Annotated in this window: 38 protein-coding genes, 1 pseudogene and 1 riboswitch (2 of these 40 cut by a window edge); of the genes and pseudogenes, 8 read left to right on the top strand and 31 right to left on the bottom strand. The window is 49.6% G+C overall.

What is annotated here, in order from left to right; translation table 11 throughout:
- The 3 genes from TY10_RS19840 to TY10_RS19850 form a co-directional block, all read right to left on the bottom strand.
- A protein-coding gene (locus TY10_RS19840; RefSeq protein ID WP_042167239.1) for a 6-phospho-beta-glucosidase crosses the window boundary here: on the bottom strand, positions 1-414 show its 5' portion. The gene continues 897 nt to the left of window position 1, outside the view; the window shows 414 of its 1,311 coding nt (coding positions 1-414); the start codon lies at positions 412-414; the stop codon falls past the left edge of the window.
- A 22-nt stretch (positions 415-436) separates the two neighbouring features.
- Positions 437-1,408, bottom strand: a complete 972-nt coding sequence (locus tag TY10_RS19845) for an N-acetylglucosamine kinase (protein ID WP_238327801.1) — start codon at positions 1,406-1,408, stop codon at positions 437-439.
- Between the two features lie 91 nt (positions 1,409-1,499).
- Complete coding sequence (locus tag TY10_RS19850) at positions 1,500-2,360, bottom strand: AraC family transcriptional regulator (RefSeq protein ID WP_042167241.1); 861 nt, start codon at positions 2,358-2,360, stop codon at positions 1,500-1,502.
- Between the two features lie 217 nt (positions 2,361-2,577).
- Between TY10_RS19850 and TY10_RS19855 the strand changes: the two genes are divergently transcribed.
- Complete coding sequence (locus TY10_RS19855) at positions 2,578-3,456, top strand: type II CAAX endopeptidase family protein (protein ID WP_042167242.1); 879 nt, start codon at positions 2,578-2,580, stop codon at positions 3,454-3,456.
- A gap of 1,469 nt (positions 3,457-4,925) precedes the next feature.
- On the opposite strand, the gene TY10_RS19865 is transcribed toward TY10_RS19855, so the two are convergent.
- From TY10_RS19865 to guaA, 5 genes and pseudogenes are all read right to left on the bottom strand, one after another.
- Positions 4,926-10,670, bottom strand: coding sequence for an RHS repeat domain-containing protein (locus tag TY10_RS19865; RefSeq protein ID WP_042167248.1), 5,745 nt, complete (start codon positions 10,668-10,670; stop codon positions 4,926-4,928).
- 33 nt (positions 10,671-10,703) lie between these two features.
- Positions 10,704-12,035 (bottom strand): RCC1 domain-containing protein, encoded by a 1,332-nt coding sequence (locus TY10_RS29065; protein WP_155985981.1) that lies wholly within the window; start codon positions 12,033-12,035, stop codon positions 10,704-10,706.
- A 199-nt stretch (positions 12,036-12,234) separates the two neighbouring features.
- Positions 12,235-12,418: riboswitch (cobalamin riboswitch) on the bottom strand.
- 514 nt (positions 12,419-12,932) lie between these two features.
- Positions 12,933-13,070 (bottom strand): annotated as a pseudogene (locus tag TY10_RS29995) (GMP synthase (glutamine-hydrolyzing)); the annotation flags it as partial.
- 47 nt (positions 13,071-13,117) lie between these two features.
- Positions 13,118-14,125, bottom strand: coding sequence for an AI-2E family transporter (locus TY10_RS19875; RefSeq protein WP_042167250.1), 1,008 nt, complete (start codon positions 14,123-14,125; stop codon positions 13,118-13,120).
- Between the two features lie 251 nt (positions 14,126-14,376).
- Positions 14,377-15,915: a glutamine-hydrolyzing GMP synthase gene (guaA, locus tag TY10_RS19880; RefSeq protein ID WP_042167251.1), complete on the bottom strand. Its 1,539-nt coding sequence runs from the start codon at positions 15,913-15,915 to the stop codon at positions 14,377-14,379.
- Positions 15,916-16,163: 248 nt separating this feature from the next.
- On the opposite strand from guaA, the gene TY10_RS19885 reads away from it, so the two are divergent.
- Together TY10_RS19885 and TY10_RS19890 are read left to right on the top strand one after the other, a co-directional pair.
- Positions 16,164-17,393 carry a DUF418 domain-containing protein gene (locus TY10_RS19885; RefSeq protein ID WP_081735378.1) on the top strand — a complete coding sequence of 410 codons (1,230 nt, stop codon included), beginning with the start codon at positions 16,164-16,166 and terminating at the stop codon, positions 17,391-17,393.
- 20 nt (positions 17,394-17,413) lie between these two features.
- A complete protein-coding gene (locus TY10_RS19890; protein WP_042167252.1) occupies positions 17,414-17,938 on the top strand; it encodes a GNAT family N-acetyltransferase in 525 nt (174 codons plus the stop codon).
- Between the two features lie 67 nt (positions 17,939-18,005).
- Here TY10_RS19890 and TY10_RS19895 read toward each other — a convergent pair whose 3' ends face one another.
- From TY10_RS19895 to TY10_RS19940, 8 genes are all read right to left on the bottom strand, one after another.
- Complete coding sequence (locus TY10_RS19895; protein WP_042167254.1) at positions 18,006-20,759, bottom strand: transglutaminase-like domain-containing protein; 2,754 nt, start codon at positions 20,757-20,759, stop codon at positions 18,006-18,008.
- Positions 20,749-22,311 (bottom strand): DUF58 domain-containing protein, encoded by a 1,563-nt coding sequence (locus TY10_RS19900; protein WP_042167257.1) that lies wholly within the window; start codon positions 22,309-22,311, stop codon positions 20,749-20,751. The genes TY10_RS19895 and TY10_RS19900 overlap by 11 nt, the downstream gene beginning before the upstream one ends.
- Positions 22,304-23,353: an AAA family ATPase gene (locus TY10_RS19905; RefSeq protein WP_042167261.1), complete on the bottom strand. Its 1,050-nt coding sequence runs from the start codon at positions 23,351-23,353 to the stop codon at positions 22,304-22,306. The genes TY10_RS19900 and TY10_RS19905 overlap by 8 nt, the downstream gene beginning before the upstream one ends.
- Before the next feature lie 968 nt (positions 23,354-24,321).
- A complete protein-coding gene (locus TY10_RS29075) occupies positions 24,322-25,767 on the bottom strand; it encodes a serine hydrolase domain-containing protein (protein ID WP_052350662.1) in 1,446 nt (481 codons plus the stop codon).
- Positions 25,768-25,927: 160 nt separating this feature from the next.
- The gene (bcp, locus tag TY10_RS19925) at positions 25,928-26,404 is read right to left on the bottom strand and encodes a thioredoxin-dependent thiol peroxidase (RefSeq protein WP_042167266.1); all 477 of its coding nucleotides are present in this window, start codon (positions 26,402-26,404) and stop codon (positions 25,928-25,930) included.
- A gap of 82 nt (positions 26,405-26,486) precedes the next feature.
- Complete coding sequence (locus TY10_RS19930; RefSeq protein ID WP_042167267.1) at positions 26,487-27,278, bottom strand: ABC transporter permease; 792 nt, start codon at positions 27,276-27,278, stop codon at positions 26,487-26,489.
- 6 nt (positions 27,279-27,284) lie between these two features.
- Entirely contained in the window at positions 27,285-28,079 is a 795-nt protein-coding gene (locus tag TY10_RS19935) for an ABC transporter permease (protein ID WP_042167270.1), read from the bottom strand.
- On the bottom strand, positions 28,076-29,125 hold the full coding sequence (locus TY10_RS19940; protein ID WP_042167273.1) for an ABC transporter ATP-binding protein: 1,050 nt from the start codon (positions 29,123-29,125) through the stop codon (positions 28,076-28,078). The genes TY10_RS19935 and TY10_RS19940 overlap by 4 nt, the downstream gene beginning before the upstream one ends.
- 211 nt (positions 29,126-29,336) lie before the next feature.
- Here TY10_RS19940 and TY10_RS19945 point away from each other — a divergent pair, with 211 nt between their 5' ends.
- Together TY10_RS19945 and TY10_RS19950 are read left to right on the top strand one after the other, a co-directional pair.
- Positions 29,337-30,386 carry an LCP family protein gene (locus TY10_RS19945; RefSeq protein WP_042167275.1) on the top strand — a complete coding sequence of 350 codons (1,050 nt, stop codon included), beginning with the start codon at positions 29,337-29,339 and terminating at the stop codon, positions 30,384-30,386.
- A gap of 105 nt (positions 30,387-30,491) precedes the next feature.
- Positions 30,492-31,802 carry a glutamate-1-semialdehyde 2,1-aminomutase gene (locus TY10_RS19950; protein WP_042167278.1) on the top strand — a complete coding sequence of 437 codons (1,311 nt, stop codon included), beginning with the start codon at positions 30,492-30,494 and terminating at the stop codon, positions 31,800-31,802.
- Between the two features lie 247 nt (positions 31,803-32,049).
- Here the strand turns inward: TY10_RS19950 and TY10_RS19955 are convergent, their stop codons facing one another.
- From TY10_RS19955 to TY10_RS19970, 5 genes are all read right to left on the bottom strand, one after another.
- Positions 32,050-40,866, bottom strand: a complete 8,817-nt coding sequence (locus TY10_RS19955; RefSeq protein WP_042167280.1) for a hemoblobin-interacting domain-containing protein — start codon at positions 40,864-40,866, stop codon at positions 32,050-32,052.
- A 137-nt stretch (positions 40,867-41,003) separates the two neighbouring features.
- Positions 41,004-41,972: a type 2 periplasmic-binding domain-containing protein gene (locus tag TY10_RS32310; protein ID WP_337588374.1), complete on the bottom strand. Its 969-nt coding sequence runs from the start codon at positions 41,970-41,972 to the stop codon at positions 41,004-41,006.
- A complete protein-coding gene (locus TY10_RS32315; RefSeq protein WP_337588375.1) occupies positions 41,923-42,765 on the bottom strand; it encodes a type 2 periplasmic-binding domain-containing protein in 843 nt (280 codons plus the stop codon). The genes TY10_RS32310 and TY10_RS32315 overlap by 50 nt, the downstream gene beginning before the upstream one ends.
- A gap of 123 nt (positions 42,766-42,888) precedes the next feature.
- On the bottom strand, positions 42,889-43,767 hold the full coding sequence (locus tag TY10_RS19965; protein WP_042167282.1) for a carbohydrate ABC transporter permease: 879 nt from the start codon (positions 43,765-43,767) through the stop codon (positions 42,889-42,891).
- A 15-nt stretch (positions 43,768-43,782) separates the two neighbouring features.
- The gene (locus tag TY10_RS19970) at positions 43,783-44,637 is read right to left on the bottom strand and encodes an ABC transporter permease (RefSeq protein ID WP_042167376.1); all 855 of its coding nucleotides are present in this window, start codon (positions 44,635-44,637) and stop codon (positions 43,783-43,785) included.
- Positions 44,638-44,911: 274 nt separating this feature from the next.
- On the opposite strand from TY10_RS19970, the gene TY10_RS19975 reads away from it, so the two are divergent.
- Entirely contained in the window at positions 44,912-46,705 is a 1,794-nt protein-coding gene (locus tag TY10_RS19975) for a sensor histidine kinase (protein ID WP_042167285.1), read from the top strand.
- A gap of 3 nt (positions 46,706-46,708) precedes the next feature.
- A complete protein-coding gene (locus TY10_RS19980) occupies positions 46,709-48,340 on the top strand; it encodes a response regulator transcription factor (protein WP_042167286.1) in 1,632 nt (543 codons plus the stop codon).
- Positions 48,341-48,656: 316 nt separating this feature from the next.
- Here the strand turns inward: TY10_RS19980 and TY10_RS19985 are convergent, their stop codons facing one another.
- From TY10_RS19985 to TY10_RS20015, 7 genes are all read right to left on the bottom strand, one after another.
- Positions 48,657-49,511: an inositol monophosphatase family protein gene (locus TY10_RS19985; protein WP_042167289.1), complete on the bottom strand. Its 855-nt coding sequence runs from the start codon at positions 49,509-49,511 to the stop codon at positions 48,657-48,659.
- A gap of 120 nt (positions 49,512-49,631) precedes the next feature.
- Entirely contained in the window at positions 49,632-50,450 is an 819-nt protein-coding gene (locus TY10_RS19990; RefSeq protein WP_081735383.1) for a sulfite exporter TauE/SafE family protein, read from the bottom strand.
- A gap of 67 nt (positions 50,451-50,517) precedes the next feature.
- Positions 50,518-51,543, bottom strand: a complete 1,026-nt coding sequence (gene uvsE / locus TY10_RS19995; RefSeq protein WP_042167292.1) for a UV DNA damage repair endonuclease UvsE — start codon at positions 51,541-51,543, stop codon at positions 50,518-50,520.
- A 3-nt stretch (positions 51,544-51,546) separates the two neighbouring features.
- Positions 51,547-51,864, bottom strand: coding sequence for a hypothetical protein (locus TY10_RS20000; protein WP_042167295.1), 318 nt, complete (start codon positions 51,862-51,864; stop codon positions 51,547-51,549).
- 21 nt (positions 51,865-51,885) lie between these two features.
- Entirely contained in the window at positions 51,886-53,001 is a 1,116-nt protein-coding gene (locus TY10_RS20005) for a D-alanine--D-alanine ligase (RefSeq protein WP_042167297.1), read from the bottom strand.
- A 26-nt stretch (positions 53,002-53,027) separates the two neighbouring features.
- On the bottom strand, positions 53,028-54,326 hold the full coding sequence (locus TY10_RS20010) for an amidase domain-containing protein (RefSeq protein WP_081735380.1): 1,299 nt from the start codon (positions 54,324-54,326) through the stop codon (positions 53,028-53,030).
- A gap of 120 nt (positions 54,327-54,446) precedes the next feature.
- Positions 54,447-55,190, bottom strand: a complete 744-nt coding sequence (locus tag TY10_RS20015; RefSeq protein ID WP_042167300.1) for an IclR family transcriptional regulator — start codon at positions 55,188-55,190, stop codon at positions 54,447-54,449.
- A gap of 240 nt (positions 55,191-55,430) precedes the next feature.
- Between TY10_RS20015 and TY10_RS20020 the strand changes: the two genes are divergently transcribed.
- Positions 55,431-56,525 (top strand): alpha/beta hydrolase, encoded by a 1,095-nt coding sequence (locus TY10_RS20020; RefSeq protein ID WP_042167302.1) that lies wholly within the window; start codon positions 55,431-55,433, stop codon positions 56,523-56,525.
- 87 nt (positions 56,526-56,612) lie between these two features.
- Here the strand turns inward: TY10_RS20020 and folE are convergent, their stop codons facing one another.
- The 3 genes from folE to queG form a co-directional block, all read right to left on the bottom strand.
- Complete coding sequence (gene folE, locus TY10_RS20025) at positions 56,613-57,206, bottom strand: GTP cyclohydrolase I FolE (RefSeq protein WP_042167304.1); 594 nt, start codon at positions 57,204-57,206, stop codon at positions 56,613-56,615.
- A 42-nt stretch (positions 57,207-57,248) separates the two neighbouring features.
- A complete protein-coding gene (locus TY10_RS20030; RefSeq protein WP_042167307.1) occupies positions 57,249-57,470 on the bottom strand; it encodes a YneF family protein in 222 nt (73 codons plus the stop codon).
- Positions 57,471-57,664: 194 nt separating this feature from the next.
- On the bottom strand, positions 57,665-57,671 hold the 3' end of the coding sequence (gene queG, locus TY10_RS20035) for a tRNA epoxyqueuosine(34) reductase QueG (protein ID WP_042167309.1). It continues 1,169 nt past the right edge of the window; only the last 7 of its 1,176 coding nucleotides appear in the window; the start codon falls outside the window, past its right edge — the gene reads right to left on this strand; it ends in the stop codon at positions 57,665-57,667.

Here is a 57,671-nt window from a genome sequence, read left to right on the forward strand (position 1 = left end):
TTCGATATCTTTGCAAATGTCCAGGATAACCGGAACCGTACGAAGCGCCTTCAGCATGCCTCCTGGTCCCGTCGTTTCTTGACCGATCACGCCGTAGGAGATCGGAATATGCTCATCGCGGCGTCTTGCCTCGAGCAAGCCTACACGCATTTGCGTCGTAACGAAATCAGCGCCTGCAATCGCTTCGCGGCGATCCAGCGTCAGATGCACCTCGATCGGCAAGCCTGATTTTTCCACCATGCGCTTTGCGAGCTCTCCCACAATCTCAAGCTTATGCCGTCCCTGCTCGATATCAACGAGCCAAAGCTCGCGAATCGGCATTTCCGGATATTTCTTAATAAAACCTTCAACGATCTCAGGTGTATAGGAGGAGCCGCCTCCGATTACTGCAATTTTCAACGCTTTCTTTTCCATGTCGAAATGCCCTCCTTATAATTTAGAGCGTGATGCTGCGAAGTGCCGCATCTGTGCGCTCGTCGATTTCAATCCCGCCATTGTCCATTGCACTCATTAACGCGCCGATCACCGGATCTACGGTCAGCTTAACTACCGATGCGTTTGGCGCTACTTGTTTAATACCAACCTTGATCGAGTCAACCAAATGCGGAGAGCTGCCCTTCGACATCACGCTGCCAGCCAGCACAACATCAAAAGTCTCCTCTTCCATGCCTAAGCGTTTGATCAGCGCATTAGCTGCATTCGCATGCTCCAAGCCTACTTCCTCCAAAATGCGAATCGCCACAGCGTCACCTTGGGAAGCCGCTTCGAACATCGTTTTGGCAAGCTCATAGGATGGCCGTTTGCCGTTATCCAGAGCATCGTCATACATTTGCTGAACGGATTGATAGCCAAGCTGACGCGGCACAAGCTCAGTCAGAATCGTTGGCTGCTCGCGTCTTTCCCAGCTGCGGATCGCTGTGCGGAAAGCATGAACTGCCAAATCGCTTCCTGACCCGTGTCCGTCACCGAACAAATAGCCGAAGCCGCCGTATTGGAGCTCTTCGCCTTTGGCGTTGCGCGCTGCGCTGTTCAAGCCTGTACCACTTATAATAACTGCGCCGTAGGAACGTTTCGTGCCCGCACGCATGCCAATCATCGTATCGCAAGCAATTGCATGACGCTCATAACCAAGCGAAGCAATCATGGGACGCAAAATAACGTAATCCGGTTCGCGGTCCGCTCCGGCAAGACCGAAGTATGCGAATGTAATATCTTCCTTGGCTGCATTAGCCTCTTGAAGCGCTTCCGCGCAAGCTTGCTCGATACTATTTTTTGCTTCCGCATAAGCGGTCTGATGATTTCCGTTTCCGCCGTAACCGCGGCCAAGCACGCGCCCTGTCTCATCTGTCAACAAAGCATGCGTCTTGCTTCCGCCAGCGTCAATCCCTAGAAAAAGGATAAAGCCCACGCTCCCTTCGTGTTTTCTATACCTTTATTCTAGAACAAAAAAACACCGTTCTCTAATGATAATGAACGATGTTCTAATACTATCTTACTGTTTATTTGAGGGTTAGCCGAAGCTCCGAGGGCAATTTCCCAATGTGCTGCTTGAAGAGTCTGTTGAAATTGGATAAATTACGGAAACCGCATTCAGCCGCGATTTCGATAATTTTCGCATCCGTCGTCTCCAGCAATGCTACCGCATGAGACAGCCGCAGCTGGATCAAATAGTCCATCGGCGACGTGCCTACCGTCTGTACAAATAAAGCGCTGAATCTCGAAGGGCTAAGATGAGCCGTCTCCGCCAGCTCCTTGAGCGTCCACGGATGACCGATATGATCCTCGACCCGGCGTAGCGTCTGGCGGATAATCTCCATCCCCCGTGACTGGCTCGCTCCCATGCCATCTGCTTTGGAAAAGTAACGGTTGACGAAAGCGAGAAACCGAAGCATCTGCGCACGGACGACCGCTTCATAGTGAGATTCCTTTGCCTTGTACTCGCCCTCCATCTCCAATAGAACAGAGCCGATGCGCCCCAGCATCGGATGGCGACGATCTAGCACATTCTCAAAACGGCTGCCCATCTCGCGAAACGGCGTCAGCAGCTCCGTATCGTAACGTTGCTCCAATGCTAAGTACGCAGGATCGAACATCACGATCAGCATGACAAGCCCTTCATTCTCAAAGCCACGGTGCAGGTCGTTGGAATTGATCAGTACGATGTCGCCCTGCTGAAAGTCGCAGCGGTTACCGTTAATCAAGTAGTGTCCGCTTCCTTTTACAATATAGTTGATCTCAAGAGCCGTATGCCAATGCAGCCGTTGGAAGGGCGGGCTTACCCCTTCAGTCTGCGATATAAGTATCGGAAAAGAGGCCGGAAGCTCGATATGGTCCCGTATTACGGTTGGATGTCCTTTCATTCCGATCCCTCCTTTTGCCGCAATTTAGCCATGTCACTAATATGATCTAATTATAGCAAAGCGACCCGTTCAGAAGGAAGAGCCCCGACTCGAATCGCACGAAGGACTGGTCCTTAGGCGGGGCAAAAGACTGGGCTTCAGTTGTTCAAATATCGGGCTGGCGATTGATATACTACACCTAGAAAAGAAATACATACTTTAAAAAAGGAGCACAATCATGAACGCAACGACTGGCAGCTTTACCCCCATACCAAGGGAGGGAAATAATGAAAAAATCCGCAGAGCCCGGAAGGGACTGCTTTACTTTTTCGCAATGCTCGTCCCGCTCTCTATTCTTAGTTATGTGCTAGTATCGAAGCAAACCCCAATGTCTATATTATTGCTGATGTGGTCACCGGCCTTGGCCTCCATATTTGCCCGATTGATGCTGCGTGAAGGCTCGGCCGATATCTCCTTGCGCTTCGGCGGACGCCAGTTCTTTAAGAGCCTTCCGTTCATTCTGTTGTTACCGGTTATTATTGGACTGATTGCCTACGGAACGGCCTGGGCAACAGGACTTGTTGACTTTGTTGCTCCGGACACCTTCATTAAAGCATCACCTGCCGTTACCTTCACTGGCCTTCTGCTAGGTCAAATGGTAGCAGGCACTGCCATCGGGATTCTTACCAGTTTCGGCGAGGAGCTGGGCTGGCGAGGCTATATGCTCACCCGTCTCATCGACGCTCGAATTCCTGCTCCAATGCTGACAAGCGGTATCATCTGGGGATTGTGGCATCTTCCCGTCCTGTTTATGGGACTGTACTATTCCGGTCCAAACCTCGCGTTATCGGCGCTGTTGTTCATGATTAGCTGTACCTCGATGAGCTACATCATCGGACGCGTACGCATGACTACCGGCAGCTTATGGGCCGCCGTACTCCTGCACGCATGCTGGAACGCCGTTATCCAAGACGTCTTCGACGCCTTCTCCCAAGGGAAGAACGCACTGTTGTGGACAGGCGAGTCTGGCATACTGGTTGCACTAACCCTGTTTATTGCGGCTGTGTTGTTGTCGCTTAAGAAGATGAAGGTGCGAGACTTATCACTTAACAGGTAACTATAACTATAAAAATATTCCTTTTTTTCTGTTAAACACCCAGAAAAAAGAGAATATAGTTGAGGCGTACCGTCAATGTCGGAACTTCATAAATTTCAAAACTTTCAAAAACAGTTGTGATCCACTCTCTTAACCCACTCAATTGTGGTAGCCAGTTCCTAATTCACATCATACAAGATATAGTTGCCGATACAACATCACGACCAAAGCCAGATTTTTTTCTGACTCTACTTATTACTCCCACTACAAAACCATTACATAACGGTTTACCGTTGCATTAGATGAAGTTGCAAAGACATATATAAAATATTCATACATCATTGTAAGTTTAATGCATGCATAAGAATGGAGGGAAAATACATGCCTATAAGAATAAGGTTGCCAGCCATATTGGATGAACGAGGTATATCTCAACACAAGCCCGACTTATAAATGTCCGTCCAATATAATAAATCCTCTATACTTCGACAGCTTATTTAGAAATGGTGATTCACTAGGGTGAGTAAAAAAACCACATGTAGGTGTGAACTGTAACCCCATCCATAGAAACTGTATAAAAAACAGTTAACATAGTTGTAAGCAGCTTGGAGATCATTTCTGTATTCTTCCTTTTAAATGTCTATTGATAACGTTCTGAATTATAGTAGTTGACGTACTCATTGATTCTTAGACGTAATTCATTAAAGAAATATGCAATTCCTGTAGTTAAGCTCGGCCTTCATATGACCAAAATATTTTTCCATTGATGCATTATCCCCGCAGATTCCTTTACGAGACATTGACTGTTTAAACCCGACTTCAGCAGTGTGGAGCCGGGTTTCAGGGTACGTATAATGCATACCCTGTTCGGAATGGAAGATGGCAACGGAATGAATATTACCATCCAGTCGTTTGAGAACGCGACCATTGTATGTTCAAGCTTCTGTTCCTAATTCTGCTGAAGATTCACTCTTCGATCGTCTGCCTGTGCTTCGGATGCCTCTGCGCTTTTCTAGCAAGCTATCCTCACCGTAGTTAGCGTAGGTCTCCCTCCAGCGATAGACCTCTGTTGGTGTTCTCTGCCCAATAAGTTTGATATTAATGCCTGCTTTCAAGAAAATCTCCACTGGCAGCTCTTCCGCTTGACTAGCTTGAACTGCTTTTAGTAGATTAAAACATAAAACCCGTAAGAGGCCACTTTTTCAAAGTGGCCTCTTACGGGTTTCAGTTCAACTCTCATATGTTGTCACTTGATTAGCTCAAGAATTTAATGAACAAGTAACAAAAAAATAAAAAGTTGACTCCAACGATTAGGGCTGTCTTAGTTGACTTTTTAATTGTTAGAAATCTACCGACAATAAGAATAGTCAATAAGTAGATAATTAAAATCGTCCCACTAATTTTGTCGCCTGTTGAAGTCCATACAATGAATCCTACTATTATTAAAACTAGGGCAACGATGACCCATTGATAGACTTTTTTCATATCATTTATACCTCTTCCAGAACCTTGCTTTTACAATATAAAAATCCGTCAGTGTCAACTATCATGTTGTCAACTTTACCGGTATCTACATTTGTTCTATAAATTATTGTTTTTGTTGCATCTGCTTTCGGCCCACCCGGAATAAACTCTAATCCTAGTGCAGCTGCCGCACCGGTTGAGTGCATAGCAACTTGAGTTGTCCCAAAGCTGGCAAGTGATCCTGCTCCATATCCAATAATTGCTTTTGCAGCTGTGGCATGATACTGCTCAGTCTTTGTGAAGGTATGAACCTGTTCCCAGTAAACATAGTCAGGATTCGCTTCGTAATATACAGTCCCTCCCTTATCCACTAAAATTTGTGTTATTTTGTTATTGTCAGTATTCGTGACATTAAATCTATTAAGAACTGCGTCAGTGCTTGACAGTAATCCATCCCTTAAACTCTTATTATTCTCTGTTTTTTTGTTGAACTCCGTTCTTAATCTCGTTGCCTCCGCCGCGGCAGCAGCCTTTGCAACAGCGTTACCTCTTTCATTCGCTTCTGCCCATGCAATCTTTTGCTCATTAATTTTGTAGTTATACTCCCATAATAGTGGGTCTACCGCTACATTACCACTCGGGTCTATATACTTCAACGGATTATTATGCACATACGTATAAAGATTCAAACTAAGCGGATTATTTATTTCCCCCTCATACGTATCCTTAGTAATAAAGCGTCCGGTTGAAGGACTGTAATACCTCGCCTGTAAATAAATAAGTCCTGATTCATCATCGAATAATTCTCCAGCGTAGCGATACGGGTTGCTAAAGGGCTTAGCAGTGTTGCTCGAAGTTGATTTTGTATTTCCCCATATATCGTATTCATACGATTTTAGGACAGACCCAGCATTATCCAAAATTTTCACTACATCGCCATGTCCATTATAAACATAATAACCACCGCGATTGTTCACATGGTCCTGCCTGAATAGAAGCATAGAGTTGCTCCATACATTTCGAGCTTTCGTATTTCCTTGCATATCTAGTTCTTCGATAACCTTCCCATCAATATACACATATCTGGTAAACTCGCCGTTCACCGTTTTCGTCGCTCTTAATCCATCGCTGTAGTAGGTATATACGGCATTATCATCGCTATCCTGATAGGTAGCCAATTGATTCAACGGGTTGTAGGAATACGATTTCGAATTTAATTCGGGAATTGTAAACTCATTAGAGCTTTGTTTGCTTCTGTCTCCAACATCATTATACGTGTAGGCACTGGTGCTAATCCCTGTTTCTTCTTTTATTCGATTTAAGGAATCGTAATTATAACCGAATGTATTGCCATTTTTATTGATCTGTTTAATATTTCCGTACCCATCGTAGTTAAAGGTTTCATCATACTGCTCCCCGCCTGTTGTCACAAGAAAATGGTGTTCTTTAAGGTTTCCAAAAGAATCGGTAACCTTTTGATGGTTGTATGCTCTCCCCTGCAAAAAGCGATAAGATGTCTGTTCCACCGAAGTCTCGTTTGCCAAAGAATACGTTTTCTGAGCATTAATAGACGGATAACTAATACTAAGTTGACGATTTAGATTATCATAAGTATAAGCTACCTTTTTAGAATCAGGGTACTTAATTGCAGTCATTCTATCATAGTTATCGTACTCGATAAAGTAAGTTTTCCCAGCGATTGTCTTAGCTGTATTACGCCCCCACATATCATATTGATATGCAATGGCTTCATTATCGTTATTGTTACTTGCAATCAGTCTTCGTGCTTGCTGCTCATACGCGTATTCTTGCCAGTAGATTTCATTATTTCCTTGTTCAACTGACAAACGCAGAATTTCGTTGTATGGCGTGTAAGAATAATTATGAATTTGACCTTTAGAATCTGTATACTGATCAACCAATCCATTTAACTTATACTTATACCGATCTTCTGTTGAACCCGTTGCAGACCGTTTTGTTAGCAACCAGCCCAGTTCATTATACTTCTCTTTAGTTTGCACAATACCGTTTATATAAGATTCAATTATTTGACCTAAGCTGTTGTATACGTAAGTATATTCATCTCCAACTGCATTTTTCATATAAATCATGTTGCCTGCGCCATCATAGTCATAACTAGTCGTTTGTACTTGCCCATCCGCTTCTATAGTTTGAGATACTATTTTCCCGGAAGCAGAAAAATTATTTCTAGTTATCCTTTCTTTCGTACCCGCCGAATTGCGTTCAATTACCGTTTGCAATTGTCCTAATTTATTATAGAAAAAGGTCTCTGACTTGCCATTGGGCAAAACTTTGTTCACGGTTTTTTGAGGAACAACTTGCCCCCCGCCTCGTTCAACCACATTTGCATATTTATATTTTGTGACTTGCCCCAAAGCGTTAGCTTCATAAACTAGTTTTCCACTTGTATCATAAGAATAGGTTGAGCCTAGGCTGGCTTGCCCGAATGGGTTAGATCTCGTTATTTCTCGGCCTAGTGGAACCTCGTTACGCAGTAGTACTCTCGTATTTCCTTGCACCGTTTTCTGTTGCTTTTGTAATGTTCCAAACGGCGTATAATACTCGTCAACTTTAGCCCCATCTAGCTCTGTAATCGAAATCTTTCTTTCCAAATCACTATAAGAAACTGTCGTTGTTGCAATTTCCCCTTGCCCGAGAAGAGAGACTTGAGAAGTGACTCGGTCCAGCACATCTCTTTCGTATTTAACTATGCTTCCATCTGGGTAAGTGATCTTTTTCAAACTTCCGCTTGGGTAATATTCATACTGGTTAATAATATTCTCCCGAACATCACCCTCACGTAAAGTAGTTTTTATAAGCTCAATTTTCAGCCTCCCTTTGTCTGTATACATTAGTTCCTTGTCCAGCACTGCGTTTTCTTTACTATATTGCTCACCAGAACTAATTCGTGTAATAGCCCCTGGCAAATGATGTACAGCATCGTACTCCCGGTTCTCTACAACCACACTGTCTGTCTTAACTGGGTATCCATAGCTGTGTGTTTCCGTTTTTTTCCAAATCTGATTCCTGTTATTCACACTGGAATGGTTGGCAGGATAGTAACTATATTCAACTACTGCGCTGCTTCCAGAGCCATTCTCAGTAAACGTTGATTTACTAATTTGATTAAATGGTCCGCCGTATTCGTATGCTGTAATATTGCCGTTCGCATCCTTATTCCATACCAATTGACCATAGTTATTATAGTTAAAAGACTCTGATATTTTCTCTGTACTGTTGGGTTCCAGTGATTCAGGATTGATTAATAACTCGTCAACTTGGAATGTTCCGTCAGCTGCAGCATAAGTTGATACTTTTTTTGGCATAAATTGCCCCGGATCATATTCATACCGAACATAAGAGGTCATGTAGTTTGTATACCTATTGTTGCTTGCATCTGTATAATCATAAGTGTGCGGATAACCATCTTGTGGAGAGTAACCGGCTTCCAAAGTAACCATGCTATAATCGTTTAATAACCTTGATCCATTTACATAATAATGATTTGATTTAGATTGCAGATTTCCGTCAACTCCACGCGAGCGAACTAATGTCGCTTGCTTATCTCCGTAACGGGATGAGTTTCTAAGACGTGGATTATCTAGCTTACTCGTTTTCCAAACCTCATCGATCTGCACGCCATGATCCGGATGAATATTCCGATAAAAATCAGAAAAAGAAATGTCCTGTTTCATGTCATTTCGATAAGAGTAATCCACTCTTTCTACCGGGTGATAAGACACGTATTCAATAGCATGTTTGTCCTGATACATTCTAGATACTGCACCCTGATAAGTAAACTTATTGGAATTCCTCCAAGTTACATCGTAATTCGAATAAGAAAAAGCTACCGTCAATCCGTTAAACTGATTGATTTTGTTTAACAATAAGTAGGGGATCTCCCCTGAAACCAACTTATTGTTTAATATAATTCCGCGCGATTCAAAACATACTTCTAATTCAAATTTTTCACATGTATATAAGTTATTATGTAAACTTAACATTTCTCCTGCAGCATTCGCGTAATAACCGCTCAATGGAGTATATACATTAAAATTAAAATCAGCCAATTTTGTTGAATTAATGTCGTAGTAAGTGTAAGATTCAATATTTTTTGACTGGTTGGCTACCGTCCGATCGCCGACAGAGTCCAAACGCCAATAAGTTACATTCTCTGTAACATTCTGATAACCGCTGGTCGTCCATTTCCTGAAAGTCACACTGTTCTGTTGCTGAGAAGCATGATACGCTACTTGTTTCACTACCTGATTATTTTCCTCTACCTTGAAACCCAAAATAACTAAATCAGCGTTTCGATTAATCGTAATTATCCGCCCATACGAATCAATAATGACAATATTATAATTGTTTACTGCAGCATCCGCGTGAAAAGCATAGGATATACTGTCTCCATACTCGTTGCTTTTAGATACAATTTCTCCATTCTCGTTATATTTATAAATAATGGAATCGTCTATCGTAAGATGATAGTAAGTTTTGGTTACTCCATTTTCCACGCTGTTACTCTTACTCATCTTTACATTCTGATAAGGATAGTTTTGGATAGTTCCATTATGAAATTCATAGCTAGTGCCGTTTTCCAAAGTGAAGACTGTCTTTTCATACGATGTGGCAAGCGCTTTATAAAAATACTCATTTCGATAGCATGGGACCGTAGATGTAAACGGGAAGCAGGATGAACTAACTTTTTCATTTACGACTTCCGCCTGTATTTCTGCTTTCTCCATTAATGGAATATTCAACGTCCATCCCGCTGCGATATACGACTTCCGATCACTTGCCGTGTATGGGACTGCTGCATTGCCGTTTTTTTGCTCATAATAAAGACTTGACGTACTCGTTCCAAGCTCCAACGTCGGTTTAAGCAGCTTGCTATCCAGGGAACTGTAGGTTCGGTTAAGGCTAATCCCAAGTCCCTTTTTACCAGCAATACTATAGTCAGTCACACTTCTATTCGACGTATGATAAATTGGATCGACCAGTTCATCGTTACTACTCGTATAATTATAATCGTTTTGAAATTCTGAAATGGTGTAAGTTGACGGAGTCGACAACGCCGCTGTCATTTTTTTCGATTCCGCCGCAGTTAACACCCCCTCTTGTTCTATTTTCTGCACCTGAGTTTGAATGTCTTCTTTCAATTGGCGTTCATCCTCTAGTGTAATTAACGGCTTCTGGTCTTCCAGATACTTCTTTTTATCAACGTAGTAATCGACCAGATTCTGAGCTGCGCTCACATATTTAAATAGTTTTTCTCTATCTCCTTCATCCAGATCTCCAATCATTCGAATAACATCATCTGTTTCCAGATTCCGTGTGACTTCTTGCTGCTGTTTAGGCAAATACATATATAAATATGGATAAAAGTATGCCGTAACAACTTTCATTTCGAGTGAGAACTCGTCCAAAAACGCCTTGACCCTCTCATTATTGCTAGCGGTTGGGACAAGTTCGGAACGCTGAAGCACGGTGTCGAAAACAGAATCCGACGAGTATTCTCCATCCAGAAGTACTCCCTCTTCAGGCAACTCTATATCGCTGCTGGTCAACTGAGACAGATCTGTTTCTTTATCAAGATCCGCTGTCTTCTCCTCCAACTTAACGGTTTCTACTTGAGTATAGCTCATATCTGCATCGTATTCGTTTGAAGCCATAACTGAACCCATAGCCGAATCCATGCAACTAAAAATCAAACTAAATAATAACAAAAACACAACCGTTTTTTTCAAAAAGAACACCCCTGTATATCATATTGAAGATCTTTATTGGATTTGGGTTGTCTCTTCCGAGACAACATTCCCATTCAAATCGTACATGAAAGTTTGCTTATATTTTGATGTACCTATCGTTAAATAAACGGTAGTTAGCTGGTTTTTCGTGTAGTAGTATTCTTTTACTGGAAATGTTTGATTTTGAAGCACCACTTGAACAGGAACCGGAGTATTCATTGTTGTCCCATTTCCGAGTTGCCCTTCTTCATTGCCTCCCCATGAAACGATAGAATCGCTATGAACAGCCAAATTATGTTTTTCCCCTGCTGCAATTTCCGTAACATTAGTTAGATACTCTTCGCTGTTCACTCCCTTAACTTGAACCGGAATCCCTCTGTTCTCAAACGTACCGTCACCTACTTGACCGCAGCTATTATCTCCCCACGCCCAAACAGAACCGTCCGACTGCAGAACAATTGCGTGATCTCCTCCAGCTCGAATTGCAGTTGTAGAACTTGAACTGCCATCATCGGTCATCGCTACTTGAACAGCGTGCAACTTTCCAGCAAACGTGCCTTCACCAAGCTGCCCTTCGTTATTTTCTCCCCAACTCCACACAGTGCCGTCTGCTTTCAGAGCTATGTTGAAGTTCTTGCCCGCGCTAATTGCAACCACATTGTCTAGTTGTGTAGACAGCTGATCTGTCACTACCTGTACCGGGATACTTCGCGATTGATTTGTTCCATCGCCTAATTGTCCAAAATCGTTGTTCCCGGCGCTCCACACTGTCCCATCAGACTTTAGAATGATCGTATGCGAGAGCCCTACATCAATTGCAACTGCTCCTTCAAACAACGTGTCTTGTTGGCCACCCTTGGATTGAATAGCCCTCGTCTGTGTTACGGAATTGCTAGAGCCATTACCCAGTTGACCAAAGGTATTGTCTCCCCAGCCCCAGACCGTACCATCTTTTGCAAGGGCGATTGTATGCGCATATTTGCTTTTTATATCAACGATTTCCGGTAGAATCCTCGGATTTTCAATCGATGCAAAGAAGCGTCCTTCAATTCCGGGAACATAAAAATCATTGTTAATAGAAGTAAGCTGATCTACAATCTCTGTTTGGTTTGGTTGAACAGGATAGAGACTTTGATGAAACTCGCCATTCACATTCTTACCGGTTCCCCATACCCAAACATCTCCCGTTTCGCTACGCGCAAAGGAACTGCTTACACCAGCCTCAATTTTGGAATTCTTGCCACCAGGTAGGGAGATACTTTCTTTTTCCTGATCGCTAGAGATCACTTCTTGTTCGTTCTCCTCTTCTGTAATCTCCTCAGGAATCGTAACCTCTTCAGTTATCAGATCTGCATCATTAGCCATTGCATTCGAGTTAAAAATCAATAAAGCGACAAGAAGCAAAAAAATGAATTAAACGCTTTTGTTTCATACGAATCCATCCTTTCAAAGAATCTTCTCAAATCAAATTTCTACATAAAAAAACTTCTTTTAATTAAATTTAAAGATGTTCGTTAATCGGCACAGTCATACCTGAATTAACACCCTCCCCTCCTTGTGAAAAGCATTAGTTATATTTATGGCAGGTCTCCTGACTCAGCATCACGGTATACTCTCCTTGCACTTATTTCAGCAGTAGATAATTGTGAATGCATGCTCCGTTCTACAGTGGCGGAACCGTATCGGATTTTCAGCAATATTCCCTTTTAAACTATGTGGTACATAGTACCATTAATATCTAAATTCATCTCTTAAAAATCAGATACTTTTAAAATATCATGAAAAATAGTTAAATGATAGAATATTATTATATGGAATTCAAATAATTGTTCAACTATAAATATTCGCCTGTACGTTTTACACAATCACGGTGCTTCTCAACAATACAATACGGATTAAATCGTTCTTTCCTACCCTCGACGCCGATCCGGCCAAGCTTAAAAAAGAGCCAGACTTGAATTACGATAATTTTCGGCAGACCCGAAATAATCTGCGTGCAGGAATGTCCCATAAATGAATGTGACGGGCCTCGGCTTGTCACCCATAATGCCAATGGAGAAAAACAAATAGAAGAACAAGTAGGCCTGCCTTCCTCTCATGATGTGCAGTTCCATCTTTTATATGCCGTTTAGCAAGCAAAAAAGCCTTCCAAGCCGCTTTTCTCGCAGCATAGAAGGCTCCTTCTTTGACATAAAACAGGTTTATCCGTTCTGTCATCCTTATTTAGACGACGCAGATATCTTTAGGAAAGCAACTTCAGAATTATTCCCACTCAATCGTAGCAGGCGGCTTCAAAGTCACGTCATACACGATACGGTTGACGTTCTCAACTTCATTACCGATACGGACGGAGAATTTCTCCAAAACGTCCCAAGGAATACACGCCCAGTCCGCTGTCATACACGGATCGCAAGACCCGGACCTGGGAAAGGCTGACGCCATACGATTTAACTCTCACCAGATTGATTAACATTAAGCACATCAAGCAAAAACATGAAAATCGGAATGCCGATAATCAATCCCCATATCCCCATGAAATGCTGGGCAAATATAAGGATAATGAACGTGTAGAACATCGGTAGTTTTGTTTTTTGAGCATACAATCTTGGGTTTAAAACATACGTCTCAATTCCATGAATAACAACAACTAAAACGATTGACCAGATGACCAATGAAAGTCCGCCAATCTGGTAGCCAATCATGCCTATTGGAATGAAGGAAATGACAACACCTGCAACAGGAATGAGGCTCAATAGGAACACCATAATGGTAAGTGCAAATAAATATGGATAACCTAATATCCATAGACCCGCAATGGTCAAAATCGTATTGAACAATGCAATCATAAGTTGTACTTCGATCACTTTACCGAAAGAAGAGGTGAATTTTTTACCGAAATAATTAAATTCGTTGTACAACCATCCTATTTTACTGCTGCCGAATTTTTCTGTGAATTTAACGACTTTATTTTTTTGCATAAGATAGAAGAAACTCAACACAATGACGAAAAGAATCATTTCTACCGATTTACCTAGCTTCAAAATATAGTTGACTGTATTGCCCCAATAACTTTGGAAATCCAGTTTTTCAAGCATATCGACAATCAGTTGGGCTGTATCATTTTGTGGTGGTGAATTGAGGAAATTTATACTGTAATTATACAGTCCTGCAACTTGAACCACGAGCTTAGGTACATAATTCAGGAAACCAATTACGATTCCAGAAATTAGGAGTACATAAATGACGATATTTACGACTATCGGAGATATAGGAATAAATCGGGAAAGCTTCTTCGTAATAAATCCCTCTAAACGCCCTAATACAAAAGTAACCAGGAACACTAGAAGTATTAAATTGATCATATCCCTAAGTACGAACAGCAGAAGCGCAACTATTGCTAAAAACAATATCCTTTTCACGATGTGATTGGAAAAAAACTCTCTTAAAAATCCCATTAGCCTTCCTCACTTCTCCCATTCATTATTCATCAAGTCATTAGACTAATTATACTTCTTACGTACCCGATAAAACTACGTTTCTAATTTATTTAGTGGTAAAGGAACTTTACATACCTTTTGAACATTAGAGATCCAATATAAGGAATTATCCCCACATCCACGCAAAAAAACTCTCTTTTATCTGGTTATACAACACAAATAAAAGAGAGCACTTTTTAAATGTCTATAGTTGCATCAAGACGTTCAGCCTATTCCCACTCAATCGTAGCAGGCGGCTTCGAAGTCACGTCGTACACGATACGGTTGACGTTCTCCACTTCGTTAACGATACGTACAGAGATTTTCTCCAGCACGTCCCAAGGGATACGCGCCCAGTCTGCTGTCATACCATCGATCGAAGTTACGGCGCGGATGCCGACTGTGTACGAATACGTACGCGCGTCACCCATAACGCCAACGCTCTTCATGTTCGGAAGGGCGGTGAAGTACTGCCAAATTTCTCTTTTCAGACCGGCTTTGGCAATCTCATCGTGAAGGATTGCATCGGATTCGCGAACGATCTTCAGCTTGTCCTCCGTAACTTCGCCAAGTACACGGATTGCAAGACCCGGACCCGGGAACGGCTGACGCCATACGATTTCTTCCGGCAAGCCGCACTCTTCGCCGACTTTACGAACTTCGTCTTTAAAGAGCGCTTTAAGCGGCTCAACAAGCTTGAACTTGATATCTTCAGGCAAACCGCCAACGTTATGGTGCGATTTGATTGTTTGTGCTGTTGCTGTTCCGCTCTCCACGATGTCCGTGTACAGCGTGCCTTGAGCCAGGAATTCGAAGTCGTCGAATTTAGCCGACTCTTCTTGGAACACGTAAATGAATTCGTTGCCGATAATTTTACGTTTTTGCTCCGGATCGTCTACGCCTTTCAGCTTGCTCATAAAGCGCTCGCGTGCGTCGATTTTGACAACCTTCATATCGAATTTACCGACAAAGGTTTCCATAACGCCATCCGCTTCGCCTTTACGCAGCAGGTTGTGGTCGATAAACATACAAGTCAATTGATCGCCAATCGCTTTATGCAGCAAAATCGCGACAACAGAGGAATCTACGCCGCCGGACAGTGCGCAAAGCACTTTTTTGTCGCCGACTTGAGCGCGGATATCACGAATTGTATCTTCGATGAACGATTCCATTGTCCAGTTGCCGTCACAAGCGCAAATGTTGTACAGGAAGTTGTGGATCATTTCGTTGCCGTGTTCCGAGTGGCGAACCTCCGGATGGAATTGTACCGCATAGAACTTGCGATCCACGTTGCTCATTGCAGCAATTGGAGCATGGTCTGTGCTTGCATCCACTTTGAAGCCTTCAGGAAGCTCCACAACGTGGTCGCCGTGGCTCATCCATACCGTTTGACGCTGTTCCAGACCTTGAATCAGATGGCTGTCAGCTGTGAAGTCAACTTCTGCCTTGCCGTACTCGCGCTTGCCAGCGCGTTCTACCTTACCGTTCAGTTGATGAGCCATCAACTGCATGCCGTAGCAAATGCCAAAGATCGGTACGCCGATATCGTAAATGGCCGGATCGACCAGCGGCGATTTTTCCTCATATACGCTAGCCGGTCCTCCCGAGAACACGATGCCTTTCGGCTGCAGTTCGCGGATCCGCTCCACCGGTGTGTTGAATGGCAGCAACTCGCTGTATACGCCCAAATCACGAATGCGGCGTGCGATTAGCTGATTGTATTGTCCTCCAAAGTCGAGAACAACGATGATTTCATTTGGCTTGTTCATTACCGAGCCTCCCTCAATTAATGTAGTAATTATATCTATACCGCTCAAACCGAGTCAAGGTGAAGAGACAGGTTCCGACAATATTTGCGAACTCTGATTTCACGGTTCTGCCATCCGCAGACCGTAAACCTGCATTTTACGCCTAAAAAGATGCAATCCGCTCAAGGATATCCAATGATCTTGCTCAAATTTGGGAAAATGAAACAATTCCGATAAAAGTGCGTAAACATTATCCGAGGTGATTTGAGATGAGCAATCCGTCTCCCAGATTAAGGAATATGGACGGTACCCGAGGATTTAGTTTGCTGGGCATTTTACTGGCGAATATGTTTTGTTTTCAATACGGGATGTGGGGCATGCAGGAGATGAGCTTATTCTCGCTCTCTGCTGCCGACTCAGCGGCCCACGCCATCGTGAAGATCGTTGTGGAGACGAGCTTTATGCCGATTTTCGCATTTCTGTTTGGTTTTGGCATGATCAAAATAAAGGAAAATGTCGAGCGCCGCAACGGCCTAGCCGGTAATCCGGCCGCTCATCTGGCGAGACGGTTTACGTTCCTGTTCGTTCTTGGGCTGGCCCACTACATACTGTTATGGGAAGGCGATGTGCTCGTCAGCTATGCGATAACAGGCTTCGGCATGCTGCTGTTCCTTCCGGCTAAGCCGCGAACGCTGTTTATCTGGGGCGCTGTTTTTGCCGTTCTAGCTGCTCTAATACAATATGGGGCACACAATGACCCTATCCTTCCGTTGTCACAGCTGGAAAAATTCAATGATAAAACAGTCGACATCTACGGCAGCGGCTCCTTTACTGAAATCATCCGGCACCGGACGCTTTCCGACCCGCTAGGCCTTTACGGCTTTTACCACGTACTGAATCTCATGCTTTCTCCGGTTATCGTCGCGCCAATGTTTCTATTCGGCATGGCCGCCGCGAAGCTCAAGCTTCTTCATCAACCGCAGCAGGAGAAAAAGCTGTACAAGAAGCTGACGGCTATTTTGATTCCGGTCGGACTTTTACTCAAATCATGCAATTATTTATTACCAGATTTGGGCTGGGCAGGCTCAATTGCGGCATTGGGCGGCACCATTCTGGCCATTGGATACTTATCCGCCTTGTCCTGGCTGTTCAGTACGAGACCGGGCTGGCTGGAAGGCTGGTTTAACCGGTTTGAAAGTGTAGGGCGGCTGTCCTTGTCCAATTATTTGCTGCAAACGGTCGTTTGCGTATTTATCTTTTACGGCTTCGGGCTTGGGCAGTTTACGAAAATCGGCATCATCGGCGGCATTGCCCTCGCGCTTGGGATATTCATTGTTCAATGCTTCGCCAGCCAGCTGTACTTGCGCTACTTCCGGATTGGTCCAGTCGAGCGACTGCTGCGCGCGTGGACTGCCTTACGCTGGAAGAGACCTGTTGCAGAAACAACAAAAGGGCAACTGCCGGACTTTAATTTTCGGCCAACATGTCCTTTATTATAAAAGAATGGAGTGAATCAAAGATGACGGAAAAGCTGCTACTAGTAAAACCGACAATTGATCTGCAATTGCCCTATGTTGATTTTTATGAGGAATGGAAACAGAGCGGCGAGGATATGGTTCCTTGGGTCATTGGCAAGGACCCCTCCGATTTCCGCTCGATGGTTCAATTTCTGCTTGATAATGAAAAAGACGGGACACGTCCCTACGACCAGGTTCCGGACTCGACATTTTGGCTGCTGAGCGAAACTAACACCATCCTCGGGGCGGTAAACATCAGGCATTGCCTTACGGAAAAGCTCCATCAACTGGGCGGCCATATCGGCTATGGCATTCGCCCTTCGGCAAGACGTAAGGGGTACGCGACAGCCCTGCTGGCGCTCGCATTGAACGAGGCGAACAAGCTCGGCATTAACAAAGCGCTGGTCGTCTGCGATGCCGACAACATCGGTTCCGAGCGCACGATATTGAGCAACTGCGGTATTCCGGATGTTAGCTTTACTGCTGAGGATGGCAGCTTGGTCAAACGGTTTTGGATTGAGACTTAAAGGTGTGAAAAAATAGAAGCGCCAGGCTGTCCGTTCGGTTATACCGGAGCTGCCTGGCGCTTCTATTTTATTTGCGGGCACGAAGCGCTTGAATCGCCGTCGCCAGCTCCTTCGGCGGCGGGGCGATCCAATCCGTCTGCTGCCCGAACCTCGCTTCATCGTCCCAGGCGATGAAGCGTTCGAGCGCTGCCGCGCGCGCCGGCGGCAGCGCGGCTCTCGCCGCTGCCCCGTATTCACGCGCGGTCTGATGCGGCGTCCGCACGCTCATACGGCGCTGCAGCAGCTTCCATGTCGCGGCTGACACGGCCGTGAAGCGCTTCTGTGTCCGCTCGAGAGCGGCCTGCGACACAGATGCAGCGGCTGTTCGCTCAGGCGCAGCCTGTTCAGCAGTAGCTGCTGGCGCTTGCTGCACCGACTTATCAGTTACAGTGCCGGCTGCCCTTAACGGCTCAGAATCAGCTAGTGGAGCACGTGCCGCTGACTCTTCTGTTGCTGGCTGAGATGCTTGTGCAGGGGGAATTACGATACGCGCCTGCTCTGCGGCCGTACCGCCCTCTATTAAGGCGCGTACCCGTCCATACTCCGCAGCAACCGCCCCTACCGCTTCTGATGCAGCAGCACCTAATCCAGGCCTGCCGCTGCTCATTCTGGCATACGCCGTATTGTATCGGCGCATTGCCAGAGCTAGTTGCAGCCTATGCCGCTGAAGCACAGCAAACGCTGCGCAGACCAGCGCTAAAGCGATAGATGCTAAAGCAGCTTGTGCCGCGGGCGCTGCATCAGCGATAGTCTGCGCTGCATTTCTCGCCGACTCTGCGACGGCTGCTGCCCCCTGTCTCGCCGCAGCCAATAATCCGTCAGCTCTAGAGGTCATAGCGGCTGCCGCCGTCTTATCTGTCATACTGCCGCTTCCTGCCGCGCTGCTCGAAACTCCGCCTGCCGTTGTAACCGATGCGCCGTTACTTTCAGCACCTAATGCTCCGCCAGAGACAGATGCGACGACAGGCCCGCTTCCCGAGCTGCTGAAACCCGGTGTCGGATCAAACGGCACCCAGCCAGCCTCGGGAAAATACACCTCAACCCAAGCATGTGCATCTTTTCCCCGCACCTCATATGTTGTTATTCCCGTCGCATCCTCGTACACGGGAGAGCCCGATGTGAAGCCCTTCACCCACCTGGCCGGGATTCCCTGCGTTCGCAGCAGAATGACCATGGAAGAGGAGAAATGGACGCAATAGCCGCTTTGCTGCTCGAACAGAAACTGATCCACCAGATCCGCCCCGGAAGGAGGAGCTTTGGTGTCCAGCGAGTAAGTGTAGTTATTTTCTAAATACGTCTCAATCGCTTTAACCTGATCCAGCCGGCTCGTCACGCCTCCGCCTGCAATTTCTGCCGCAAGAGCAGACACACGGCCTGGCAGCGTGTTCGGCAATTGCAGATAAATCTCCAGTTCACTATCATCAGCAGAAGCTTCCGAACCGAAGGAATATTTGCCTGTCTTCGACAATATCGCCTCATCGGTAATGAGCAGCCTGCTTTGCACCGTGTATTTTTCTACCTTCGCCGTATCCGACGGAGCGAATAAAGCCCCGGTCGCTTCGTTGCGAACATAAGTATTGAGCTTGCGGCGCGGGTCAGCAGCCTCCAGATGCTGCACATGGCCGGAAGCTCCAGCTGCAAATAGAGGCAAGCCTTGACCGGGAGTCGCAAGCATTACGGTTTGTGAAACGCTTTTTCCCAGCTCGGTCTCCCCGTTCCGCACGTTAGAAGATTCTGTGCTGCCCGTTGCCCCCGAAGCCTCAGAATTGTCGCCTGCCTCGTCTACCGGAAGCAGCGTCTTGCGGCTCCATGTATCGCTCCAGCCCCGTCCGTCATAGCTGCTCTTAGCTTCGCCCCGCCAATAAGCACGAACGGGTGACAAGCCGGTAAAAACAACCTTGTCGTCTTGTACAAGCGGTCCTCCCAGCTCCCGGTCGTCAAAGCCGTAACCGGTTATTCCCGCATTGTCCGTGCTTGCCTGCAGTACGGCAGAGCTGCCGCCGCTGCCCAGCGAAATAATCGCCTGCTCTAGGCGGCTTGCCAAGGATGCCGTCCACGCGGCCGGCTCTTGATAAGTTGGCTTACCGCCCGATAACAGCAGCCCCGCACCGACGCATATCGCTACTACGAATATAGACGCTCCCAGCCAGCCTGTGCCGCTTCGCAAGCCTCTCTCCCGTACACCGCCATGAATGCGCTGCGCCCTGCTCGTTGCGACAAGCGCGCCCAGCAGCAGCCCTTCTGCCGTTGTCCTTAGCAAGCCGGGAGTTACGTCCATACCGAGCCAGACATGCAGCGTCAGCAAATAGAGCGCCGTTGCCGCAGCAAAACCAAGCGACAGCTGACGGAGCCACATTAAAGCCTGAAGCGCAGGCGCAAGCAGCGCCCAGCCCACGAACAGAAGCAGCGTACGCAGCTCGCCGGACATCGTCCACAGCCCGTACTCCATCATCAAGCGAATATCTTCCCACAGCAGCCCCGGAAAATGGGACAGCCATTGCAGCGCGGTTTCATCGCCGCTTTTAAACAGCCACATCAAGCTCATGATACAAAGCCCGCCATTAAATATTAATGACATATACCAGGTTGGCCGGAACAATCCCGCCCCCAGCACACAGCCGATAATGACTAGCAGCGGGCCTAACTGGTAGATGGCCCCCCACTCACTGTTGTCCACCCATGGAATCATCCACTCTGCAAGCAGGCCGAACAACAGCAGCGTTGTCAGGAGACGATAGCGAAGCGATTGCTCGGCTTGCCTATTGTCGTAATTAGCGCCCATTCGAGCTCCCTCCCTCTGCTGTGTATGGCAGTTCCATCATCCGCTCGGGAAAAGGCAGCCAGTGCAATAGAATGCCGTAAGTCTCCAGCAGCCGCTGCTGCTCCCGCATCGCATACGTTAACACGGACTGTTTCGTCACGATATGAAGCTCCAGCCGGCAGCCCTGATCGTTTGCCAGAGCTGCTAGCTGCGTCCAGCCTTTGCCTTCCTTCCAATCCGCCGTGTACGCATGCAGCTTGCCTCCTGGGCGCAGGCTGCCAAGCTCCTGCCGATACAGGGCCCCGTCTGCCTTGCTGTCGCCGCCGGCAAGGCGCAGCCTCGCCAGACGCTCCTGCAGAGCTTCCGGCGAGCCCAGCACCGCCGTCACAGCGTCCACGCGGGCGCTGCGCTCGCCCGCGGTTCCCGCTTCACTGCCGCCGCCCGCGTCCCCTGCGGCGGCGTCTTGCGCGGCTAGCAGCCGTACGGCTCCGCCGGCTGCTGCCGCGCGTTCAATAGCCTGCGCCGCCCATGCCGCGCAGGCGTCGAACAGCCGACCGTCGCCGCCATATGCGGCGGCCGACGTGTCGACGATGACAGCCAGCTCGGCGGGCTGCTCCGCCATATGCTGCTTCGTGTAGAGGCCGCGCCCCTTCGCCGCGGCTCTCCAATCGATATGGCGCGGCGAATCGCCTTGCCGGTAGGGACGGCTTTCCGGCCCTACGCCCGGCAGCCGCTTCTTATGCCGTGCCGCCGTCGTACCCGGCGCACCTTCGATACCCGCTACGCCTTCGCCGGCTCCGCGCTCAACAACAATGCCGCCCTCGGGATCGACGCGCATGCTGCCGGCCTCCGGCAATGCCGGCAGCGCGAGCAATTCGCCCGGGCAGCTTATTTGGCGGGTAATGGCTGTCATGCCTAGCCAGTCCCCTGTTGTTACCGTCAGCTCGCTGTACACATGCTCGCCCCGCCTGACATTATGCAGCGAATAATCAATCGTCAGCTCCTTGCGAAATAAAGGGGCTGCAACGTAGCGAAATTCCATCCCCTTATTTCCCGTCCGATTAATCACTTCCTCACCAACCGCATACCACACCAAGGGAATGCCGAACGATCGTCTAATCGTCAGCCGAACCTTCGTCTCCCCGCCATCCCTAACCTTCCGCGCCATAATCTCGCGCCCAGCCGCTAGTCCGGATGCGCCAAGCAGCGGGCTGCCCGCTCCAATGATCATAATGACGCTTAATACGGCAAGCATGAAGGCTTCCAGCTCGCCCCCGCGTACAATCAGCGCACTCAAACTAGCACCCCAAGACAGCAGCAGTAACGACCACGCCGCCCATCTTGTCCGATAGGTCCGATGTTGATGTGAAATGACGAGCTCATCCCCGTCATCGTTTTTGCTTTGTTGTCCGGTCTCACCGCTTTTCGGGGCTGGCATTGCCAAGCTCCCTGCAAACAAGTCCGCCGAATCCGCCAGCTTGGTGCCAGGTCCAGCCGGCTCCATAGCTGCTGCCGAATAGTCTAATGCTGTTTTTACGCTTATACTGCTGACTTCTCCAGCCCTTTTATTCATGACGCCCTCCGGCCCGGCTGAACCCGGATGCAGTCGACTTATGCATAAGCGGAATTGCGCGTATCAATTGCCGTAGCGTTTCGGCTGCTCCTCCATGTGCTCCAGCCCCCAGTCCATTCATGCCAGGGTAAGCCTCTAAACGATGAATGAGTACCGCTTCGCCTGTTGCCAGCAAATCATCGGGCAGCACATAGCCGCGTCCCTCAATATAAGCATAGGCTTGGGCCGCGCGCAGCCAATCACGTCCGGCACGCGGGCTCAGGCCTGTGAGCAGCAACTGCGAACGTCTCGATGCATTGGCGACTTTGACGATATAGTCAAGCAGCTCAGGATGCACATAGGCGAGCTGCGCTTCATTTTGCATACGAAGCCATTCCTCCGGCATTACAGCAGGCCTCAACTGCTGGGGCTCCTTACGCTGACCGTCCGCATATTGAGCAAGCAGACGCAGCTCATCCTGCTGCTCAGGGTAGCCGATCGACAACCGCATCATAAAACGATCCATCTGCGCTTCCGGCAGCGGATTCGTTCCTTCGTAATCCAGCGGATTTTGCGTGGCGATAAGCATGAATGGCTTAGGCAATGCGCGTGTCTCTCCATCCACCGTCACATGACGCTCCTCCATCGCTTCCAGCAATGCGGACTGAGTACGCGGCGATGTCCGGTTGATCTCATCCGCCAGCACGATATTAGCCATGATGGGTCCCGGACGATAGATTAGCTCACCGCTGCGGCTGTCCCACAGCGCCCCTCCCACGACATCTGCGGGCAGCATATCCGAAGTAAATTGAATCCGCTTGAATTCACCGCCAAGCGCTCTTGCGCAAGCGTGCGCCAGCATCGTTTTGCCAACGCCAGGCACATCCTCCAGCAGCACATGCCCGCCCGCCAGCATCGCAGTCAGCGTCATCTTAATCGTCTCTCTCTTGCCTAGCAGCACGCTCTCTACTCTATGAATGAAACGCTGCAGGAGCACCTGCGGCGACTCCGGCCAATGCTGCCGCTCTCCTCGAACCGTATCGTTAAATTTAGGCGCTATCATCGTATTCCTCAACCTCCCGAACGTATAAGATCCACTCTATCTCCAGTGTCGCCAGCTCTCAGCCGGTTTAGACCTGATAGAGTTGCCCTTATAAAAAAATGCCACGCCGGTTGATGCCGCATACGATCCAGTTGCTCGCTTGCTACTCCACCTCCCCACGTCCGCATTCAAACAAAGTTACTTACCCCCCTTCTACTTCTGCATACAAACCAGTTACTTTCTACTCCGCCCCCTACTTCCCCATACTAACCAGTTACTTGTCGCACACTACCGACTACTGCATAAGAGCAAAGCTACTTCCCACTCTACTTCTGCAAAACAAACAGCTTTCAACCACTCGCCACTTAACGTCTGCATACGAACAGCTACTTACTATTCGCTTCCACACTTCCGCATACGAACAGCTACTTACTACTAACTTCCACACTTCCGCATACGACCAAGTAACTATCATCCCCCCCTTCTTCTCCATCAAAATGTAAAAGTACATTTTGATCGCTTCATTTCGCTCCATATTCCCCCTCAAAATGCAAAAGTGCAGGTTGTTTAGCCCAAAGTGGCCGATTCGAGCCCATTTCAGCCATTTCAACTGCACTTTTACATTTTGAACGCCATTTAGCGCCGAAAAAGCGAAATCAAACTGCACTTTTGCATTTTGTTCGAGTTATTCACTCCATCCCCGCCCACTGACAAGTAAGTTTGAGGTTTGAGGTTTGAGGTTTGAGGTTTGAGGTTTGAGGTTTGAGGTTTGAGGTTTGAGGTTTGAGGTTTGAGGTTTGAGGTTTGAGGTTTGAGGTTTGAGGTTTGAGGTTTGAGGTTTGAGGTTTGAGGTTTGAGGTTTGCGGTTTATCCATCACCACACCAGGCAGCTCACCCGCCGCCCGCAACAAAAAAGCCCCAAAGTCGAATAACGACTTTGGGACCCGCTCTTGCCTAAAGCGCCGACCGCGGAAGGCGGCGCCCATCACTTATATCGCAGACGCCGCCAGCGTCTGCAGCTTTTCCATCATCAAAGCGGTATCGATCCCCGCATGATTGCCCAGTAAAATCACCGTCACGCCATTGTCCAAATTCCGGGACATACCCGTGGAGAATCCGCTTCCGCTTCCGTTATGGAATACCGTTTTCCCCTCAGCCGTATCCCTTACGATCCAGCCATAGCCGTATCCCTTCTCCGAATGCGGCGTATACATCGCCTCCAGCGATGAATCGTCGAGCAGGTTGCCGGAACGCAGCAGACTGTCCCACTTCACGAGATCGTCCACGGTCGAATACAAGGTCCCCGTACCCGATTGGGAGACATAATAAGGAGCCTTTACCCACGCTCCCTTGCTCAGCAAATAACCGTCATTGGTAGGCGTCTTAGCCGTTGCCGTACCGGAATTCGTCATGCCCGCTGCCTTCAGCATGTTCGTCTGCACATAATCGGCGTAGCTCATTCCTGAGAGCTTCTCGACAACATACGCCAGCAGCACGTAGCCGCAATTGCTGTATTTGTAGGCGCTGCCCGGCTCGAACTCCAGCTTTTTCGTGCGAATCTCATTTACAGTTTGCTCGATCGTAGTGCCATCCTTGCGTGTAAACTCCGAAGGCAGTCCCGACGTATGCGACAGCAGCATATGTATCGTAATTTTATCGCCGCCTGGTATGCCGGAGGCGACCTTCGAGATGGGATCATCCAGACTCAGCTTGCCCGCTTCGATCAGCTGCATAATGGATGCAGCCGTAAAGGACTTCGTGATCGAAGCGATTCTCGTCTTCATATCCGGCCGATTCAGCTTGCCTTCACCTGCGATGCCATACCCTTTGCGCATAAGCACCTTGCCGTCCTTCGCTACAAGCGCCATGCCCGAATAAGAGCTTGTCTTCAAGTAGCTGTCCACATTGCCAAAAGCCTTCGGCAATAGCGTCACCTTATCCGTAATGATCGTGATCGAAGTCGTTCCGCCAGACTGTGACAGCTGAAGCGATGCTCTCATCGCTTCCATCAGTCCGCGCAGCGGCACCATCAGGCTGCCGTTTACGACCCGGGACGGCCCGGAAATACCAAAGCGATTGCCGTTCACCAGAAAAAAAGAATCACCGGAGCGCTGTGTAATAACGTCTCCATTCAACCGGATCGTCACCGTCTGGCTAGCCTGATCCCATGAGATGCTCCCGCCAAGTGAAACCGCCGCTTCCCGCAGCGGAACCATGGTCGTTCCATTTTGCACAAAAGGCTGTCCGACCCAATTCGCCGTCTTGCCGTCTATCGTAACGACAGCTTTGGTCATCGCCCCCGCTTGTACAGCTGCCGATGCCGCATTAGCGACAGATACCTCCTGCAGACCGCCCGCCGCTCCACCAGAACCAGCTAAGACGACAGCCGCCATCATCGTTACAGCAATCTTTTTCACATTCATATTCCTATTCAAATCCCAATTGCTCCTTTCGCAACAAAGGGATACCGTCCGTCCATTTAGTCTAACAAGCTCGCAGAGCTTAATGATTTTGCATGACGCCAGTGGTTTCGTGTCCCCTTACCAGCCCTGCTTTGCCATGTGACATCCCCAGCCAGCACTTACTCAACACTAACTAACCCTGCAGCGTCTCCAGCACCTTCTGCACATGCCCTTTCACCTTCAGGTTGCGCCACTCCGCAATGAGCTTCCCCTTCTCGTCGATCAGAAAGGTTGAACGAACGATTCCCATATATTCTCTGCCATAAAGCTTTTTCAACTGCCAGACGCCGTACAGCTCACATACCTTATGCTCCGGATCAGACAAGAGCAGGAACGGCAGCTCCTGCTTTTCTATAAACCGCTGATGCGATTTGATAGGATCGGGACTAATTCCGAGCACGACTGCACCATGTCCAGCAAGCGCCTCGTACGCATCGCGAAAATCACAGGCCTCTTGCGTACAAGCCGTTGTAGCATCCTTTGGATAAAAGTAGACAATAACCTTTTTCCCGATATAGTCGCTTAACTTAACCTGCTCGCCGCCCGAACCCTCCAGCGAAAAATTCGGAGCTTTACGTCCAATCTCCGCTTTCGCTTTACTCGTTGCCATGCCTCATCTCTCCTTAACTGTAACGCGCCTTTAACCCAATTAGTTGCTGTCACCCGTATAATAAAAACTATAACATCAGCCTCTATGACCCTGCGCCCCGGTACCGCTTCACGCCGTAATTCCACAGCGACAGGCCCAGGATGAAAAATACGATGCCGACAACCGGTGTCAGCAGCGCCAGCTGGGATATGTCGTCCGACTTCTTCTCCAGAAAGTAAGAGGCAGGGATTACCCCGACGAACGCAAACGGCAATACCCAAGTCAAAATAAACCGGATCGTCTTGTTATAAATGTTGACCGGATAACGGCCGTAATTCTGTATGTTGTAAATGAGCGGCACGATGCCTGTTGGCGCATCCGAGAAAAAGGATAGTGCAGACAGCGCCGTATAAATGCCTCCATATACGAGCACCGCTCCTATAACGAACAACAGCAGCATAAGCAGGTCGTATGCATGGAAAGCGAGGCCCAGATCATTCCAGCAGATCGCCATAATAATCGCTCCGACTGCGGAGCCGATCAAGGAAGGCGGATCGACGTTTTCGAGCAGCACCTGAAACAGGTTATGCGCGGGGCGGGTTAGAATCCGGTCCATCTCCCCTTTGACAATATACCGCTCGCTGAAGTTCCACATGTTGAAGAAGGTTGTAAACAATCCGTAAGGGATCATGAAGAAGCCGTATACGAATACAACCTCAGCCTCCGTCCAGCCGCCGAGCGACGGCGTGTGCTGGAATACGATCAGAATGAAGAACAAGTTCATGCCTTGGAACATTAAGTCCGACAATACTTCGATCCAGAAGTCGGCACGATAGGTCAGCCTTGTTTTGGCATAGTTTTTAATATATTCCCACAGTAAAACTGCATATTTCATTATCCGTTATCCTCCTTGCACGAACAGCCGCTTGCGCGCCGCCCGCCATACGAACAAGATTGGCAAGAGCAGCAGCACAAACCATACGATTTGCAGGCCGATCGCTCCATAAGCCTCATGAAGCGGTGTCCGGCCGGTGAACACAGCGCTTGGCAAATAAGTGATCGCCTGGAACGGCAGCCACTGCATAACCGCGCTCAGCCAACCCGGGAAAAAAGCGATCGGAATGAGTACGCCCGAGAACAGATCAACCATTACGCGCTTCATCCGCATCATGCCTTCGTTGTTCTCCACGAAGAAGGCGAATAATCCGGTCAATATATTGATCTGCGAATTGATCAGGAAGCTGAACAGCAGCATAACTAGATAAACCGCCCAAGTCAGCGGATCAGACGGCAGCCGGACCGGAAAAATAAAGCAGACGATAAGCATGCCCGGCACCATAAACAGCAGCATGCGGAATAATCCTTCGCCAAAGCCCTGCATCATCTTGACCAGCAAATAGGAATACGGGCGGATCAATTGCGTCGCCACGCTGCCGTCGCGAATTTCATTAGCAATTTCACGGTCCAGATTGTTGAAGTAAAATGCTCTAGCCATCCAGGAGACAGCCACATAAGTCGTCATCTGGGCCAGTGTAAAACCTTGCAGCACTTCGGCTTCGCCGAAGATAGCTTTCCAAAGGAAGTAATAAGCGCCGATGTTTATGGCATAAATAATAATGCCGCTATAATAATTAACGCGGTAAGCGAGCATCGTTAGGAATCGCATACGGATAAAATCGATATAAGCGCTCATCATCGTAAAGCCGGCTCCTCTTCCCTAAGCAGCGTAGCGGCAGCCGATGCAGACGCCGATCCGGAGCGGTAAATCTCACGGACAATTTCGTCTGTGTTCGTCTCGATGATTTTAATATCGCGAATGGCCGTGCCTCCTGTGACGATAGAAAGTGCGTCGGATACATTCGTCGTATGCGGCAGCCACATCGTTGCGTTCAGGTCGCTCTCCTGCTTCCAAGTAACGCCAAGACCAGCCGTCAACTGCTCCAGTTTGGCAAGCGGCGTATGTGATGTGAACTGGAACTGAATTTCGCGGCCGCGGCTCCATCTGTTTTTGAGCTCGTCCAATCCGCCGTCATAAATAATCCGGCCGTCGTCCAGCATAATAACCCGCGAGCACAGCGCTTCGATATCCTGCAAATCATGTGTCGTAAGCAGTATCGTCGTGCCTTCCTCACGGTTCAATTCTTGCAAAAATTCGCGAATCGCCGTTTTTACGACAATATCCAGACCGATAGTGGGCTCGTCCAAAAATAAAATCGCAGGATTATGCAACAGTGAAGCAACAAGCTCGCAGCGCATCCGTTGACCAAGGCTTAGTTTACGAACCGGGCGGTTAAGCAAGTCGCCGAGATCAAGCCGTTCTACCAATTGATCGAGACGTCTGCGGAAGTCATGCTCGGAAACGCCGTATACTTTGCGGAGCAGCCGGAACGATTCAATAACGCCGATATCCCACCACAGCTGCGAGCGTTGACCGAAGACGACGCCAATATTGCCGACGAATTTCTCTCGATCCTTATACGGAATATAACCGTTAACCCGGATATCTCCGGACGTCGGCACGAGAATGCCAGTCAGCATTTTAATCGTTGTCGATTTGCCTGCTCCGTTTTCACCGATATAGCCGCAAATTTCGCCCTGCGGAATTTGGAATGAAATATCTTTGACGGCACGAACCTCATTGTACTCCCTTTTAAACAGATCTTTGAGCGCGCCGGACAGCCCTTCGCGATTTTTTTGCACCTTAAACTGCTTTCTTAAGTCTTTTACATCTATAGCCAGCATATTGCTTCTTAACCCCTCTCCGTTGGAACGGTCGACATTTCCCGGGAAATTGCGAGATATTCCCATTGTAAATGATAAAACTTGATTCCTAATGACGTTCCGCTTTATAATTTTATGATATGTAATATTACATTAGATATTGCGAAGCGTAAACGGCAAGACCACAAACCACATATTAGGTTTACATGCTGAAAGGAGCACTTGTACCATCATGCGCAAAAAACAGCCAACAAACAAAAGGCGTCCATGGATTTGGATCCTTACCGGTATTCTGGTCGTTCTTGCTCTTGTCGTTACTGCGGCAATAGTCTGGGGATCCGGTATATATAAACAACTGGATGGCTTCAGCAAACCAAAGGAAGAATCCCGTTTCGGACAGTTTGAAGACAATCCGACAGTGACTACTCCTAAGTGGGAAGGCAAAGAACGTGTAAACATTCTATTGCTTGGCGGCGACGCACGCGGCTTGGAAAAGAATGAAGTACCGCGTTCTGACTCCATACTGGTAGCATCATTTGATCCCGTTACGAAAAAAGCTCATCTATTTTCCGTTCTCCGCGACACTTACGTCGACATTGATGGACGCGGCAAAGGCCGGATCAACACTGCCATTACGCTCGGAGGACCACAGCTTGCCATGAAGACGGTAGGCGACTTGCTTGGCCTGGACATTCAATATTATGTGTATACCGATTTCGAGGGATTCAAGGCGCTGATTGATACGATTGGCGGCGTTAACTTCGACGTAGAGAAGGATATGCACTATACCGATAAAGCGGATAAAAATAAATATGACATCGATTTGAAAGCCGGCTATCAGCTGCTGGACGGGGACAAGGCGCTCCAATACGTCCGTTTCCGCCACGATGCGATGAGCGACTTCACTCGTACCGAGCGTCAGCGCAACTTGTTGCAGGCGGTAGCGAAAGAGCTTCAATCGACTTGGAACATTTTGAAAATGCAGAAAATATTGCAGAGCGTCTCCCCTTACATCGAGACAAACCTGGAAGTGAGCGATATGCTCAAGCTAGGACAGCTTGGTGTAGAGAGCCATGTAGCAGGTACCGCACAGGTTCCTCCAATGGATATGATCGCTGATGAGAACGTCGGCGGCGCATCTGTACTCGCTGTTAAGAATATAGATAACCTGCTTACCTTTGTGCAGGAGAAGCTGGCTGAAGACGAGACGCTAGCGACGCCTTCTCCTTCTCCGGATGCTGAGGGCGGCAGCACGAATAGCGGCACAGCGGGTACTAATTAACTGTGAGAAATGACGTTTAATGGCTTGAAACGGCTTCATTCCATACCGGGAATGAGGCCGTTTTTGCCGCGTAATATCTACATTCCCGAAGGAGGATTTATTGATATGGCTATGCAACGGACAACTTCTGAAACGTTATACAAGGAGGCGCTGGAGCACATCGTCGGCGGCGTCAACAGCCCTTCCCGCTCGTACAAAGCGGTAGGCGGCGGTGCGCCAGTGTTTATGAAAAGGGCGGAAGGCGCTTATTTCTGGGATGTGGACGATAACCGCTACATCGATTATCTTGCCGCTTACGGCCCTATCATTGCGGGACATGCCCATCCTCATATTACAGAAGCGATTATTCGCGCCGCACAGAACGGCGTCTTGTACGGCACGCCAACCGAGCTGGAGATCAAGCTTGCACGCATGCTGAAGGAAGCGATCCCCTCTCTCGACAAAGTACGGTTCGTCAATTCTGGCACGGAAGCGGTAATGACGACAATTCGTGTCGCCCGCGCCTTTACGAAGCGCAATAAAATTATTAAATTCGCCGGCTGCTACCACGGCCACTCCGATCTTGTACTTGTCGCGGCTGGTTCAGGCCCTTCAACGCTTGGCATCCCAGACAGCGCCGGTATCCCGACCAGCATTGCACAAGAGGTCATTACGGTGCCCTTCAACGATCTGGACTCACTCCGAATCGCATTGGAGCGCTGGGGCGACGAGACGGCCGCTGTTATGGTGGAACCGATCGTCGGCAATTTCGGCATGGTGATGCCGGAGCCCGGCTTCCTCGAAGGCTTATGCCGCATGACCCGCGAGGCTGGTGCGCTTGTCATTTATGATGAAGTCATTACCGCTTTCCGTTTCCATTACGGCACCGCGCAAACCTTCACCGCCTTCCCTGATTTCGCTGCGATTGAACCGGATTTGACCGCTCTTGGCAAAGTCATTGGCGGCGGCTTGCCTATTGGCGCTTACGGCGGCAAGAAACATATCATGGAACAGGTCGCTCCGCTTGGTCCTGCCTATCAGGCCGGAACGATGGCAGGTAATCCTGCATCAATTTCCTCCGGCATAGCTTGTCTGGAGGTGCTGCAAGAGCAGGGCATCTACGAGCGTATGGACCAGCTTGCGGCCCAATTGGCAGACGGCCTCGCAGCTTCGGCTTCGAAGCACGGCGTACCGCTTACGATTAATCGCATCCGCGGCTCATTCTCAGCCCATTTCTGCGATCATCCCGTAACGAACTATGATCAGGCACAGGATACAGACGGCGAGCTGTTTGGTCGCTTCTTCAAGCTGATGCTGGATCAGGGTATCAATCTCGCGCCTTCGAAATACGAAGCGTGGTTTTTAACAATTGCCCACACACAAGAGGATATCACTACAACCATTGCAGCAGCCGATTACGCACTGTCCAGACTGTAGAAAGCCCCCTTTATGCACATCTGTTCATAAATAACGGACAAACTGGGGGTAACGGAGCAGCTTTGCTCCGATTTCCGGTTTTCACTACGGTTTGTATTGATTTTCTATGCACATGTGCAAAACAATACCGCTAATGCACGCTTTCACAAGCAGCTATCCACATGTGTATAACTAACTTTTCATATCGTTAATCATCGTTATCCATACAAAGAAACGCGCACCGGATTCGGCGCGCGTTTTCTTTGTTTTACGAATAAGCTTCAATTTCATACAAGGAAGGACCGTAGGGAGCAAAACCTTTCTCCGTAATGTATATACGGATGTAACGTCCAGCACTTCCTTCATCTAGAGCGATGGTCTCGGTTCTCGCTTCAGCTTGCAGCTCTCTGCTTGCTGTAGCAACCGTCTGCCAGGCTGCGCTTTCCGGTGAAATGTCGTCACCCGGCTGAGCAACTTGAATAGCAATGGTCTTTCCATATGCCGTCTCCCATACGAGAACCAGCTTCGATAAAGACTGTACACTGCCCAGATCGACGACAATCCACTCCGGATTCATCGGCGTTCCTTGATTGTCCTCCCACTTCGCTTCCCAGCGTGACTGCCTGTTTCCATCCGTCATTACATTCGGATCGAAATTCGTATTGCTGCTGGAAGCCGTAACAGCCTTGTTCAGCGCCAGGTTGATTTCGGCCGCAATGACCTGCACAACCTCGGCCGCCCGGTAGCCCTCGGCTTCAATCGTAACGGTAAAGCTTCCCGATTGATTAAAGCGGCTAGCAGACAATGTGATCTTGCCTGGAGCAACACTGTAATCCGAACCGGCAAATAATTCAGTTCCGTTCACTCGCACTTTGGAAATAGCAGCTTCCCATGCCGTATCGGTCGCAAAGGTCAGCTCAATCGGCCTGCCCAGCTTGTTGTCGGTTGTATCTGCTGTGACGGCTGGAGGAACGAGCAGCTCAGGATCTGGCGCGCCAACCGGCGTTCCATAGACCTCCAGCTCCCAAAGCGAGTAACCGTAAATCGTACCTCTCGTCTGTCCGAGAATCCGGACATGTCTTGCCTCTGCTGCAGCTAACGGAATGTTGTCTAATCCGCCGTTGCCATTCGATTCCGAATAGGCGTCCGTCCAGTCTCCCTCTTCAGGCTGGGCTGCGATGGAAGTTTGAACCTTGTACGCTTTGCCGAATGCGCCTTCCCAGCTTAGAACAACGCTTTGCAGTGAATACAAACGCCCCAGATCAACAGCGATCCATTGATTGTCGGACGTTGCGCTCTCCCAGCGGGTTCCTCCCGGTCCTTCTCCCCGGCCGTCAACCGCATTGCCTGCCGGTTGAACATTGGAGGAAGCCGTCGCTGTTTTGTTGAGCGCTACATTGCTTGCGTTCGTCTTGATTGGCTGCGTGACCTCGGTATTGGCGTATCCGTTCGCTTTAATAAGGATTGAATAGCTCTTCACTGCTGTGAACAGAGTTCCGTCCAATGTAATTTTGCCCGGCTCAATGACCCGTTTGCCCGGATCAACCGCAATGCCATCGACGGTAATTGCCGTTATAGCACTCCGCCATGCCGGCTGATCTGCAAAGGTCAGCTCGATGTTTTGGCCCACTTTGTTATCCGTGGTATCCGCGGCAACAGCTGGACCAGCAGGCACTTCCTTCAACACGACATCGTCGAAATAAATCGTATGGCTGCCGTTTGGCACGTTTTGATCACCGATAATGATGTTGCCTAGCAAATACTTGACCGTCAATGTCGTATTCGCCTGCGGAATCAGCGTTTTCTTATGCACCACTGATTCGTCGCCTGTTAAGCTGAACGCCGCTTTTTCCCCGTTGTTATAACCGGTCAGCTCCACTTCGATCGGACGATTGACCGAAGACCAAGCGCGGAAGCTAAGTTCATACGCTTTGCCCGCTTCCAGCTTAATTCCCGATTGCATAAATTGCGTCGACCAGCTGATCGGCACATTCCACTCCGGGTGAATGCCCCCGTGATAGTGAATATCTAGACGTGCCTTTCCATCCTCGACGGTATACTCCGAATAATCGGGATTTTCCGTCCAATATTCCCAAGCCGACTTGCCGCTAGACATGTCGCCGTTTAAGATCAGATTGCCGTCTGACGGATAGATCGCTTGGCGAATGACAGCATCGACATAGCCAGCTGCTTTCAGATGAATCTCGTAATTGCCGTCATGGCTAAAAACATTCGAATGAATGATGACCGCATTCTGCTCAATCTCATAATCGCCAATTGTCAGCGCCGTGCCGTCAATCTCAATGCCCGTTAATGCCTGCTGCCAGCCGCTATTGCCCGCATAAGCAATCGTAATGGCATTGCCTACCTTGTTGTCCGTCTTATCCGCGACGACAGTCGGAGCCTGGAGCAGAGGCGCATTTCTCACCTTCAGCACCACATTATCGATGGTGATCGTATGAGCGCCTGCAGGGCTGTTTGAAGTTTTACCAAGCTGGAACTTCAAAGCCAGCGTATCGTCAGCAGGCATTCTGAACTTCAACATATAGTGCGATACGTCCTGCCCGATAGAATAGGAGCTCGATGCATAGCGCTGGTAGCCTGCATTTTCGAGCGTAAGCAGAATGTCACGCGCTGCCGTTGACTTCGCATCAAAGGAAAGCTCGTAATTTAATCCTTCCTTGAGCTTCAAGCCCGATTGGCTAACCATAACGGAGTACGTGTTGGCGCCTGTATTCGATATTTGAATGTTAGCTTCTCCGGCTGCGGCAGAATAGCTTGCTGCCCCCTCCGTGTACGTCTCCCAATGATTCAATCCGTCGAAGAAGTCGCCATTCTGAATCGGGTAAAGATCAATGCCGCTAAAATCAACGTTGCGGTCTGTCAGCCGGATCAAGCTGATCTGATCCAGTACGACAACGCCCGCCTGACCGCCCAGCAGGAAGATCAGCTGGCTTTCGGGGTCGGTCACGCCGTCCTCCATATCAAATTGAACCGTATGCTTCGCTAATGCAGTACCAATAGCGATGTCCGTCTTCGAAGTATAGACCGAAGAACCATCTTTGCTTCTCAGCTCGACGCCCACTGTTCCCGCAGAAGGAGCGCTAGCCCAGAACGTTAGCTCATACGTATCGCTCTGCTGCAAGTTAATGCCCTTCTGCCGCAGCTTAACGGCATTAACATCTGCACTGCTTCCTGGAATCTGAACTTCCAGCTGTCTGCGGGAAGCATCAACAAAACCGTCTGCACCTTCCAGCTTCCAGTAGTTCATCCGGTCCATCGTACCGAGATCAAAGCTGCCGTTGTACACATGCTCGCCGTTCCCCATCGGCGCTTTGGCTGCGTCCAAATCGACGAGCTCATCGACCTCTTCAAGCCTCACATTGCCGATCCAGACGGATTTCGTATTGCCGCCGAGGTTGAACTCCAGACGAGCGGTAGAATCCGTATCCGCTGTCATCTGGAACCGGTACTCATAATGTCCGGCAACTGATGTTAACGGAACGTTATAATTATCCGTATACGCTCCCCAGCCGTTGTCATCGTCGCCCCCCAGCTTCACGCTGATGCTGCGGTCGCCGGACGCTTTCGCATCAAAGCTCAGTTTATACATATGCCCTTTGACTAACGTGGCGTATTGGATGAGCTGAAGCGCATGCGCAGCATTGCCGCCGCTCGTAATATCCACTTTGGCAAAGCCGCCGTCTATCGAAGCTGAGCCTGCTCCGCCAAAGGCTGGCGTGTGGAGGAAGTTCCAATACAAGCTGTCCAGCAGCTTATCTGCTGTATCAATATCCTTTAAGCCTTTCACAAAGGCAGGATCATAGATATAGTTGCCGTCGATTGCAGGCTTCGCATCGGCCGGCATCGGTTCTTTGTCCAGAGAAGGCTCAACCGGCGTTTTGTAAGGTCTGCCTGTCAGCTCGTAGGCGCGGACATAGTCCACTACCATCTCGCCGGGAATCTTCGAATCATCAGGCGGCCTGTTGCCGTCATACACGCCGCCAACTGCTAGATTCAATATGATATAGAATGGCTTGTCGAACGGAGCCGGGAATGCATACTTATCCGGCTGATCTGCTCCCCAGCTATGCCAGTTGTTGACGGTCTGATAGACTTCTCCATCCACATACCAGCGGATTTCCCCAGGCTCCCATTCCACACCATACGTATGGAAATCCGAAATTTTGCCGCCATCCGGGAACGTAAACGCTTTGCCGGTGCTGCGGTTGTTCGGAGCCCCTTTACCAAAGTGAATCGTGCCGCCAACCTCCTCCGGCAATCTTCCCTTCGCTTCCATAATGTCGAGCTCGCCTGATGACGCCCAGCCGCCATATTCACTGTCCGCAGGCATCATCCAGAATGCAGGCCATAGACCCTGGCCTTCCGGCAGCTTCATTCTCGCTTCGAATTTGCCATACGCTTGCGTGAACGTCGGCTGAGTCCATAGGCGTCCTGACGTATAGCCCTTGCCGCCAAAGTTTTCTTTGCGCGCTGCAATCGTCAGTTTGCCGTCCTCTACCTTCAAGTTCTCGGGACGATAATACTGCAGCTCGCCGTTGCCCCAGTCGCTAAGGCCATATTGCGAGCCTGTGCCAAGCTGATAGCCCCATTTGTCCAAATTAACACCATTTGTATCCACCGTTGCGGACGGATCGTAATTATCGAATTCATCCGACCAAGTGAGGCTCCACATCTTCTCAGCATCGATATGCTGGCGTACGGATGCAAGCTCATACCCCGCAGCGCTGATTACGATGTTATAATCGCCTGCACTTGGAAATACTGCAGGACTAAATTCGATTTTGCCCGGACTTGCCGTATAGCTGCCATTATCGACTAAAGCCCCGTTGATCTTCACTGCAGTGATAGCAGCCAGCCATGCCTGCGAAGCCGTATTGTCCGTGAATGTGATGGCGATGGTCTCACCGATTGAATTACCGTCCGCATCCTCTAACAGAGCAGGAGGAGCAGTCAGCCGAATCTGATTGGCTGTTGCAGCCTTCTCGCCTGCTGCTTCCTTCGCTCCTTTCAGCTCAAAGCGGACATTATCGATAAACAAGTCATGCGCTGCTGAAATTTTCTCTCCTGCATCTTGCGGCTGGCCGAGCAGAAATTTCAAAGCTGCCGTATCATCCTGTGGCATCGTAAACTCGAATGTATAGCTGTTTGTCGTCTCTTCGATCCGAACCGGCTGATTCAAATAACGATGGTAGACACCATTCTCAGCTATTACTTCGATTTGCCGGGCTAGCGTCGAGCGGGCGTCAAAGGTTACGAGATAGGTTTTGCCCGATTTCAGCTCCAAGCCGCTTTGCGACAACTGAATATCCCATGGATTAGCGCCTGTATTGGCTACTGCAGCCTTAAGTGCCCCTCCGGCTGCGGCAATAACCGCACGGGAATCGCCGTCATAATCACCTTGAACATGCTTGCCCCATTGTTCAAAACCGTCCGTGAAGCTGCCGTTTTTAAGCAGGAACGCTTTCTCACGCGCTCCCTTCTGCTCCACTCGTATTTGCTCAATGTACACATCATGTGCTCCAAGCGCATTTGCTCCGCTAAGTTTGCCAAGCAGAAGCTTGAACGAGGCCAGTACATCCGCATTCGGTTTGAACTCGTAAGTAAAGGTCTGATAGTCGCCCGTAAGCTGTACTTTCTGTGAGATATATTTGGTATAGGAAGCGTCGTCAATGACGATTTCCGTCTCCCTGGCGACGCTGGACTTCGCCTTCACCGTCACGACATACGTTTTGCCCTCGCGAAGCTGGAAATCATTCTGCATCAGCATAACGTTGAAGTCTGCAGTGCCTTCATTCGCAATTGCAATTCTCATCCCATCATTAGCTGTCGTAAAATTGGCGCTGGAGCTATTATTCTCATAACGCCCGAGAACAAAATCCGTCCATCCTGCCTTGCCATTCGAGAAGTCACCGTTCTTCACGGGAAACTGCTCGGTAAGCGGCAGCTCAGCCTCAGCGGCTGTAAGGTTGACCATCGCGATATCGTCGAGCCGGATATTGGCATTATTGCCGCCCAGCAAGAAGACGACTTTACCGTTGGTGTCACCCGCATCGCCCACTGTGAACTGCACTTCGTGTTCGACTGCGGTTGGTGTTAAAGAGACCGAAGTCGTCTCTGCCATATCTGTACCGTCTGCCTTGCGAATGGCTACAGCGATCGTTCGATTCGCATCGGCACTTGCTTTGAAAGTCAATTTGTACGCATTGTTCGCCTGCAGCTTCAATCCCGGCTGTGACAAAGCAATTGCATCAGCCGAATTGCCGCCATTGGTAATTGCGGCAAGCAGTTCACGGGCCACTGGGTCAACTGATGCTGTGGCGGAAGCTCCCGCCTGCACATCGAAATTCCAATAGGTCATCCGGTCCATCCGGCCAAGATCGAAGGTGCCGTTATAAATGTAGTTGCCAGCCAAAGGCTCCTTCGGCAGCTGCTCGTTGAACGGGTCCAGCGGTTCGATTTCCTCCAGCTTCACCCCGCCGATCCAGACCGAATTTGTATTCAGCCCCAGATTGAACTCCAGCCGTGCCAGCGCATCCGAATTTTCCGTCATGCGGAACGTCATATCATAACGCTGCGGCTCCGTTGTCAGATTGAAGCTGATGCTGTCCGAATACGTCGTCCAAGAACGGTTTTCTCCGCCGCCGATTTTTGCCGATACCGGACGGCTGGCTGACGCTTTTGCATCGAAACTCAGCTTATACCATCTTCCTTTGCCAACGGTTACATTCTGAATAAGCTGTACTGCATGCGCCGCATTGCCGCTTGCACTAATATCAGCTTTGGCAAATCGCTGTCCGTTCACTGTGTCGACCGATACGGTCCCATTCCCGTTGAAATCAGGCATATGGACAAAATTCCAATGCTCCGTATTTAACTGATCTCCTACGTTTGCTACTATACGGAATGGCTCATTATAGGTCACGTCATGCACATAATTGCCTTCAATCGCTTCTTTATGCGGCTGGGGAAGCGGTTCCTTCTCCACGACCGGCTCTTGAGTCGGATTGAGATATGGTGTGCCTTTCTCATAGACACGAACATAATCGACTTTCATCTGGGCTGGAATTTTCGAATCGTCGACCGCAACATTATCGAATGTGCCGCCAACCGCCAAATTCAGAATCATATAAAACGGCTTATCGAAAGGTGCCGGATACGCATATTTCGCAGGCTTATCCAGCCCGGTGCCGTCCCAGTTGTTCAGCGTCTGATAGACTTCTCCATCCACATACCAGCGAATCTCGCCGGGCTCCCATTCAACGCCGTATACATGCTCCTCGGAAATGTTTTTACCGTCTTTAAAATGATAGGTAGCCCCTGTACTTTTGTTGCCTGGCCAAGGCCTGCCGTAATGGATTGTTCCGCCAACCTCGCCAGGCAGACGTCCCTTCGCTTCCATAATGTCCAGCTCGCCCGAAGTTGCCCAGACGCCGTATTCACTTTCTGCCGGCATCATCCAGAATGCTGGCCATAGCCCGTTGCCGACCGGCATCGATATTTTTGCTTCGAACTTTCCGTAGGCCTTCGTAAAGGTCGGCTGTGTATAAATTCTTCCCGACGTATAATCTTTGCCGCCAAAGCCTTCTTTTTTAGCAGTAATGACTAGCTTGCCGTCTTCAACTAGCATGTTCTCAGAGCGGTAATATTGCTGCTCCTGATTGCCCCAGCCGTCCAGGCCATATTGCGAGCCCGTACCCAACTGATAGCCCCATTTGTCCAGATCGACGCCATTGCTGTCCAGATTGCTGCCCGACCGGTCGAACTCATCGCTCCACACGAGATCCCAGTCTTGCTCATGTCCGCCCGGGCTCGGAGTTGGTGTAGCACTTGGGGATGCACTTGGAGTCGGACTCGGCCCAGTGCCCGGATCTGAAGTAGCACTTGGGCTTGGCGTAGAGCTTGCACCTGGGCTTGGTGTTGAGCCCGTACCCGAACCGCCTGATCCTGAACCCCCTCCTTGCTGATTACGAACAGGCACGCCTTGCTTCACTTCAAACTTCTCGCCAGCTTTCAATGACTCTTTGTTGAAGGTCGCAGACCCTGACTCATTATGAACCTCGCCGATATCCGAGTCATTTCCTGCTTCGATAACAGCATTCGTCTCGATATCCAGCGTACCCGCACTGGAATCTCCGGAAAATACGACGCGCACCGGACCATCCGTTCGATGAATGACGATATGGTTTACGTTAGAGTCAATAACATGGACGCTGTTCACACCGCCGCCGTTCACATACACAGTGCCCTTCGCCTGAATTCCCTTCAGCGTCACATCGCCTTCGCCGATACCCGGCGCAAGAATGAGATCGCCATTAATCGTTGCTTGCTCCAGCGTAACATCTGTCGTGTTAATGATCGCGCTCGCCAGCGTTGCCGCTTTATCGCCGAATTTCCCTTTCCCGGTATAGATTTCTCCTGCCAAACGATCAAGCAGTACGACCGCTTCCGCCCTTGTAATCGGCTGCAGCGGCCGAATCGTTCCGTCAGTGAAGCCTTTCATATAACCGCCGGACACAAGGCCGGCCAGCGCCTCACGGGCAAATGAAGCCACCTTCGCTTGATCTCCAAAACCGTTCAATGATTCCCCGGTCTTCTTCACATGAAAGAGACCAGCAGCAATCGAAGCCGCTTCCTGTCTTGCGATCGCCTGATCCGGTTTGAAGGTGCCGTCAGGATATCCGGCGATATAGCCGGCTTGGCGGCCAATGTCGACCTGCTCCCCATACCAGGCTTCGTCCCCCACATCGGTAAATCGGGATGCTCCTTCTTTCCCTTTCGTATGAAATCCGAACAGCGTATTGACAAGCTTGACGAACTCTGCGCGAGTAATCTGCTTATCCGGTTTGAATTGTCCGTCCGGGTAGCTGCTGACAAGCCCTTTCGACGACCATTTGCTGATCTGTGCTGAAGCCCAGTGTCCATTTAAGCTCACATCCGGCTCGCCGGACGTTGTGGATGACGCTTGAACCGCCGGTATGTAACCCGCTAACATCGTCAAACAAAGTGCGAATACTCCAATCTTTCTGCCCAGCTTTTTCGTTGCATTTTTCTTCCATTTCATTATGCTGCAGCCTCCTTCGGTTATTTGAAAGCGCTAACAATTAATGGCTTTAATAAATCCGCGCAACAGAAAAGGAATGCCCTTGCTAAAGATGCAGGCATTCCTTTTCCTTTGTTCAACGCGCTAAATTCATTGGATTATTTCGAAGCGGATGCAAACCATTCATTAACTTCTTTCGTAATTTGCTCGCCGCCCGATTTTTTCCAGTTCTCGACCATTTTATCGAATTCATCGATTGGCGATTGGCCATAAATGATTTTCGAGTACGTTTGATTAAGCAATTTGTTTAACAGCTCGTTTTTCTGTTTCATCGTTTCCGTCAATGGACCTTGGAAGTAGTTTTTCATCCGAATGTCCTTTTGCTCCATAACAATCTTCATTGCATCTACGTTTTCCGGTTTGCGCACGGCAGCCGTTTGCGACTCGTATGGTGTCGTTGGCGCTTCTCCGTTGCCGATTTTGATCATCGTATCTGCGTACAGCGACGGGATACGCGCGCCTTCAAACGTCAGCGAGTAATAGATTGGTTCTACCAAGTGCGTACGGTCGGCATATTCCGGGAACAGATCCGGGTATTTTTCCGGCTCCTTCGTGATCGTGCCGTCCGGCAATTTCGCCCAGTCATAGCCTTCTGCAAAACCGTTTTCGAACGTGCTGCCTTTTTCAGGGTTCGCCCAGTTATCGAAGAAGAAGTTGTAGTAACGGATAAGAGCTTCAGGATTTTTTGCATTTTTGTTAATTAGCATCCAGCCGTTTACCGACGGGTTGCCGCTTTGCGCGCCGATTTTACCTTCTGGTCCTGCAGGGATCGGGTATGCTTTGTATTTCGCGCCTGGCACGTTGTTGATCAAGTCGCCAAACGGCCAGTCTGGCAGCCAGTTTCTGCCGACGATTGCGCCTGCTTGACCCTTCGTGAAGAACTCAGAGCCGGATACATCGTCTTTCAAGCCGGAATCTTTGGAGATGTAGCCTTTATCCATCCATGTTTTCAACGTTCCGAGCGCTTGTTTAGCGCCTGGATCGATCGAGCCGTATGCAAGCGCACCATCTGCGCCTTTATTCCATTGGCCTGGCATTGTTCCGTAAGCGCCGAACAGCCAGCTCACATCGCTCATCCAGTTCAGGAATGTGTTTTTCAAAGCCAAGGGCCAAACCGATCGTATCTTTCTTGCCGTTGCCGTCCGGGTCCTGATTCACGAAAGCGTCCATGATGGCTTCCAGATCCGCTACTGTCTTAGGAGCCTGCAGGCTCAGTTTATCCATCCAGTCCTGGCGAAGCCAGAGAACCATGTCATCATTGTACGCATAGTCGAGTACTGGAAGCGCCATCCGCTTGCCGTCACGTACGACTGGCAGCCAAGTGTCGGCATTCAAATCTACGGCTTGCTTGTATTTGTCGCCGGCGAATTTGTCGAACACTTCGCCTACGTCCATGAATTGACCGGAGTCAATCAGCATGTTGACCGTTTCCAAGTCACCGCGGTATGTCACAACATCCGGCATTTTCTCGCCAGAGGATAGCATCAGACGCAGCTTCGTTTTGTAGGCATCATTCGTATCCGTTACGACCCAGTCGTACTTCACGTCAATGCCGAGGTTGTCTTTCATATAAGTGTGCAGGACGTTGTTTTCCATCGTCTCGCCGTTTTTGAAGAAATAGTTGGTACCAATGCCTTTCACTGTCGAAAGGGTAACCGGTGTCGTATATTTCGAACCGTCCCAGCCCGTTGCGTCTACGCCGCTATCCGTAGCTGCTGCTCCGTTATCTGTGCCCTCCGTCGGTGCCGCAGTCGGACTATTGCTCGGCTTGTTAGTATTCGATCCCGAACAAGCGGCAAGCGTGAAAGTCAGAACGGTGACTAGCGACAAGAGCAAAACCTTTTTCCATGAGTTGCGCATTTTTTTCCCCCCGTAAATTAATGAGAACGCTTTAGTAACGCCCTACCCTTACTATAGAACTGGATTATTTTTTTATAAATACCATTATTTTGAGTGTGATGCTAATTTGTTATCTTCTTATTTCTACTCTTTGACAGCGCCTAGCACAATTCCTTTTACGAAATATTTTTGCAGATAAGGGTAAATAACGAGAACCGGGATAATGCCGATAAAAATTTGTGCCGCTTTAACGGTTCGCTGTGAAATGTTCTTAAGCTCATTAACGTCCGGATTCAGCTTGCTGAAATCCTGCTGCACGATGATCGTCTGCAGAAATGTAGCGAGCGGGTATTTGCGGTAGTCCGTCATATAGAGCAGCCCGTCGAACCATGCGTTCCAGTTGCCGACGATGGTGAACAGCGAGATGGTTGCAATGGCCGGCATCGCAAGCGGCATGTAGACCTTGAAGAGAATCGAGAAGTGGCCTGCTCCGTCAATGAATGCCGCTTCCTCCAGTTCCTTGGGCGTAGCCCGGAAGAAGTTCATCAGCAGAATCATGTTGAAGACCGACACCGCGCCCGGCAATACGAGCGCCCAGATCGTATTCATCATATGAAGCTCGCGAATGAGAATGTAGGACGGAATGATCCCGCCGTTGAACAGCATCGTAAATACGAAATACCAGGCATATTTGGTGCGGCTTTTGAAAAACGAAGTATCCTTGGACAAAGCATATCCCGCCAGTGTAATAACACTCATCGTGATGAATGTTCCGAGCAGCGTTCTGCCGATTGCGATCCAGAAGGCGCGCAGAAAGTTCGGATTATTCATCGTTTTCGTATACGATTCGAGGTTGAAGTCCACCGGCCACAGGCCGACCAGATGGGCATTCGCCGGGGCGCTTGCGCTAAAGCTGATTGCCAGAATATGAACGATCGGCAGGACGCATAGAAGGCCCGCAGCCGCCAGGATGAAATAGTTCAGCACCGAGAACATCTTATAGCCTACTGTTTTATGGTACAAGTCTGGAGCCTCCTTCTAGAATATTTTGTAGTCCGCCAGTTTATAGGCCAAGCGGTAGCCCACGACGATCAGACAGAAGCCGACTAGCGATTTGAAGATGCCGACTGCCGTACTGAAGCTGTACTGCCCGTTCAGAATACCAGTCCGGTAGACGAACGTGTCGATAATATCGCCCTTATCATAGACAAGCGGCGTATACAGATTGAATATCTGGTCAAAGCCTGCGTTCAAAATATTGCCCAGCGCCAGCGTTCCTACGACGATTACGATTGGCACAAGCGAAGGAATCGTAATGTTGATCGTCTGCTTCCACCGGTTCGCGCCATCCACCTCAGCAGCCTCGTACAGAGCCGGGTTGATACCCGCAAGCGCAGCCAGATAGACGATCGTGCCGAATCCGAACTGCTGCCAGACGTCACTGAGAATAACGGTAAACCGGAACCAGTCGCCATCGCCCAGAAACAGAATCGATTCAATTCCGAACCAGTTGTGAAGCAGCGTGTTGACGATGCCATCGGAGGAGAGCATGTCGTTAAGAATACCTCCGAGAAATACCCATGAAATAAAGTAAGGCAAATATACTAACGTCTGGACCGTCCGCTTAAACGGATTGATCCGCACTTCATTCAGCAGAAGCGCGAATGAGAACGGCACGACGATGTTGAAGATCATTTTTAACCCGGCGATCAGCGCGGTATTGATAATAACCTGCTTGCTGTCCGGATATTCGAACATAAATTTGAAGTGGTCAAGCCCTACCCAAGGCGAGCCGAATCGCAGCTGGGGCTTATAATCCTGGAAGGCGATAATGAGGCCTCCGAGCGGCACATAGGCAAATACGAGTTGGATAAGCACTGCAGGCAGCAGCATTAAATGAAGCGGCCAAGTTCGTCTCAGAAATCCCTTCCACCCTTTGCTCCATGCGGAATCTTGCCGCCCGTGGCCCTGCTTGACGCTGGTCTCCTTTACTGTTGTTTCCATTCCCACGTTCCTCTCCGCATACTCTTTTTTGTTCATTGACAGACAATTAACATGCTGTATAGTAAGTATAGCAATCTGGAAATTCGCTCGTCTGCGCCAAACATTTTAGAACGATACCCAATTATTTGTCTCTATCTCAATCGATACGAGGAGGAGAGCGGCAATGTCGCTTCGTGTGAATACGTTTACAAAAGTAATGGGACTGATCGTCATGCTGCTGATTCCCATCATCGTGCTCTACTGGTTCTCTAATCGGACTAGCCTTGACGTCGTGATGAACGAGGTCGAGAAATCGATGTATAAGGACTTGTCCTATTTTGCGGCCAAAACTGACGAAACAGCCTCCCAACTGGCGAAAAGCGGACTCATCATCAGCGAGGATATCAACGTTCGCAATCTGGAGTTTATCGAAATCGCTTCCTTATATGAGCAGACGGACGAGAAGCTTCGCGTCAACGACAAGCTTCGTTTAATTAATGCCTCTTCAGCCTGGGATACGACCATCAGCATTTATGCCCCGGCGACCAAAACCTTCGTATCAACTAATACTTATCTCGAATACAACGCCAATCTGGTTGACAGCAACTATTCACGTGTATGGAAATATACGAATGTCGTGGCTCCCTATTATCGGGGTCAGCCCCGCTTTGTCCGTTTTATTACCGAGCCCTTTGACAGTACTGCCCGTAAAGCTGGTTTGATCGTCGAGGTCAGCTTCGCGGCGGACGAGCTTGTAAAAGCGCTGGACCGCTTCAAGCAGGGCGGCAAGGGAGATGCCAGCTTCGTCTCCGAGGACTATCAGATTCTGTCCGTTAAAAACTCCGATAAAGAGCTGCAATCGGCGCTTCTCTCTCAAGTCGAGCTGAAATCACTGTCGCAGCAGCAGTACGACCGCGTCAAGCTGGACGGGGTTGAATATACGGTAAGCAGCGTGTGGATGCCGGAGCTTGGCTGGTACCTCTTTGATTACCTGCCAATCGACGACGTCGTTCGCCCGATTACAACGAACAGCCTGTTGTTCTACATTTCGATTTTCTTCTTATTAATCGGCAGTACTATAGCCGCCTACGTGCTTTATACCAATGTGCAGGTGCCGATCCGGGAGCTCGTACGCGGTGTGAAAAAGCTGAAAAAAGGCGAGTATCCGAAGCTGAACGTATTCCGCCCGAATAATGAGTTTCACTTCCTGCTCGTCAGCTTCAATGATATGGCTGCACAGATCGAGACGCTGATTCAAAATGTCTACCTGGAGACGATTCGCTCCAGAGACGCCAATCTGAAGCAGCTGCAATCGCAAATTAATCCGCATTTTCTATACAATTGCTTTACGCTGATCCGCAGCTTGACCCGGCTCGGCAAGAAAGAATCTGTTATGGATCTCGCGCTGCACTTGAGCCGCTACTATCGGTATACGACGCGTTCAGAAAAGCAGTCGGCTTTCCTTCGCGAGGAGCTTGACCTTGTCCAAAGCTATCTGGCTATTCAATCGATGAATGTGCAGGACTTGCGCTTCAGCATCGAGGTGCCGGAAGCGATGGCGGAGCTGGAGCTGCCAAGGCTTATTCTCCAACCGCTCGTAGAGAACGCAGTGATCCATGGTATCGAGCCGCTTGGTGAAGGCGATATTCGGATCATAGGCTCACAAAATGACCGCTACAACATCATTTCCGTCACCGACAACGGAATCGGCGTCAGCGACGAGAAGCTGCAGCAACTGCGGCAGCAAATGTCGATGCCGCCAACGGAGGACAAAGGCTGCGCGCTATGGAATACCCGGCAGCGCATGCTGCTCCAGTTCGGGCAGGAAGCCGGACTTCGTATTTTGCAAAGGGATGAAGGCGGAGTCGCTGTAGAGCTCTATTGGCCGAATGAACCAGATTTCGTGAGAGAAGCAGCCGCTTCTATTGCGGCCGCAGCCGAGGCTCATGCGAACAGCCGAAAATCAAAGGGGGAATAGGACATGCGACAGTTGCTCATTATCGATGACCAATCCATTTTGGCAGACGATCTGGCAGACATGATTCCATGGGAGGAAGCGGGGATTACGAACGTCTATAAAGCTTACTCCGGACAGGAAGCGCTCGACATTATGAATGAACAGCCCATCGATGTCATCATTACAGACATTCGGATGCCCGGCATGTCGGGCCTGGAACTGATTCGGGAAGTCAAACGAAATTGGAAGCATACGAAGTGCATTCTTCTGTCCGGCTATTCGGACTTTGAATATACGAAGCAAGCTTTGCAGCTGCAATCCAGCGATTACTTGCTTAAGCCGGCATCCGACGATGAATTAATTGGTGCGGTTCGCAAAGCGATTGGTGATTTGGAGCGAGAATGGCAGGAAATCAGCTCTGTCCAGCGCGCGATGTATTCATTGCGGGAGCAATTGCCAAAGCTTCGTGAGTATATGCTTCTCGATCTGCTGAGCGGCAAGCAGTCCGCCGATCCGCTGCGGCTAATGTCCAAGCTGACAATGTATGAAATTCCGTTCCGCGAAGATACTCCGGTTCACATTATGCTGCTGCGGCTGGATGACAGCGACAAGCTGTACGAGGGCGGCGAAAGCGAAGCCTTGATCGATTACGCCTTAGCAAACATGGCGGAGGAGATTTTCGGGGAGCGGCTTCATCTCTGGCATGCGAAGGATACGCATGGTTTTCTCGTTTGTCTGCTGCAGACGAAAAGCACCTCTGAGATAAGTGCGGCTGAGAGCGTGGAAGAATGGATCGAACGGAGAGCTTTTCAGCTTCAGCATGTCGTCAAATCGTATTTGCGGGTCGGCATTTCCGTCCTGACGAGCAAATCCGGTTTGTTTCCGGCCGAGGCAGCGCCTTTGTACCAAGCCTCCATTACGAACTTCCGCCACTTCATCGGAAGCGAGCAGGATCTGTATATCTCTCTGGCAAAGGAACCTGCGCGCGGCGGTGCTCCGCAATTAATTAATGAGCTGCACCGCCCGCCGACCATTCTCCAGCTGCTAGAGGTGGGCCAGTGGGATACGGCGCGCAGCAAGCTCGATACGATCTTTCACGAGTTGGAGACGAATTGGCGTGATTCCCAGGAGCATGTGCTGGAAACCTATTTCACCATTGCCGCAACGCTTGCCGCTCTCGTCCATAAAAACAAGCAGTGGCTGTCCGACACAATCGGCGACGACTTCCATGCGTTTGCCAACGAGCGTCCGATTACAGCCGTCGACGAGCTGCGAACCTGGGCTTACCGCATCATCGAGAACTACAAAACTTCCGTCAGCATCGAGGAAAAAGATTCCCGCTCCGGCATTATCCGCAAAGTGCAGGAGTTTATACATGAGCATCTGGAGAACGCCTCCCTGCACTCCATCTCGTCCCATGTGTTCTTGAACCCGTCCTATCTATCAAAAATATATAAAACCGAAACCGGCGAAGGCATCAGCGAGTTCATGCTCCGTGCCCGAATGGAGAAATCAGCTCAACTATTGTCCCAAACGGACGAAAAAATTTACGAAATCTCGCAAATGCTCGGCTACCAGAAGCCCAGCTACTTCATCCAGCTGTTCAAAAAGCATTACGGCCTCACGCCACAGGAATACCGGAACAAGCTGCAGTAAAGGACCGATGCGAGTTGTTGGTTGGCATGTGGCTGCTGATTGGCAGCATTCATCCTGACCAGCTTTTAATTCATAATGCGGAGATCTGGTTACTAGAGGTGCTTTGGTTAATTGAGGATTTTGAGTTGTCTTGTTAGAGTTACTTAGCCTGCTTCGAACCGCCTTGAGTTCCCTGCATACGGGCCAGCTCTCATGCTGGTCTGGAAGACGCCCAGGACGATCTACATACATCTCCTCAAATCAAAAAGCCCCCACGTTTCAATTAAACGTGGGGGCTGCATTTCCCTGCGCTAACCTGCTGTACGATACTCTCCAGCTATACCGTAGCCTCGGCCTTGTCCAAAGCGCCGACAAACTCATCATGAATACGCCCGTTAGACGCTACGACGTTACGGACACCTAGATGATACGGCTGTCCGAGCGAATCGGTAACCGTGCCGCCTGATTCTTGAATGAGCAGCGAGCCTGCTGCCAGATCCCAGCTGTTCAGCCCGATCTCCCAGAAGCCGCTGAGCCTTCCGGCCGCCACGTACGCCATGTGCAGCGCCGCCGAGCCGCCAGATCGGATATTACGCACTTGCGGCGCTACGGCCTGCAAGCCCTTCATATTCAAAGGCAATGCGTATTGCTGATCTGCCGGGAAACCGGTAGCTATCAAACTGCTTCTGAGCGTATCCTCGCCGGATACATTCATTCGCTTGCCATGGACATAAGCGCCCTTGCCTTTCTCCGCGAGGAACAGCTCATCTTTCATGGGGTCATATACGACACCGACAATGACTTCCCCCCGATAAGCAAGCGCAATCGACACAACAAAAAACGGAAAGCCGTGTACGAAATTGGTCGTACCGTCAATCGGGTCGACGATCCACAAATATTCATTCTCAAGCTTAGACTCAAGCGCACGGACCGAAGCCTCCGGCCCTGGCTCAACGCCCTCTTCCCCAAGAAAAGAATGATGCGGAAAGTGGGTCAGCACTAACCGCTTGATCAGCGTCTCCGACCCTTTGTCCACTTCCGTTACAAGGTCGGTTGAGGAGTATTTTATATCAAGTTTCTCATAATTACCTAGCTTTGTCTTAATCCATTCGCCAGCCTTTGCCGCGCAGTTAATCGCTACGGCAGTAAAGCTTTTGCTGCCAATAACGGCTGCATCCTGCTGATCGCTCACTGTGCATCACACTACCTTCTACTTGTCTGAATAATTGAAAAAAATAATAGTTATCGTATAGAAATACGAGATGAGACCTTAAAAGTTTCGTAATTTGTCCCGCTAAGGGATGGAAACAGGCTAAAGCTCCATCCATCCCTCGATAATCAGCTGGCAAGCGAGCAGAAGCAGCGTAATCCGAAGCAGCCAAAGCAGCTTCTTGCCGCTCATCCGTCCTGCCACCCAGGCACCAAGCTTGCCGCCGACCCATGCGCCAGGCACTAGCGCAAGCAACAGCCAATAATTGATCTCTCCGAGCCATCCGTGCATACCGCTTCCCAGTATAGAGGACAAGAAGATAACGAACATCGACGTTGCCGTCGCCAGATGCGGCGGAAACCGGAACAGCAGTACCATAACCGGCACGAACAGAGAGCCTCCGCCAATTCCGAACAGTCCGGATATTAGACCGACGGCAAAACCAATGAGCAGCAGCGGCAGCAGTCCGTAGCCGTAAGTATGGACTTGTCCAGACGCATCCGTAATGGATCGCTCAATTGGCCATTGGCGCGTAACCGGTTTCATATAATCCCGGGCAATGAGAAGTGCAGCCATAAGCAGCATAAAAATACCAAAGCTTAATGAAAAGGCTGCGCCTTGAAGCTTGCCTGTCAGTGCCGAGCCAATCAAGGCGGCGGGTCCGCTAGTTATAAATAGAAGAAGCCCGCTGCGGAAATCGACGATTTTCTTCTTCGCATAGCTTAATGTCGACGCTAACGCAGTGACAATAAGCATTGTCAGCGAGGTGCCGACCGCCGTTGCATGATCGATCTCAGCACCAGTAAGCTGCGGTCCGAGAAGCATAAGCGCCGGCACGATAATAATGCCGCCTCCAAGGCCAACGATGCTGCCGAACATTGCTGCAACTACGCCTAGCAGGACAAGCAATATCCACTCCAGCAACTATACTCCCCCGCTTTCTAATCACACACATTAACCAACGCTTGATCCGAATACAGCGAAATAGCTATAGAACTTCAATACTTCCGCCGTCAATTACGCGGACGCCTTCGCCCAGCGTCTCCAGTTCCTTCATATCTTCCATCAGCTTCAGCAGCGCCGCATCCTTGTGCTTCGCCTCCAGCATGCAATCTACACGGCTCGTCGAGCCTGCAATTTCCTGCAAAAAGCGAAGAAGAGGCCTTGCCTCTACGCCGTCGGCATGACTTCTTCGTTCCGACTCGCTCTTCGGGCTTGACGCATGAATCTTAGGCGGCAGCAAACCGGCACCCTGCGCAGCATCCCAGCCCAGCCTGTCCGCTTCCCGCGTCCAAGTACCCAAGATCCGCTGCCATAGCTCCCCGGCAAGCTTGTCCCGTGAAATACCGCCGTCATTGCAATCATGGTGATGAATGTCCAGCACCATAGGCACGCCGACAGCTTCCGCTGCTTCAAGCGTCTCTACAACATTAAACGTCTTATCGTCGTTTTCAAGCGTGACCCGATTACGGAGCCGAGGTGCAAGCGCCCCGAACTGTCGAACGAAGCGCTCTCCGGCTACGACTTTGTCTCCGTAAGCTCCGCCAATATGAATATTGTTTTTTACTGTCTCCGGCAAACCCATCGCTTCAATCATTCGAACGTGATAGTCCAGATCCTTCTCTGAGTTAATCAGCACCTCTGGACGAGGTGTGCTGAATACGCAAAAATGGTCCGGATGGAACGAAACCCGGATACCCGCTTTTTGCACATATTCACCCACTTCGGTAAAAGCGGACTGCAGCTCGGGATACGGATTCCAATCCGCCAATCCATTATGTGTCGCCAGAGGAATGATTTTGGATGTAAGCCGGTACATCCGGATATCATGTGCCGCGGCATGCCTCAATATACGAAGCGTATTGTGCAAATTATCTTTGGCGATTTGTTCTAACCTGCGTATTCCAGCTTCCCGTTCCGGCAGCTTGGCGAAATTGGTATAGGTCATCGTACGGGAAGGCGAGGCGTTCTCAAGCAATAAGCTCATAGCAACGAATCCGAATCTGACAATCATCGGCTATGCACGCTCTCCGAAAAACATCTCGAAAGCAAGCGCCGTTTGGATGCGCGACTCTTCCTCCGTCAGCTTACGGACTAATTCCATTTCCACCTCGGTAACTTCATCGCCTTGAAAGTTAATTTCCGCAATCGAAGCAAGAATACGGACAATCGCTATTGCTTCATTGTTTGGTGTATAAGCGATAACCTTCTGACCGGTTGGAAAGACCCGGAAACCGTTCTTTACCATTTTACCCCGACCATATTCCAACAATTCATACAGCTCTTGCTCTGATTTGAATTTACATACGGAATTAAACTCTGTTGCAAAACCCATCACTTGCTTCCTCCTCTAATGTTAATTGCCGCTTCCCCCGTAATCGATACTCTGCTTGTCGGCATAACGCTTGAACGCAAGCTCAATTAACTTATCCAGCAGGTCCCGGTACGGCAATCCGGTTTCCTTCCACATCAAGGGATACATGCTGAAAGGAGTAAAGCCCGGCAACGTATTTACTTCATTAATAAATAGCTGTCCATCCGATTTGCGCAAGAAAAAGTCGACGCGGGACAGCCCTGACCCGTCTATAGCCAGAAAAGCTTGCACGGCCATTTCGCGAATGTGTTCTGTTACGGCAGATGGCAATAAGGCCGGAATCTGGATCGTTGACTTCCCGTCGATATACTTCGCTTTATAATCGTAAAACTCATTCGAAGGTGCAATTTCACCCGGCACGGAAGCCTTCGGCTCGTCATTGCCCAGCACGCTTACCTCAATCTCACGGGCGTCAACGAACTCCTCCACGACGACTTTGCGGTCGAACCGGAATGCATGATCGACAGCGGCAATTAGCTCCTCGCGATTTTTCGCTTTGGATATGCCGACACTGGAACCGAGATTGGCCGGCTTGATAAAGCAAGGATAACCAAGCGAGACCTCGACCTCCATAATGAAAAAAGCGGAGTCCTTCTCCCACTGCGTTCGGTTAAAGTAACGGAAGACGCATTGCGGCAGCCCTTCATAGGCGAACACCTTCTTCATCGTGATCTTGTCCATGCCAACTGCTGAAGCAAGAACACCGGCCCCCACGTATGGAATATTCGCCATTTCCAGCATTCCCTGAATCGTACCGTCCTCGCCAAATGTTCCGTGGAGCAGCGGGAAAACAACGTCTATCGGCGAAAGACCTGCCGCCCCCGCTCCTGATCCCGATTGATCGAACAGCGGGGCAAGCGGAAACGCAGCAGAGGCCGCGCTCTGGGCAGCCGTCAGCTTCATCTCGCCGATGCTGCCAGGCCTGGCATTCAAGAGCGGTCCCTGCCTCCATTCGCCAAGCTTCGTAATATAAAAGGGGGTAATTTCGTACTTAGCATAATCAAACTCGCCCGCTACCGCAAACGCAGTTTGAAGCGATACGTCATGCTCGCCAGACTTTCCCCCGTAAACGAGTCCTACATGCACTTTCTTCCCCATGGACGCTCCTCCGGAATCTATATATTTTATAATAGGTCCGCAATCTGAAAAAAACGATATTTCGTTTGTTCCGTCCATGCATAGGAATCCCGGTAATCCCAGTAACGATGCCTGCTTGGCACGGTATTGGCATTAACCAGCGGCATGCCCGCCGCGTCAAAAGCCGTCACAATCGTGCTGTGCTCAAAACGTCCATCGCCGTTCCAGTCATACGTAATGATGTCGCCGAGCTGAAGCTCCTCAGCGGAATTTACAACGGTGCCGCGCATGCCCGAGCTGCGCGGCGCAGTCAAATAATTGGCCAGCGCATTCGACACGGACCAGCTGTAGCTCCACCACTCGCCGCCTTTGTTACGGCCTTTATACCACCAGCCGCTGCTTCTTTTACCAGTATAGTTCATTGGGCCATTGCCTGCAAAGATCGCCTGTGAAGTATAATTGGTGCAATTCACCTCAAATTCCTCGTAGGCAGGGTTCGGCTGATTCCACCACTGATCCGCATAAGCGGCCGCCAAATCCCTCCTGTAAGGAATACCCGCTTGCCGGTGCTTTAACTGTGGAAACAGCTCGTAATTGAGGAAGGGAGTCGAACGGACCAGCGAATGACCCTCTGCCATATAATCTTCCGCTTCCTCAAACCCGCTCGCATATTCAGAGATGCCAAAGCGCGGCCGCCTCTCGCCAATGACAGGCTCGATACGGACAATTTGCCAGTAGCCTCCCGACTGGGCGAGCCATAACCGCTCGCTTTCCGTTCTTTCCTCAATATAATAAAGTCCCGACTGCTCCATCTGCCGTTTAATATGCAGCTTCACTAGGACGGAAACCTCAGTTGCCGATTCGTTCACGCGTACAAGCTCCGCCTTCGTCTCTCCGCGGGAGGGCAAGCAGCCGCGCAGCAGATCCCTATGACGCAGCCGCTCCAATCGGCCATGCAGCCTCGTGCAATGATCCTGATCCGTCACATAATCATCTATGGCAGCAACATGCTGCTCGGTTTCTGCTTGATTGTACAGGCTGACATATTGGTGAATCGCCGATTTCCAGCCGTCATGCCGCCCCCGGCTGCCGTCGATATAATCCGAAGAACGCAAAAGAGAAGTTAGTTTGGAAGCCGCCCTCTGATCGGCAGCCGCCGTAACTTGTTTGTCCGATGGCGACTTAGTCTGCTTTGCCTGCGGCTTCACCGGCTTGGCTTGCTGTTGCGGCTGCGGCGAAGCTGGCGACAGTGTTGATTGATTAGCAGCCGTCCCTCTCAATATCGGCTGCTTTGGCTGGCGGTCGGTCCGGCCGCCCGTTCCTTGCTTGACCGTTCGCGAAGACATAGCTATCCCTCCCAATCCTCATTAGCTGGTTCATTATATGAGGGAACTGGAAGGGCTATTCGTTTACAAATGGAAAGCCTGCCCAGTTTACCGGGCAGGCTTTCTTCATGAAAGGATAGATTAACGAAGCATCGTTCCCATTCGTTTCGCAGATTCAATGAGCAGAGGCGCGTATTCACGCATCATCTCCATCGTCAGTCTGCTGGACGGGCCGGAGAGAGATAAAGCCGCCGACAGATCGCCATTGCGATTGAAGATCGGCGCCGAAAGGGCGGCTACGCCAGGCTCGCGCTCCTCGAAGCTTGTCGCATACCCTTGAGTAATTATTTCCTCCAACTGCTCCTGATACTGCTCCAAGTCAATAATAGCAGGCCACGACGGATCGCCGATGATCCTCTCCCTGACGATACGATCCGCATAAGCGATGAGCACTTTGCTGGACGCGCCCGCATATAACGGCAGCCTCGCGCCTACAGGCGCTACCCGTCGTACAGGTTGATTGCTCTGCACCGCCTGAATGCGAATCCGCTCCTGCCCGTCTCGCACATAGATGCTGACCGTCTCGCCCAACTGATCACGCAGCCGTTCCATCTCTGGTTTCCAGATAATCGCTGGTTCATCAGTCCCGGATAAATGAGCGGACAGCTCCCACACGCGAATACCTAAATGATAACGGTCGGAAATCGGGTCCCGCTCGACGAAGCCCTTGTCTTCCAGCGTGGCTAACATCCGATGCACAGTACTTTTATGAAGCCCGACCTTCTCGGCAATTTCAGTCATGGCCAGATTCGTTCCCGTCGTAAAACAAAGCAATATATCAAGCGCACGGTCAACCGCGCGCACATGCGATTTGCCTTCTTCCATCCCTGCCGCACCTCCTCTGACCACCACTGTTCATTCGTTCCGCACAGTGAAAATGATTCTCGTTCAGTATACCCCAATCCTGTCTCGCCCGTAAAGAAAAGTTACTTCATTACAGCATCATTACAACTCATTAACATTACGTCGACATCAATTGACAGGCCTAATCTAGCGGACTACGATAAAAGTACTAGAACTTTTGAAGCGTTTTCACACATTCACCATGCAAGGAGGACAACCGACATGAGCACAACCATTATGACGCCGATACCGCTGGAAAGCGGCTTTCCCCAAGTCCTACAGCCTTTCCCGCCAATTGATGGCCTAATAAATCGTCAGCGGCCGCAAGCGAGAACGCGGCGCTACCATTTGCTCACCGCATGGACAGCCGCGGTTGCTGCAATGTGCCTGCTCCTCGTCGTCGTTTTTCATGGTTATGTTGCATGGATGCTGGCCCACCCTTATGTAGCCCCGCTTACTTCCAATCCGAAAGATGCGATCGGGCTGGACTATGAAGATATCGTCATCCCTAGCCATAGCGGCAAAACGATGGTCAGCGGCTGGTATGTTCCGGCAGCCAGCGGTGATACGGATGGTGTAACGCTTGCCTCATCTGCTACTGCTTCAGCCGTCTCTTCAACCCGTACTGTTGTCTTCAGCCATGGCTACGGAGCCAATCGGGAAGAGACATGGGTACCCATGTATGAATTAACGAATTTGCTGCATAGCCTGAACTATAATGTAGTTCTTTTCGACTACGGCTATGCATCCTATGAATATAAAGCGCCGGCTACAGGCGGATTGGAAGAATCACAGCAGCTGCTCGCAGCTGTCAATTATGCCAAATCCCGCGGTGCGGAAGAGATCGTCGTATGGGGCTTCTCAATGGGAGCTGGCACTGCGCTTCAAGCAGCGCTGCAAACCGATGATATCGACGCGATGATACTCGACAGCCTGTTTATTGCAAGCCCGGATACGTTGTACAACAACGTGAAACAAATTGTAGATTTGCCGCGTTTCCCGTCGATGACTTTAATCCAATCGATGATGCCGATCTGGTCCGGTGCCAGCTTGAAGCAAATTCCGGTTGATCGCATTATGGATAGCAAAGGCTATAACATCCCGCTTTATATCATCCATGGCACAAGTGATGCAAAAGCGCCTTATCAGACAGCAGAGACGATTGCCGCGGAGCAAAGCAACCCGCTGTCCCGCTCATGGATCGTTCCCCGCGGCCAGCATGAAATGCTGTTCCGGGAATATCCGAATGAATATATACAACGCGCTGCCTTGTTCTTAAGCCAGGTCAATCAGACCTTTACATCCGATGCTGTATAGAATAGCAACCGAACAAAAGAACCGCTGTTCTCCCCACTCTCAGAGCGGAGGGACAACGGTTCTTTTTATGCCTCGCATTATTACTCTTTACTCTTTAATTAAGGACAAAAATTCCGAGCGAAGCGCCGGATTGGAACGGAACTCGCCGCGAACAGCCGATGTAACCGTCTTGCTTCCCGGCTTCTTAACACCCCGCGAACACATGCACAGATGCTCACCCTCCACAACAACCATAATGCCATGCGGATGAAGCTCTTCCTCCATGACATTGGCAATTTGCGTCGTGATTCGCTCCTGCACCTGTAAGCGGCGCGTTATCGCCTCAACGAGTCTGGCAAATTTGCTTAAGCCGGCGATTTTGCCGCTTGGCAGATAGCCAATATGCACTTTACCGAAAAAAGGCGCCATATGATGCTCGCATTGGCTATAGTAGATTATATCTTTTACAATGACCAATTCTTCATGCTGCTCGTCGAACGTGACGCCTAGCACTTCACGCGGCTCTACCTCATAACCTGCAAAAATTTCCTCGTACATCCGAGTAACACGAGCAGGCGTCTCATGCAGCCCTTCTCGTTCCACGTCTTCGCCAATCAGCTTCAATATCTCTTTCACGTGATGCTCGATTTGCTCCCGGTTACGAGATACAGCCGAATTGACGTAATCCTTTCTTCCCGCCATTTCCGCATTCTCCTCTCCGGCTACCTCTCACGAATTGCGCTATTATCTACGCGGCGCTTTTTGATTTTTCATCATGTGCTGCGCACGCTGCATTTGCTGCTTATTCAAGTTGTAGCCCATTTGCTTCGCCATCTTTTGAATCATTTCCGGATCACTTTGCATGCGTTCTAGCTGCCGGCGCAAATAGAAAACGCCGCCAAAAAATCCGCCAACCGCCCCTACGATCAACGTAACAATCGGAATAATATAACTCCATACTCCCATTAATAATTCACCTGACCCTTTCCCGCTATAAACTCTCTTATGTCTGTAATAATGTCCCCTATAATAGCATGGAAAGCAAGCCTTCGCAAACAGCGGTATAAAAGTAAATATTGCTAGCTTTATCCGCTGTTTCGAAACATCAGCCTGCTGTCTCCAGCCAGATCCATCGCATTCCTGATCCGAAGCTTCCGCTATTATATC

This window comes from Paenibacillus gorillae (assembly GCF_000513275.1).
GTDB classification, from domain to species: Bacteria; Bacillota; Bacilli; order Paenibacillales; family Paenibacillaceae; genus Pristimantibacillus; species Pristimantibacillus gorillae.

Coding starts and splice junctions, on each gene's coding strand:
- TY10_RS19850 (WP_042167241.1), bottom strand. CDS start 2,360: ATGAAAGGACATCCAACCGTAATACGGGACCATATCGAGCTTCCGGCC.
- TY10_RS19855 (WP_042167242.1), top strand. CDS start 2,578: ATGAACGCAACGACTGGCAGCTTTACCCCCATACCAAGGGAGGGAAAT.
- TY10_RS29065 (WP_155985981.1), bottom strand. CDS start 12,035: ATGGCTAATGATGCAGATCTGATAACTGAAGAGGTTACGATTCCTGAG.
- TY10_RS19875 (WP_042167250.1), bottom strand. CDS start 14,125: ATGGGATTTTTAAGAGAGTTTTTTTCCAATCACATCGTGAAAAGGATA.
- guaA (WP_042167251.1), bottom strand. CDS start 15,915: ATGAACAAGCCAAATGAAATCATCGTTGTTCTCGACTTTGGAGGACAA.
- TY10_RS19885 (WP_081735378.1), top strand. CDS start 16,164: ATGAGCAATCCGTCTCCCAGATTAAGGAATATGGACGGTACCCGAGGA.
- TY10_RS19890 (WP_042167252.1), top strand. CDS start 17,414: ATGACGGAAAAGCTGCTACTAGTAAAACCGACAATTGATCTGCAATTG.
- TY10_RS19895 (WP_042167254.1), bottom strand. CDS start 20,759: ATGGGCGCTAATTACGACAATAGGCAAGCCGAGCAATCGCTTCGCTAT.
- TY10_RS19900 (WP_042167257.1), bottom strand. CDS start 22,311: ATGAATAAAAGGGCTGGAGAAGTCAGCAGTATAAGCGTAAAAACAGCA.
- TY10_RS19905 (WP_042167261.1), bottom strand. CDS start 23,353: ATGATAGCGCCTAAATTTAACGATACGGTTCGAGGAGAGCGGCAGCAT.
- bcp (WP_042167266.1), bottom strand. CDS start 26,404: ATGGCAACGAGTAAAGCGAAAGCGGAGATTGGACGTAAAGCTCCGAAT.
- TY10_RS19930 (WP_042167267.1), bottom strand. CDS start 27,278: ATGAAATATGCAGTTTTACTGTGGGAATATATTAAAAACTATGCCAAA.
- TY10_RS19935 (WP_042167270.1), bottom strand. CDS start 28,079: ATGATGAGCGCTTATATCGATTTTATCCGTATGCGATTCCTAACGATG.
- TY10_RS19940 (WP_042167273.1), bottom strand. CDS start 29,125: ATGCTGGCTATAGATGTAAAAGACTTAAGAAAGCAGTTTAAGGTGCAA.
- TY10_RS19945 (WP_042167275.1), top strand. CDS start 29,337: ATGCGCAAAAAACAGCCAACAAACAAAAGGCGTCCATGGATTTGGATC.
- TY10_RS19950 (WP_042167278.1), top strand. CDS start 30,492: ATGGCTATGCAACGGACAACTTCTGAAACGTTATACAAGGAGGCGCTG.
- TY10_RS19955 (WP_042167280.1), bottom strand. CDS start 40,866: ATGAAATGGAAGAAAAATGCAACGAAAAAGCTGGGCAGAAAGATTGGA.
- TY10_RS32315 (WP_337588375.1), bottom strand. CDS start 42,765: ATGCGCAACTCATGGAAAAAGGTTTTGCTCTTGTCGCTAGTCACCGTT.
- TY10_RS19970 (WP_042167376.1), bottom strand. CDS start 44,637: ATGCTGCTGCCTGCAGTGCTTATCCAACTCGTATTTGCCTATGTGCCG.
- TY10_RS19975 (WP_042167285.1), top strand. CDS start 44,912: ATGTCGCTTCGTGTGAATACGTTTACAAAAGTAATGGGACTGATCGTC.
- TY10_RS19980 (WP_042167286.1), top strand. CDS start 46,709: ATGCGACAGTTGCTCATTATCGATGACCAATCCATTTTGGCAGACGAT.
- uvsE (WP_042167292.1), bottom strand. CDS start 51,543: ATGATTGTCAGATTCGGATTCGTTGCTATGAGCTTATTGCTTGAGAAC.
- TY10_RS20000 (WP_042167295.1), bottom strand. CDS start 51,864: ATGGGTTTTGCAACAGAGTTTAATTCCGTATGTAAATTCAAATCAGAG.
- TY10_RS20005 (WP_042167297.1), bottom strand. CDS start 53,001: ATGGGGAAGAAAGTGCATGTAGGACTCGTTTACGGGGGAAAGTCTGGC.
- TY10_RS20010 (WP_081735380.1), bottom strand. CDS start 54,326: ATGTCTTCGCGAACGGTCAAGCAAGGAACGGGCGGCCGGACCGACCGC.
- TY10_RS20015 (WP_042167300.1), bottom strand. CDS start 55,190: ATGGAAGAAGGCAAATCGCATGTGCGCGCGGTTGACCGTGCGCTTGAT.
- TY10_RS20020 (WP_042167302.1), top strand. CDS start 55,431: ATGAGCACAACCATTATGACGCCGATACCGCTGGAAAGCGGCTTTCCC.
- folE (WP_042167304.1), bottom strand. CDS start 57,206: ATGGCGGGAAGAAAGGATTACGTCAATTCGGCTGTATCTCGTAACCGG.
- TY10_RS20030 (WP_042167307.1), bottom strand. CDS start 57,470: ATGGGAGTATGGAGTTATATTATTCCGATTGTTACGTTGATCGTAGGG.